Source organism: Paenibacillus sp. Soil724D2 (assembly GCF_001427935.1).
GTDB lineage: Bacteria > Bacillota > Bacilli > Paenibacillales > NBRC-103111 > Paenibacillus_E.
The window spans coordinates 57,672-115,342 of the sequence record NZ_LMRY01000045.1; the positions used below are offsets into that span (position 1 = coordinate 57,672).

38 protein-coding genes and 1 pseudogene (2 of these 39 cut by a window edge) are annotated in these 57,671 nt (G+C 44.3%); 8 read left to right on the plus strand and 31 right to left on the minus strand.

All coding sequences use genetic code 11. From position 1 onward, the window contains the following. Both ASG85_RS27230 and ASG85_RS27235 read right to left on the minus strand, forming a co-directional pair. A protein-coding gene (locus ASG85_RS27230) for a hypothetical protein (RefSeq protein WP_060648322.1) crosses the window boundary here: on the minus strand, positions 1 to 55 show its 5' portion. 914 nt of this gene lie to the left of the window's left edge; the window shows 55 of its 969 coding nt (coding positions 1–55); it begins with the start codon at positions 53 to 55; its stop codon lies beyond the left edge, outside the window. Between the two features lie 86 nt (positions 56 to 141). Next, positions 142 to 1,410 carry a hypothetical protein gene (locus ASG85_RS27235; protein ID WP_060648323.1) on the minus strand — a complete coding sequence of 423 codons (1,269 nt, stop codon included), beginning with the start codon at positions 1,408 to 1,410 and terminating at the stop codon, positions 142 to 144. Between the two features lie 118 nt (positions 1,411 to 1,528). On the opposite strand from ASG85_RS27235, the gene ASG85_RS27240 reads away from it, so the two are divergent. Next, a complete protein-coding gene (locus ASG85_RS27240) occupies positions 1,529 to 2,440 on the plus strand; it encodes a helix-turn-helix domain-containing protein (protein ID WP_060648324.1) in 912 nt (303 codons plus the stop codon). Here the strand turns inward: ASG85_RS27240 and ASG85_RS27245 are convergent. The 3 genes from ASG85_RS27245 to ASG85_RS27255 form a co-directional block, all read right to left on the minus strand. Beyond that, positions 2,430 to 3,320, minus strand: coding sequence for a carbohydrate ABC transporter permease (locus tag ASG85_RS27245; RefSeq protein WP_082562416.1), 891 nt, complete (start codon positions 3,318 to 3,320; stop codon positions 2,430 to 2,432). The two genes, ASG85_RS27240 and ASG85_RS27245, sit on opposite strands and share 11 nt — an antisense overlap. Before the next feature lie 12 nt (positions 3,321 to 3,332). Next, the gene (locus ASG85_RS27250; RefSeq protein ID WP_047687703.1) at positions 3,333 to 4,211 is read right to left on the minus strand and encodes a carbohydrate ABC transporter permease; all 879 of its coding nucleotides are present in this window, start codon (positions 4,209 to 4,211) and stop codon (positions 3,333 to 3,335) included. A gap of 90 nt (positions 4,212 to 4,301) precedes the next feature. Continuing rightward, a complete protein-coding gene (locus ASG85_RS27255; protein ID WP_057305714.1) occupies positions 4,302 to 5,660 on the minus strand; it encodes an ABC transporter substrate-binding protein in 1,359 nt (452 codons plus the stop codon). A 468-nt stretch (positions 5,661 to 6,128) separates the two neighbouring features. Here ASG85_RS27255 and ASG85_RS27260 point away from each other — a divergent pair, with 468 nt between their 5' ends. Then, positions 6,129 to 7,223: a hypothetical protein gene (locus tag ASG85_RS27260; protein ID WP_321166608.1), complete on the plus strand. Its 1,095-nt coding sequence runs from the start codon at positions 6,129 to 6,131 to the stop codon at positions 7,221 to 7,223. A 250-nt stretch (positions 7,224 to 7,473) separates the two neighbouring features. Here the strand turns inward: ASG85_RS27260 and ASG85_RS27265 are convergent, their stop codons facing one another. The 3 genes from ASG85_RS27265 to ASG85_RS39435 all read right to left on the minus strand — a co-directional run bounded on the left by ASG85_RS27265 (position 7,474) and on the right by ASG85_RS39435 (position 16,719). Beyond that, complete coding sequence (locus ASG85_RS27265; RefSeq protein WP_235550234.1) at positions 7,474 to 9,201, minus strand: sensor histidine kinase; 1,728 nt, start codon at positions 9,199 to 9,201, stop codon at positions 7,474 to 7,476. 155 nt (positions 9,202 to 9,356) lie between these two features. Next, positions 9,357 to 10,037: a response regulator transcription factor gene (locus ASG85_RS27270; RefSeq protein WP_060648326.1), complete on the minus strand. Its 681-nt coding sequence runs from the start codon at positions 10,035 to 10,037 to the stop codon at positions 9,357 to 9,359. A 727-nt stretch (positions 10,038 to 10,764) separates the two neighbouring features. Beyond that, positions 10,765 to 16,719, minus strand: coding sequence for a discoidin domain-containing protein (locus tag ASG85_RS39435; RefSeq protein ID WP_060648327.1), 5,955 nt, complete (start codon positions 16,717 to 16,719; stop codon positions 10,765 to 10,767). Between the two features lie 920 nt (positions 16,720 to 17,639). Between ASG85_RS39435 and ASG85_RS27280 the strand changes: the two genes are divergently transcribed. Next, positions 17,640 to 21,113, plus strand: coding sequence for a S8 family serine peptidase (locus tag ASG85_RS27280; RefSeq protein ID WP_060648328.1), 3,474 nt, complete (start codon positions 17,640 to 17,642; stop codon positions 21,111 to 21,113). A 67-nt stretch (positions 21,114 to 21,180) separates the two neighbouring features. Next, positions 21,181 to 24,150: a S8 family serine peptidase gene (locus tag ASG85_RS39645; protein ID WP_060648329.1), complete on the plus strand. Its 2,970-nt coding sequence runs from the start codon at positions 21,181 to 21,183 to the stop codon at positions 24,148 to 24,150. 395 nt (positions 24,151 to 24,545) lie between these two features. Here ASG85_RS39645 and ASG85_RS27290 read toward each other — a convergent pair whose 3' ends face one another. The 6 genes from ASG85_RS27290 to ASG85_RS27315 all read right to left on the minus strand — a co-directional run bounded on the left by ASG85_RS27290 (position 24,546) and on the right by ASG85_RS27315 (position 32,251). Next, a complete protein-coding gene (locus ASG85_RS27290) occupies positions 24,546 to 25,319 on the minus strand; it encodes a dihydrodipicolinate synthase family protein (RefSeq protein ID WP_082588247.1) in 774 nt (257 codons plus the stop codon). A gap of 760 nt (positions 25,320 to 26,079) precedes the next feature. Continuing rightward, a complete protein-coding gene (locus tag ASG85_RS27295; RefSeq protein WP_082588248.1) occupies positions 26,080 to 27,228 on the minus strand; it encodes a Ger(x)C family spore germination protein in 1,149 nt (382 codons plus the stop codon). After that, positions 27,153 to 28,241, minus strand: a complete 1,089-nt coding sequence (locus tag ASG85_RS27300; RefSeq protein WP_060648332.1) for a GerAB/ArcD/ProY family transporter — start codon at positions 28,239 to 28,241, stop codon at positions 27,153 to 27,155. Before ASG85_RS27300 ends, ASG85_RS27295 begins: the two co-directional genes overlap by 76 nt. Positions 28,242 to 28,264: 23 nt before the next feature. Continuing rightward, positions 28,265 to 29,716 carry a spore germination protein gene (locus ASG85_RS27305; protein WP_060648333.1) on the minus strand — a complete coding sequence of 484 codons (1,452 nt, stop codon included), beginning with the start codon at positions 29,714 to 29,716 and terminating at the stop codon, positions 28,265 to 28,267. A 246-nt stretch (positions 29,717 to 29,962) separates the two neighbouring features. After that, positions 29,963 to 31,207: an MFS transporter gene (locus ASG85_RS27310; protein WP_235550235.1), complete on the minus strand. Its 1,245-nt coding sequence runs from the start codon at positions 31,205 to 31,207 to the stop codon at positions 29,963 to 29,965. Between the two features lie 231 nt (positions 31,208 to 31,438). Then, the gene (locus tag ASG85_RS27315; protein WP_060648334.1) at positions 31,439 to 32,251 is read right to left on the minus strand and encodes an MOSC domain-containing protein; all 813 of its coding nucleotides are present in this window, start codon (positions 32,249 to 32,251) and stop codon (positions 31,439 to 31,441) included. A 389-nt stretch (positions 32,252 to 32,640) separates the two neighbouring features. On the opposite strand from ASG85_RS27315, the gene ASG85_RS27320 reads away from it, so the two are divergent. Both ASG85_RS27320 and ASG85_RS27325 read left to right on the plus strand, forming a co-directional pair. After that, positions 32,641 to 32,937: an ArsR/SmtB family transcription factor gene (locus ASG85_RS27320; protein ID WP_057305728.1), complete on the plus strand. Its 297-nt coding sequence runs from the start codon at positions 32,641 to 32,643 to the stop codon at positions 32,935 to 32,937. 255 nt (positions 32,938 to 33,192) lie between these two features. Further along, positions 33,193 to 33,888, plus strand: a complete 696-nt coding sequence (locus ASG85_RS27325) for an alpha/beta fold hydrolase (RefSeq protein WP_060648335.1) — start codon at positions 33,193 to 33,195, stop codon at positions 33,886 to 33,888. A 182-nt stretch (positions 33,889 to 34,070) separates the two neighbouring features. Here ASG85_RS27325 and ASG85_RS27330 read toward each other — a convergent pair whose 3' ends face one another. The 3 genes from ASG85_RS27330 to ASG85_RS27340 form a co-directional block, all read right to left on the minus strand. Continuing rightward, complete coding sequence (locus ASG85_RS27330) at positions 34,071 to 34,727, minus strand: FMN-dependent NADH-azoreductase (RefSeq protein WP_060648336.1); 657 nt, start codon at positions 34,725 to 34,727, stop codon at positions 34,071 to 34,073. Between the two features lie 153 nt (positions 34,728 to 34,880). Beyond that, positions 34,881 to 36,158, minus strand: coding sequence for an ISL3 family transposase (locus tag ASG85_RS27335; protein WP_060648337.1), 1,278 nt, complete (start codon positions 36,156 to 36,158; stop codon positions 34,881 to 34,883). Between the two features lie 16 nt (positions 36,159 to 36,174). Beyond that, the gene (locus ASG85_RS27340; protein WP_060648338.1) at positions 36,175 to 37,359 is read right to left on the minus strand and encodes an MFS transporter; all 1,185 of its coding nucleotides are present in this window, start codon (positions 37,357 to 37,359) and stop codon (positions 36,175 to 36,177) included. 334 nt (positions 37,360 to 37,693) lie between these two features. Between ASG85_RS27340 and ASG85_RS27345 the strand changes: the two genes are divergently transcribed. Further along, on the plus strand, positions 37,694 to 38,575 hold the full coding sequence (locus ASG85_RS27345; RefSeq protein ID WP_060648339.1) for a LysR family transcriptional regulator: 882 nt from the start codon (positions 37,694 to 37,696) through the stop codon (positions 38,573 to 38,575). Positions 38,576 to 38,824: 249 nt separating this feature from the next. Here the strand turns inward: ASG85_RS27345 and ASG85_RS27350 are convergent, their stop codons facing one another. The 8 genes and pseudogenes from ASG85_RS27350 to ASG85_RS27385 form a co-directional block, all read right to left on the minus strand. Further along, entirely contained in the window at positions 38,825 to 39,844 is a 1,020-nt protein-coding gene (locus ASG85_RS27350) for a glycosyl hydrolase 2 galactose-binding domain-containing protein (RefSeq protein ID WP_060648340.1), read from the minus strand. Positions 39,845 to 40,098: 254 nt separating this feature from the next. Then, positions 40,099 to 41,698 (minus strand): annotated as a pseudogene (locus ASG85_RS27355) (glycoside hydrolase family 43 protein). Between the two features lie 20 nt (positions 41,699 to 41,718). Next, positions 41,719 to 42,873: a glycoside hydrolase family 88 protein gene (locus ASG85_RS27360; protein ID WP_060648341.1), complete on the minus strand. Its 1,155-nt coding sequence runs from the start codon at positions 42,871 to 42,873 to the stop codon at positions 41,719 to 41,721. Between the two features lie 105 nt (positions 42,874 to 42,978). Then, a complete protein-coding gene (locus ASG85_RS27365; RefSeq protein ID WP_060648342.1) occupies positions 42,979 to 43,809 on the minus strand; it encodes a carbohydrate ABC transporter permease in 831 nt (276 codons plus the stop codon). A 1-nt stretch (position 43,810) separates the two neighbouring features. Continuing rightward, positions 43,811 to 44,713 (minus strand): carbohydrate ABC transporter permease, encoded by a 903-nt coding sequence (locus ASG85_RS27370; protein WP_060648343.1) that lies wholly within the window; start codon positions 44,711 to 44,713, stop codon positions 43,811 to 43,813. Positions 44,714 to 44,803: 90 nt separating this feature from the next. After that, positions 44,804 to 46,135: an ABC transporter substrate-binding protein gene (locus ASG85_RS27375; RefSeq protein ID WP_060648344.1), complete on the minus strand. Its 1,332-nt coding sequence runs from the start codon at positions 46,133 to 46,135 to the stop codon at positions 44,804 to 44,806. Positions 46,136 to 46,407: 272 nt separating this feature from the next. Next, positions 46,408 to 48,006 carry a response regulator gene (locus ASG85_RS27380; protein ID WP_060648345.1) on the minus strand — a complete coding sequence of 533 codons (1,599 nt, stop codon included), beginning with the start codon at positions 48,004 to 48,006 and terminating at the stop codon, positions 46,408 to 46,410. Then, positions 47,984 to 49,777 carry a sensor histidine kinase gene (locus ASG85_RS27385; RefSeq protein ID WP_060648346.1) on the minus strand — a complete coding sequence of 598 codons (1,794 nt, stop codon included), beginning with the start codon at positions 49,775 to 49,777 and terminating at the stop codon, positions 47,984 to 47,986. Before ASG85_RS27385 ends, ASG85_RS27380 begins: the two co-directional genes overlap by 23 nt. A 239-nt stretch (positions 49,778 to 50,016) precedes the next feature. On the opposite strand from ASG85_RS27385, the gene ASG85_RS27390 reads away from it, so the two are divergent. Next, positions 50,017 to 50,553: a hypothetical protein gene (locus tag ASG85_RS27390; RefSeq protein ID WP_156396854.1), complete on the plus strand. Its 537-nt coding sequence runs from the start codon at positions 50,017 to 50,019 to the stop codon at positions 50,551 to 50,553. Positions 50,554 to 50,793: 240 nt separating this feature from the next. Here ASG85_RS27390 and ASG85_RS27395 read toward each other — a convergent pair whose 3' ends face one another. The 6 genes from ASG85_RS27395 to ASG85_RS27420 form a co-directional block, all read right to left on the minus strand. Next, positions 50,794 to 51,672, minus strand: coding sequence for a phosphotransferase (locus tag ASG85_RS27395; RefSeq protein ID WP_235550247.1), 879 nt, complete (start codon positions 51,670 to 51,672; stop codon positions 50,794 to 50,796). 118 nt (positions 51,673 to 51,790) lie between these two features. Next, positions 51,791 to 52,909 (minus strand): Gfo/Idh/MocA family protein, encoded by a 1,119-nt coding sequence (locus ASG85_RS27400; protein ID WP_057305743.1) that lies wholly within the window; start codon positions 52,907 to 52,909, stop codon positions 51,791 to 51,793. A gap of 123 nt (positions 52,910 to 53,032) precedes the next feature. After that, positions 53,033 to 53,908: an ROK family protein gene (locus ASG85_RS27405; RefSeq protein ID WP_060648349.1), complete on the minus strand. Its 876-nt coding sequence runs from the start codon at positions 53,906 to 53,908 to the stop codon at positions 53,033 to 53,035. Between the two features lie 30 nt (positions 53,909 to 53,938). Continuing rightward, the gene (locus tag ASG85_RS27410) at positions 53,939 to 55,429 is read right to left on the minus strand and encodes a glycoside hydrolase family 32 protein (RefSeq protein WP_060648350.1); all 1,491 of its coding nucleotides are present in this window, start codon (positions 55,427 to 55,429) and stop codon (positions 53,939 to 53,941) included. A gap of 78 nt (positions 55,430 to 55,507) precedes the next feature. Beyond that, a complete protein-coding gene (locus ASG85_RS27415; RefSeq protein ID WP_060648351.1) occupies positions 55,508 to 57,109 on the minus strand; it encodes an ABC transporter substrate-binding protein in 1,602 nt (533 codons plus the stop codon). A gap of 48 nt (positions 57,110 to 57,157) precedes the next feature. Further along, on the minus strand, positions 57,158 to 57,671 hold the 3' portion of the coding sequence (locus ASG85_RS27420; protein WP_060648352.1) for a carbohydrate ABC transporter permease. 368 nt of this gene lie beyond the right edge of the window; the window shows 514 of its 882 coding nt (coding positions 369–882); its start codon lies beyond the right edge, outside the window; it ends in the stop codon at positions 57,158 to 57,160.

Sequence of the window (57,671 nt, forward strand, 5' to 3'; positions counted from 1 at the left end):
CTATTGCATATTCTTTTTCGATTCCAAACTCAAACTTGTCTGAAACAATTTTCAATGTTATTCCCTCCTGATGTTTATTGAGCTATAGATTTTCGTTAGAATAGTGCGCATTTAGACTGCTCCAAGTTGGTTTGAAAATCTCTATATTTCATCTTTGGCAGCAGCTATCTCTTCTGCCTTTCGAACTTCACTGAAAAAATGTTCTAACTCATGCTTAGCAACTTCACGTATAAACCCAAGTTCTTCACCAAATAGCTCCGGAGTCCATGTACGGCCGAAGGAAGCATGGACCACTTCATCTGCCCAATCGTAATCCTGGAACTGCGTCATTAATGGATGCTTCACTTGATCTCTGCAGAATTCATATTCCCCTACTTTCCCCGGTCGCTTCATCGCCCCTTCTTCGATTCCAATACTTAGCCACGCGTATTGCGCACTCGGGATTTTTTCTATATTGATATCATAATCAGACGTATATTGCGGGCGTGAACGCCAATTCAACCCTTCAGCCTCCAGTGCTGCTTGACCAAACAACGCATGGCGAACCTCATCCCACAAGTGCCTTGCTAAGTCCCGATAGAATGCCCACGGCATTCCTTTTTGTGACCATAACACAGCCGCAATCAGTTCCGCCGCCGTCATCTCTTCCTGACGTACTCTCATCATACCGACAAGTCTGTCCTCATTCGGCTTCTCGAATTTCATTCCCATGCTTGTACGGTAAAGGGTTGTTTCACCCATACCTGCTTCTCGTTGCGATTTTTTGGGCAATTGATAGACCTGGAATGATCTCATACGTTCTGGTATTTCAGAAGACCTTTTCATTTCGTTGCTCATTCCACCTGCTGCAAGGATGCATCGCTTTAATAACGCACACAGTTCTTCTGAACCAGCCTCTTCCCACTCCCCCTCGTTCTTCAGGTGAGCTATTACCGCTTCCCCCCAATTTACTTGTTCCTCCAGATCGAGAAGGATTGAGCGTAATATACGAATAGTCGGTTGATCTACAATTTGTTGTGTACGTTGTATATGGCTCCTATAGGCTTCAATAAGCGCTGGTTTAATCACTGTATACACGCCAGCTAACCATTCAGAATCTGTACGAGCATGAAGAATTTCGTCCATAAGCAGCGTTAAAGCTGGATCTGGTTCCTGCCCGACGTTAGCAAGAGGCGTACGCAGATGGCTCACGCGAGTACGAAGCTGATCCGCAGCTTCTGCATCCTCATAAATGTGTCGTCCCATCGCAGTTTTGATATCCCAGTTATGTCGTGCAGGCAGCTGAGCTGCACTTATAAACATAAGACGCTCATGAATAAACCTATATCTCTGCAGTATCTTAGCGTTAGCATCAACACCAAAAGCACCAATTGAATGTGGATTAGCAATTCCCGTAAATGAAATTTCCAACTTTATTCCCTCCTATAACGAGCGTTGAATAATTTTATTTTCTCTTAATATGAATTCGTTTACAATAGATTAAGAAAGGATTTCAATGGATTTATTTGATCAGAAGGGGTGCTTCTAATTGAATGAAAAACTGCCTACTTTACACTACTGCGGTGACTTTATTGTTCGACGTAACTGGAAGCTGGGACCACGTATTTTAGACGATAACGAACTGGTGTTTTTCCCTCAGGGAAATGGAACCATCTACCGAAATGGAGATCAAGTTTATACATTGAATCAGCCCTGTTGGGTCCTTACAAAGGCAGGGGAAACTCACAGCTACCATTTCGGGGAGACTGCAGCTACTCGTCATCTTTTTATGCATTTCAGTGGTGGTGAATGGTTTGCGCCTACGCTTTTTAGTACGATGTGTTGTGATGTAATACCAGTTAGGGAAGGTGGACTACCTTCGGCAATAATCAGCGAGATCCTCCACATCGCTCATGATGAGAAAGATACCAATCGGTGCAATATCTTAATATCAGCTCTGCTTAGCGAACTTGAATACTTGGGCAATAAAAGCAAAAACACTTCAATCCCCTCTATGAAATATTTAAATAATAAAAAAGAGGTCGTATCCGACCCCTCCTATCCGCTCGTGGTGAGCAAAGCATTAACCTATATTCGTAATAGGCTCCTTGAGCCTATCACAGTAGCCGAAATTGCAGTCCATTGCCAGATATCTCATGAACACCTGACTAGAGTCTTCGTACGTGTCATCGGAATTCCTTTGCGTCAAATGATCATTCAACTGCGGCTAGAACGCGCTTCTCATATGCTTCGTCATAGTACACTAAGCATTAAAGAAATTGCCTCGCAGTGTGGATATGCTGAGAATCATTATTTTTCACGAGCTTTTACCGCCTATTACGGTATGACAGCGACAGAATACCGCCAAGAATACGCTGACCCGCGTGTCCAACACATCGTTCCTGACGAACGATTGGAAGAAAATTATCCGATTAATGTTTATTTTCACATTAACCCTTAATACCCGTCATAGAAATACCCTCGATAATATTTCGCTGGAGAACAAGATAAACGAGCAGTACGGGCATGACGGCAATTGCAGAACCGGACATCATTAAAGTCCAGTCAGTCACATAGAGTCCCTTAAACGTACTAAGCATCAAAGGTACGGTGAAGTTGTCGGTTGAACTCAGGAAAATGACGGGCTTAAAAAAACTGTTCCAATTTCCCAAGAATGAAACTATCGCTAACGAAGCTAGAGCTGGACGAATGAGGGGAACCATGATACGCCAGTAAATCTTCCACATGTTCGCACCATCAACATAGGCTGCTTCTGATAAATCACGTGGGATACCCATAAAAAACTGCCTTAATAAAAATACACCAAAAGCACTGAACAAAGCATCCGGAACAATGAGCGATAAATGCGTATCGAGCCAACCCAGATTTTTTAAAATGATGTACAGTGGAACAATCGTAACTTGTTCGGGAACCATCAACATGGAAAGAAACAGGATAAAGAGAACATTACGAAAGGGAAAATCAATTTTAGCAAATGAAAAAGCGGCCATCGAACATGTTAACAATTGACTCAGTACCACAATCACAGAAATATAAGCACTGTTTATGTATGCCTTATCAAATGGCATAGCTGTTAGAGATCGGCTAATATTTTCCCATCTCCATGGATTCGGAAATAAGGTCGGCGGCACTTGAAAGATCTGGGCTAAGTCTTTTAACCCGCTGAATGCCATCCATAAAAACGGGCCAAACATGACTACAGAGGCTAGAATTAACAGAATATGCAGAATGATGGTTGAAACTTTACTACCAATTTGGTTGCTCTTTCGTTTATTGGGTACTGTTCCTGCTGGAACTAATTTCTGATATACCGTTTTCATGCGAAATCCTCCTTAATCCGCGTAATGAACCCATTTGCGTGAAATATAGGTCTGTGCAATGGTGAAAGTCAAAATGATAACAAAAAGCATAGTAGCCGCTGCCGCACTGCGTCCGAATTGAAAGTTTTTGAAAGCCAGCTCGTACAAATGATACACAATCGTATAACTAGCTTTAGCAGGGCCACCGCTCGTCATTACGAAAGCCGTATCAAAGATTTTAAACGAGTCAATAATGCCAATAATGGTAACAAATAAGGTAGTTGGCGACAAAAGGGGCACAGTAATTTTCCAGAATTGCTGTGACCTTGATGCACCATCGATCATGGAAGCCTCATAGTAATCTCTGGATATTCCTTGTAAACCAGCCAGAAAAATGATCATGTTAAAACCTAATTTTTGCCAAATGCTCACAATCGCCAAGGATGGCAGGACGAGGTTCAAGTTGGTCAACCATTGTGGACCCTTAATGCCGAACAAGCTATGCAGCAAAAAATTGATGATACCGAAGTCACCATTGAGCAGCCACATCCATACAATCGCGACAGCGACAGAACTTGTAACTACTGGCATGAAGAAAAACAACCGATACATAACACGATATCTCACTTTGTTCAAAGCTACAGCGACCAATATCGCAAGAAAAATACCCATTGGGACTGTTAATAAGGAATAATAAAGGGTATTCACTAGTGCCTTCTGGAAATCAGGATTATGAAAGGCGTAACTGAAATTATTAAATCCAATAAAAGTCGCAGGCTGAAATCCATCCCAATCTAATGTACTTAAAACAAAGGTTGTGATCAGAGGGATAAGTGAAAAGGAAAGCAGTCCGATTAATTGTGGGGCAATAAAGAAATACCCCCAGAATGTATTAGAACGTTTACGGTTCATGCAAGTCCTCCCATTTAAATGTTTCAAAAAAATAAAAAGGAGGGACGGAATACAAACATCCTTCCCTCCTCACATTACCGTACATGCATCCTATTTTTTCGCTTTTACTTCGTCGATCTTCTTATTAACACCTTCGCTCATTTTCTTCAATGTCGTCTGAGCATCCTGTTTGCCTAACAACAAGAGGTCGTAGTTATCTTTCACAATATCGGAAGCTCCAGGAACACCTGATTCGGAAGGCCATAGGGCATAACCAATCTCACGAGCGTCGAGGAAATATTGAGCATGTGCCGGCTGTGCATTCTTATCCAATACGAGATCATCTACACCGCTAATCGAAGGAACTGCATTTCCCCCTTTAAGACGGAAGTTTTGACCATCCTTGGAAACAAAGTAAGAGAGAAACTCATAAGTCTCTTTAGCATGAGCTGTCTTTTTGTTCATAACCATGTACGCTGTTGGAATGCCAGCTGGTTCCATTTTTTTGCCAGTGTTAGTTGGCAGTGGAACAATGTCGTATTTTAAAGAAGTGTTTGCATTAAACTGCGGAACCCACCAACGACCAGCAATTCCAAATCCGACTTGGTTCGACATGAACATAGCATCTGGGCCTTGTCCTTTCGGAAGTGAACCTGAGAATACGAAGTTTTTGTTCTTTGTGTTTTCCGCAAGATATTGGAATGCTTCTACTGTTTTCGGATCTTGATCTCCAATGAATTTGCCATCCTGAGGCTTATCGTAAACTTTACCTCCGTTTAACGTTGCCCATGAATAGACCGGGGATGACCAATCTTCAAGTACAAGACCATATTTATTTTTAGACTTTAGCTGTTCCGTTAACTCTTGTAGCTTCTTCCAATTCCACTGCCCTGATTCGTACAATTTCTGTGGATCGTCGGTGATACCCGCTTCAGTCAATACTGTCTTGTTGTAGTACATGACTAACGGATTACAGTCAACGGTAACTCCATATATTTTATCGCCTTTCTTCGAACCGCCCCATAATCCTTCAGCAAAATCCTCGGCTTTGATTGGGCCATTGCCTACTTTCATCAATGGTGTCAATTCTTCGATTGAACCGTTACTAATGAGTTTAACGACAGTTTGATCTCCAGCATAAAATGCGTCTGGCGCCGTACCACCTTGCAGTTGAGTAATGATCTTCTCTTCGTAGCCATCGTTCGGCACGGCTACCAGCTCCCATTTCACATTCGGATGATCTTTGTTATACTGATCTGTCAGTTCGTAAAAGCGCTTTAACTCTCCCGGATTCCCCCAAGTACTCCACTTTAATTTGATAACCTCTCCATTTCCAGCCTTAGGCGCTGGTCCCTTCGTTGCATCTGCTGTATTGCCGCCTGCCGGTGCAGAAGAGCTGCATGCAGAAACAATCATCGTAAGCATCAGGGCGGAGCTGGTTGTTAACCCCCATGTTTTTTTGTTTACCATTCTTCCAATCGACTCCTCTCACATAATTAGATATCTCACCACTGGAATAAATTGGACTGCTATGAGTTAAACATATTTTAAATTACGATGATAGCGTTTTCAATGAACTTTCCCGAATAGTAGATGGATTTTTTTGATCTAGTATCTATTATTTTTCACATCCTATTATCGTCGTATTTTGCCGATAAATGTGGAATTTTCACTCGTTATTATTCGACAAAATCTGCGAAAACAATGTCAAAAAAGTTAACCTTGAGAATATGAAATTGATCCATACTCAATTTACAATGGAACTTTGACCCTTACCCATCATACAAAGGAGCTCTATCACATATTCTATATTCTGGTGCTAAACTCTTATTATTAAATAGATAAGCTAATGACTTATTCATAGGAGCAGCCCAATCCTCATTTTAAAGTTAGACTTGCATGAAGACGTTCAAAAAATCAGTTGTTGGGGGAATTCACTTGGCGAAACATAATGAAATAAAGATAAGTCATAAGCTTCAACAAGCTTCCGTGAAAGTCGGGTCCGCGCGAACTGCAGCGGCTAAATGGGTCATGCACCACGCCAGCCTAGAAGCTTGTTTCCATGGGGCGTATTTCAGCGGCTCGACGGTAGGGCTGCCTGATGACGCTGAGTTGTCGGCAGCCTCCGATATCGATGTCGTGATCGTTACCACACATGCTGAGCCCCCACTCAAGCTTGGGAAGTTCGTCTACGACGGCATCCTTTTGGAGGCCACGTATTTGTCTTGGAACGAACTCGCCTCGGTCGATGAGGTTCTGACGTCCTATCACCTTGCAAGCAGTTTCCGCGTAGATTCGATCATTGCTGACCCCACCGGACATCTGCGCAGACTGCAAACACAGGTATCTCGCCACTTTGCTGAGCGGGTGTGGGTACGCCGCCGATGTGAGAACGCTCGGCAGAAGATCGAGAACGCGCTGCAAGCTATAGATACTTCTGCACCGTTTCACGACCTGGTGACGGCGTGGTTATTCCCGACCGGCGTAACAACGCACGTCCTCCTTGTGGCCGCACTTCGCAACCCTACTGTGCGGCTCCGCTACCTCGCCGCACGCGACGTGCTTACGAAATACGGCCACGCTGACCTCTACCCAGATCTGCTGAAACTGCTTGGCTGCGCTCATCTGACCCCCCAGCGCGTCGAACATCATCTCGACAAGCTCGCCCTGGCATTCGACACCGCTGCAGCTGTGGCCAAAACACCTTTCTTCTTTAGCACCGACATCACCGCCACAACTCGACAAATTGCAATCGACGGAAGCCGTGAACTCATCCGGGCCGGCTGCCACCGTGAGGCGGTCTTCTGGATCGTCGCAACCTTTGCGCGCTGCCACAAGATTTTGGTCGCAGACGCCTCACCGGACCTACAACGTTTATTCGCTCCAGACTTTGAGGCTATCATCGTCGACCTCGGCATCACCTCCACCGACTCTTTCATCCGCCGTGCAGAGGACGTCATGCAGTTCCTACCGAAGCTCTGGGAAACCACCGAGGCAATCCTATTCGCCAACTCAGGCATCGTGTCTGAGTAGCTCATTTCAAATACCTGACATCGCTCTCATACCAGGCGGGGACAACAAAAATAGGAGCTGCGGCGAGCTGCTCCTTCACTATCGTTCCTCGTTACTTTAATAAACTGAGTTCCTTTGCCAATATAATTATCCCCCATATTTCATGAACCCGACCGGGATGAGGACATCTTGGTCGTTAAATTTAATGGGAGCGAAAACCTCCAATGGCTGCGTGGAGAATGCGTGCAGTAGATGGAATAAATTGGGACAGTTATCCTAAGACCAGATTTACTTGCTTCTGCAAGTCTAAAGAGGTAAATGAAGGACTCGTTAAAGTGAAATAGAACCGAACACCATGCTTTGTATTTTCAACACCAAACTTACTTCCGTGCATCTCAAGTATATTCTTTACGATGGATAAGCCGAGTCCGGTGCCCCCTGTTTTTCGATCTCGAGATTTTTCTGCCCTGTAGAATCGATCCCAGATTAATTTTAGATCGTCATCTCCAATTTGCTTTCCGCTATTTTCCACAGAGATACAAACAGAATTTTGTATTTGTTGCACATTTATTTGAATAAATCCTTCGTAATAGGTATGTCTGATCGCATTACTCAAAATGTTTGTTATAACCTGCTCTAATCTTCTTAAATCCCCAAAGACTTTAAGATCTTCTCCTTCATTTTCAAGGTTCAATTTGAGCTTTTTCTCGTTAATTGGTTTGGTAAGCCTATCTTTCACATTATGAATAAGATCCATGATAGGAAAGCAACCCAAATCTAACTTGTAAGATTTGGATTCAAGCTCGGCCAAGTCCAGTAAATCCAGCACCAATTCATTCATATTATCAATCTCATCAAGTATTACATCAATGTAATGCTCTCTTTTATGCTCCGCTATATGATCCTTAACCCCTTCGGCAAATCCCTTGATGATTCCCAGAGGTGTTTTGAGTTCATGAGAGACACTGGCCACGAATTCTTTGCGCATGACTTCAAGCAGTTTTTCTTTTTCGATATCACGTTGGAGCTGTTCATTGGCAATCTTTAATTCATTTAGACTAGTACCGAGATTTTTAGATAAACGATTTAAGCTAACCGCCATATTTCCAAATTCATCCATCGATTTTACAGGAACCTCTTCCGAAAAATCCAAATTCGCCATTCTGGTAGCAACTTGATTCATCTTAATGAATGGCTTTGAGAGGATTTTGGAGAAAAGTAAAGCCATCACCGCAATAAATAATAAGGCAACTAGAAATGCATAAAAATAGTAATCTCTCAGCACATCAACAGCTTCTCCTACAGGCTGAAGGGAAGATATCGCAAAAACATATTCCGACGAAGTTCCATTTTCTTTGCTTACAGGTCTAACAAACACGATATTATCCATGCCATTTAAAGGGTTATTATAGTGAAACTGATTGGTTTTTCCAGGTTCTATTTTAATTTTATTCAGCAGTTGGAGTCCCTTCCAATAGTCAATCGATGACTCCAACAATCCTCTACTATAACTGCCCATTTGTGATATTTGAGTTGGGATATCCAAAGCAATTATTTTCCCGCTAATTTTCTTAAGAGAAAGCAACTCACTCATTTCTGCTGTAATCAGTTCTTTATTTATTACTGCTTGTTGTGGAATCGTTGTTTGACTTGTGCTTGTTAAAGTACCTTCAATTAGAGCACCTGTTGTGACATTATCATTTTTTATACTAGAAAGGTAAATGATTTGATTTAGCTTATCATGAAAAATATCCTCTACCTCTATTTGAGAACCCAAAGTCAGCTTTAAGTTTTGAAAACCCTCCAAATAAACAATATTGTTTAGGAGAATCTTTAGTTTCGTCTTGTCCATCGTTTCCACAACGATTCCATAGGCAGGACTAAACTTTATGTCCTCATTTTCATCCAATATAGCGATCTGAGAATTGTTTTGGACAGCAAATTTGTTAACGTTTCGAGTGCTAGCTTCGCTATCCCATTTTTCATTTTCATACATCATGCTGAATTTCTCAATACTATTTTCTAATTTGGATTTTTTTATATATAAATAGAAGCTTTTATAGAATAGAGTCTGTCCTACCATGAAGATCCCTAAGAACAAGGAAAAAGATAACAGAGTAATGATAAATAACTTAAAAGTAACGCTTCGTTTTATCACCTATTTACCTCGAACTTATAGCCAGATCCTATTACGGTGGAGATATAGCTTGATTTTTCCCCAAGCTTATTCCTAAGCTTCTTAATATGGGTATCAACAGCCCTTAAATCACCAACAAAGTCATAGCCCCAAACCCTGCTCATAATGCTTTCTCTCGTTAATACAATCCCTTTGTTCTCCAATAAATAAACTAGCAACTCGTATTCCTTTGGTGCAAGATCGATTTTTTCATTGTCCATTTTTGCGGTACGGGAGAGTCTGTTTATTTCTATGCCTTTGTACGCAATAAAACCATCCGTTTGACCGATTGAGCCCTCCGCCCTTTTTAGAAGTGTTTTGGCCTTGGCTACCAATACCCTTGGGCTAAAGGGCTTGGTTACATAGTCATCTGCACCCAGATCATATCCCATTAATTTATCCTCTTCTTCTGCTCGCGAGGTTAACATGATGATAGGTACGTCCGAAATTTTTCTTAACTTTTTACAAACCGACCAACCATCTAGCTCAGGTATCATAATATCTAGTAAGACCAAATCTATTGCCTCTATTCCAAAAAGCTCCATCGCTTCTCTACCATTCTCAGCTACAATAACTCGAAAAACTTCTTTTGAAAAATAGTCTACTACGATCTCCCTCATTCGTATATCATCCTCAACTAAAAGAATAGTTTTATTCATGCTGAACAACCTCGCTCTCGTACTCAAGAAATAACCTACGTTAATAACATACTATTCACATAGAGTACCTCTTACTGGTGTTAAATTCTATTTTATCAATTTACTTCTTTCCCATTATTAATTGATTTTATTTGACGAGTGTGTATTTCTTATGTACTACCTTAGCTAACTTCAATGTGTACAATTCTAGACGGATTAAAGTGTGTCAAGGTTGCTATGTCACATTATTTTACATGAAATATTTTATTTCCTTTTTAACAAAAAAAACGACTGCATTATTTTGTGAGGATGTTTATTACCGTGGCTCACAACAAAACGTTCTATAGAAACAGAAAGACTTGTCGGATAACAAGAACATTAGCCCATAAATGACATCCGCCCGGCCAAAGCTGAGCGACACGGTGGAGACGAAAATCGCCGTCCTCTATTGCGGCGGAGACGGTGCTGGGGTGACTCGCGGACTGGCGGACGTCTGGATCGCCCGCACCATCGCGGAGGAAAAGGCGGGCTGAGTCGGGATGTACAAGAAAACCTCCGCGTCCTTGTGGATGCGGAGGTATGATTTTTGTAAACACGTAATTGAAGCATAAGCCATCACAATGAGGGGGGAATGAAACCAACGGAATAATATCCATCCTATGACCTTAAGAAAGGACAGAGGAGCCCTTGTTACAGGTGCCCCCCGACCTTAGCTATATACCTTGCAATTTTACACACACGCTCTTCTTTATTGATATATTGCTAATTCCCATAATGAGTAGCCGTATTGGGTATTACGTTTAGTGCCGTTAATCTTTACAAACCTGGCGTTGGTGGGGCTAAAGTCTATTTGATCAATGCCACCATCACCGGTTGTCGAGGAATACACGGGCGTCCAGGACTCGCCATCTGCGGAAACTTCGATTGAATACGCTTTTGCAGAAGCGTTTTCCCAGTTAAGAAGCACTCCACTAATCAAGACGGGTGTTCCCAGATCAACGCTGATCCATTGCGGATCGCTAAATGCGGACTCCCATCTGGATGTCTTGTTTCCATCGACCGCATAATTGCCGCCCTGAAGCGGACTCTTGGACGTAAATGTCGGTTTGTTCAAAGCAAGATTAACTTTTAAGTCCATGGTGATATTCTGCTGAATGGAAACATCCTTATAGCCAGCAGCCTGGATGCTGATCGTATACATGTCGGCCGTTGTAAACAAGGAATCATACAAGGTTATCATTCCAGGTGTTACGCAATATTGCTCGGCATTTAATGTAATTCCGTTTAACTTCACCGCGTTGATCGCATCTCTCCATATCCCATCGTCTGCGAAGGTAATTTCGATCGGCTGATAAGTTGTGTTCACTACTGTATCAGCAGTTAAAACAGGTGTTAGTGGAGCAGATGGTTCTGGCGTTGGTGTTGGTGTGCCTGTTGAGCTGTCGTACACTTCAAACTCCCAAAGCGAATATCCGTATTGCGTTGTCCGTATCGTGCCGCTCATCATGACATATCTTGCGCTCTCAGGAGCAAACGTAAGATCATCGATTCCTGGTTTACCCGTCGTTGTCGAATAGACCGTCTTCCAAGTTGAGCCATCTACAGAAACCTGAATCGTGTAGCTTTTTGCAGCTGCGTTTTCCCAGTTCAAGAGCACATGATTTACCTTGTACTCTGAGCCCAAATCAACTGTAATAAACTGCAGGTCGCTGAATGCGGATTCCCAGCGTGAACCCTTATTTCCATCCACCGCTTCTTTTCCACCTCGCAGTGGGTTCTCGGACGTGGTCGTCGGTTTGTTCAAAGCAAGATTAACTTCCACGTTCGTGTTCTTGCTGACATCCTGCTGAACGGAAACTTCATTATAGCCAGTTGCCTGAATGCTGATGGTATAGCTGTTAGCCTCTGGAAATAAGGAGGGTACCAAGGTAATTTTCCCAGGTGTTACGCTATATTGCCCAGCGTTTAATATTGTTCCGTTTAACTTCACCGCGTTGATCGCCTCTCTCCATGCCGCATCGTCTGCATAGGTGATCTCAACTGGCTGACCGATCATGTTCAATATCGTATCTGCATGCATTTCAGGTGCTGCTAATGGTGTTGGTGGTGCTGGTATTGTTGGTGTACCCGTGGAGGTACCGTACACTTCAAACTCCCAAAGCGAGTAACCATATGGCGTTGTCCGTGTCGTGCCGCTCATCTTGACATATCTTGCGCTCTCAGGAGCAAACGTAAGATCATCGATTCCTGCGTCACCTGTCGTTGTCGAATAGACTGTCTTCCAATTTGCTCCGTCCAAGGAAACCTGAATCGTATAGCTCTTGGCGGCTGCATTTTCCCAGTTCAAAAGCACATGATTTACCTTGTGCTCCCAGCCCAAATCAATCGTGATAAACTGAGGATCGCTGAATGCGGATTCCCAGCGTGAACCCTTATTTCCATCCACCGCTTCTTTTCCACCTCGCAGTGGGTTCTCGGATGTGGTCGTCGGTTTGTTCAACGCAAGGTTAACAGTCGATTTGGTGATGATATCCTGCCTAACAGTCACTTCCTCAAATCCGGTCGCCTGAACGGTAATCGCGTAGCTGCTGTTTTCCTCTGTGAATAAATCAGCATTCAAGGTGATTTTACCTGGTGTTACGCTGTATTGGGCTGCGTCCACATTCATTCCATTCACCTTTATTGCATAGATCGCGTTTCTCCATGCCGCATTGTCAGCATAGGTGATGTCGATCGCTTGACCAATCGTATTCATCGTTGAATCTGCCGTTAATACCGGTGCGGGTTGCTTGCCCGAGGCACTTCCGTATACTTCAAACTCCAAGAGTGAGAATCCGTATTGCGTTGTCCGTGTTGTACCGTTCATTTTCACATACCTTGCATTCTCAGCCGGGAATGTGATGTCATCGATACCAGCATGTCCTCTTGTTGTGGAATAAACGGTCTTCCAAGTTACGCCATCCAAAGAAACCTGGATGGTATAGCTCTTGCCAGCGGCATTTTCCCAGTTCAAATGTACATGACTTAATTTGTATTCCGAGCCTAAATCGACTGTAATAAACTGCGGATCGCTGAATTCAGATTCCCAACGTGTATCTAGCAGCCCGTCTACAGCGTAGCTTCCAGCTTTAACCGGATTTTCGGAAGTAACGGTCGCTTTGTTCAGTGCAAGGTTCACAGTTGAACTCGTGATCACATTTTGCTGAATCGTAGCGTCCGGATACCCGTCCGACACGATGGTAATCGTATAGAGGTCCTCATTTGAAAATAATGCTCCATGCAAGGTGATTTTACCTGGTACTATGCTGTATTGCGAAGCATCCACTTTCGTCCCATTCACCTTTACCTCGTTGATTGTGCTTCTCCATGCTGCATGGTCCGCATAGGTCAATTCGATGGGTTGACCCGTCGTATTCTGTGAAGAATCGGGCGTTAATTGTGGAGCTATTTTTTGATTCAAGTCGCTGACTTTCGTCGGATCAACTTTTACCAACATTTTCGGACCTACGATGGCAGAGCCTGTTACTCCATTTGCGTTGCGGAAAGTGACCATAACAGGAGCGTTCGTCGGATTCCAGATCACGGAAGAGTAGATTGAACCTTTTTTATATACCGTGGCACTTGACCAACCGGTCGCCCAAATGTCATTGGATCGCTGCCCCAAAGTCGCCATGTTATGTACGAACCAATAGGTGTCGAATATTTCATTTTTCTGGGTACCTTCAAGCGTCCATTTGTTAAGTACCGCTTGCGGATCGCTTAGCGACTGAATCGGCCATACGATATGATACCACGTATCCTCAGGGCCTTTTTTGTCCGCAACCATACCGTTATACAACGTGGCGGCTTTTGCCGGATCGAAGCCATAGCTTGTCAAATATTCTCCGGTTGGCAGCCAGTGGATGCCGTACACATGAACCGGATCTCCGCTAAAGAAAGTACCGAAGTTATACGCACTTCCGTATACTTGGCCGACCGATTTGTGCTTAAACCCTGGCAGCCAGTTGTCGTTGTCATAATTGAACCAGTATTGCTCTACAGCTTTCAGTTCGGTCGTAAAGCCGAAAATGGCGATATCGCGATCGGCTGTGTTGCCGGAAAGCAGGCTCCACATGTATTCCCCGACCCAACCGAACAGTGACTCTCCGGCTGCCTCTTGGTTATTCCCGCTGTTATTGTCCCCATACCCACCAGCCCATGAATGACCTTCATATGGATCGAAGTTGCGGAGGAACGGATAGAGCGGATCGTCTTTCGACGGGTTGGCGTAATCCCGAATAAGGTGCTCAACCATGTCGCCGTAATTGTCTTTGAAATCCTGATCGTAAGTCGCCAGGACGGCGGAAGCAAACACAAAATAGCCGTAGGTGAAATGGTGATCCGTCAGGCCAGTATTGGCACCAAATTCACTCGATTTGTAATACATGGTGCCCCAGGTCGGATCGTAATACATGAAGTATTCCGGTTCGCCCTTCGTGTAAGTATACCAGTCGGTTAATATGGTTTTCATTCTGCTTAGGAAAACATTCTTATAATACGTATCACCGATTTGATCAGCGATCAAAACGCCCATAGCCAGCGGATGAAGCACTTTACCTTGCCAATATGCATCCCCAGCCATGATATTTTTTGAAGTCGACTCATCCAGGAAGTCCAATTGCTCTAATAAGGCTTCTCGTGAATAAGTCGGGTCTCCCGGTTCGGTAAATTGGGGAACGATCCCATAAAATCTGTCTACCGTGGTAAAGGAGTTTCCTTCATGCAGCTTCAACGCACCCCGAATGGACGGGTATGTCAGATTCGTAAGCGATGAAGTGGTAATTTTCCATTGATGTGGTAGCAGTGCCATCAAGGTTGTGGGTGCCAGATCTGCACGCTTTTGATCGATCGTGACATCGAATTTGGTCGTAACCTCGGAGGTTTGCTCGTTAAAGCTCGGAGTGACCGTCGTATTCGTGACGAACGCATATGCATGTTTATAGAAGTAGTTCAAGTCGCCAGCAGTGGGAATCGTAGACAATGACAAATAATTTTGTCCGCTGCCTAGTCGGATTTTGATTTTACCGCCGACTTTTGTGAAGGTGGAGCCTTCAGGCGCGAATACACCGTAGTGCCTGATCACCGCTTGTGGTTTCGGAGCACCGTCCACGTTCGTCACGGTAAACCCGATATGGTCAGCCGTTATACTAGCACCTTCGGATGTTAAGATCGCCTTGTTGCTGTCATCAAAAAATTGAGTAGCAGCAGGGAAATAAAGTTCAGGCGTAGTAGGATCGCTAAACTCTGAGTAAAGATACGGCGAGCCTTTGACAAAAGTCGTTTTCATTTTTTCTGTCTCGTTGTCGCTTAATATGACAGTGGCGGACCAGTCGCTATACCCGGAAATTTTGTTCTTAATGCGGGATGCGCTGATGTTACCGGACATCAAGTAAAAATCAGGATCTCCGCCTGCATACTGCGAATTTCCGCTTTCGTCCACCCAGCCCGCGCCGGGGTTCAAGATGCTCAGGCCTTGATTGGTATATTTGGATTTAAGCGGAAGTGTGATGAGACTGTCACTCAAATCTTTAATCAAGACGGATTGCCACCAATCGTTGGAGGCAATCGGTGCAGCGATATTGTCCGTTTTGTTAACGGGAGGTCTAGGCTGCGGCATTGTAATATCACTGGTTAAGTAGCTGCCCTGACCGACGGCAACTGTAGAAGCGGTTGGCAGTGTCGGAATGGTATAGGACGGTTTGGCATCCCCTGGCACGTAATCGTAAACGGAAAAATTGAATAGGGAGTAGCCGAAGCTTGTCGTTCTGCTGATCCCTTTCACTCTCACATAACGGCCGCTGGCATAAACGGGAGTGTCCATTAAACCTTCTTTCCCGTTCATTTCTCTGTAAATCGTGTTCCAGTTGACGGCATCGTCAGATACTTGGAGGTCGTAGATTCTGCCTGCTGCGTTTTCCCACAGCAGTCTGATGCGACCCACGGTGTGAACACTGCCCAGGTCGACATACAACCACTCATCGCTGGTGTCTTTGGAAGACCAACGAGTGTCCTTATCCCCGTCTACGGCATTTTGCGGGATCAAGAGGGGTTTATCTTTGCCGGCTATTTGGTAGGAGGAGACGACAACTGATTTATTTAGGGCGACATCCTCACCAAGAACGATCGGCTGGGGATTGCTTCCGCCTGTACCGTATACCTCGAATTCATGGAGCGAGACTCCATAATTTCCGGCACGCTCGAGAGACAACATACGGATGTAACGTCCGGATCCTGTCAGGGCAATCGTGTCCACACCACCGTCTCCAGTAGTAGTTGCATAAATATCTTTCCACTGTGCCTCATCGTCGGATACTTGAATCTTATACGATTTGGAATAGGCGTTCTCCCAACGGAGAATAACCTGGTCAATGTTTGCGGCAGCACCGAGGTCAATATAAATCCATTGCGGGTCTGCACTAAAGGCGCTGCCCCAGCGGGAGTCCATATCTCCATCCACCGCTTTGTCGGGCGTTAATCCTCCCTCCATCGATGAAGCGTAAGTTGCTCCCTCATAGGATAGTAAGTGAGAAGGGTTGGCGGCCTTTGCGGCTGATGCCTTTGGGGTAGGTACCATGTCAAATAAGCTAAGCACCATGGATACAGCAATGGATAAAGAAATGATCTGACCAAATTTCTTGCGAATACTTCTAGCAGGTATACCCATACTTAATTTTCCTCCTAAGTTGTTGCCCCCGAGGGGTTCAACTGTGACGAAACGCCTAGTCGTTTTTTGTCGTCCAGTTGCAAAACTGATTATATTCCGCGTTGGAAAAATAAAACAATAAGCACTTTTACCTATGGATCTCAAATGTGCTAGTTCACTATGTCTATATTTAGAAAAAACCCAATGTGATTCTAATTCGTTTATTCAAGCGGCATGAGCCAGATTGTATATATTTGCAAATGGGCAAAAATACCTATACATAATTATTTTATACAAAAAAGAATTATATGATATTTTTGTAAATGAAATAAACGATCCAAATTTTCAAAAATACGTTAGCGCATAACCAAACAGAACCAGCTTATCCATCTGGAACCCTTTGCGTAGAATAGAGTTTGTCCTACCATGAACATACCTAAGAACAAGGAAAAAGAGTTCTTTCATCTATTTACCTCAAACTTATAGCCTAATATGCCATTGCACGCGAGAAAGCCATCCATTTGACCGATTGAGCCCTCCGCCCTACAACCTCGCTCTCATATTCAAAATTGATTTTATTTGAAGGATGTGTATTTCCTGTGTACTGCCTCAGTTAACTTCAGTGTGTACTATTCCTAGAAGAGAGGATGCAAAGAGTACCTCTTTTGTTAATGATGGATTACGAGATGTGAATGTTACTAACAATACATGAAATGAAATGCGGATTTTTTTCTTTTATTAAAAAAATAACGATGAATACACACAAACTACATAATGTTAATTTAAATTAAATATAGAATTATATTTTGAGACACCCAAACTATATTGCGCAAAATCCACAAAATGAAAACGCAATCATTACGAGAGAGTAGGTGATAGAGTGTAAAAATAACGATATAGCAGCGTGATCAATGAATATGAGAATGGAGTTCTAATGTTTTATGGGTTCGATTGAAGTGCAAGCGTATATATTTACTATAAAGGACGTGACAGCCTTGAGACGGCAAGAAAGAAAGCTTTTCATTATGATCGTGTCTATGTTTTGCTTGCTAGGCACGGTTCAACCCGCTTTCGGTATGGGTTCAGCCACAGTCGCAACCGATCAAGCGCAATATCCAACCAGTAAGGTATCAACAACAACTTCGATGGATCCCGCAGCATTTGCACCGAACCGTGTTATTGTAAAATACAAATCTAGTACGAAATCTCACGAATCGCTATTGAGCGCGATGAAAGACAAAATTGTGAGCGTTAAGCCACTTTCGCTTATCCAAGCCGAGGTATGGAACCTCTCGGGCGGAGCGGATGTAAAAAGCGTGGTCGAAGAACTATCCGCCAATCCGGATGTTCTGTACGCCGAGCCCGATTATTACGTGCAATCCCCTAATATCAAATCCGATAATATCAAGAATAAAGTCGATTACTTGCATTCACCCGAAACCATAAAAGCCGTCGAAGTGAATCAGGCGATCACTAAATACGCGAAAGAATACAACAATGCGCCTGACCCGATCACTCCTAACGACCCACTTTACCAGGATCAATGGTCGCTGAATAACCAAGGTCAGACCCTGAATGGAAATGCTCCCGGCGGCACACCCGACATCGATATGGACGCACCCGAAGCTTGGGCCCTTACGAAAGGCAGCAACGACCTTATCGTGGCCTTGATCGGTTCGGGTGTCGATACGAATCTGCCCGATCTGAAGGATAATATTTGGATCAATGCCAAAGAAATCGCCGGTAACCGTGCGGACGATGACGGCAACGGCGTTGTCGACGATGTGTACGGTTGGGATTTCTTCCATAACGACAACACATTGTTCGATACTTCCGATAAATATACCGATTACGCAGGCACTTGGCTCGCCAGCATCATCGCGGCTAAGATGAACAACACCGGGATCACGGGCATTGCGCCGAATGTGAAAGTGATGCCGCTCAAATTCGTTACGGATGAACAAGGCGGAACGATTGAAGATGCGATCAAAGCGATTGAGTATGCGCAGAACAAGGGCGCAAAGATTGCCGTTTTCGGCGCCACGAGCAGTTATTACAGCGAATCGTTGCGCGAAGCGGTCAAAAATTCGTCCATGCTCTTCGTGACGGGCGCGGGCGATCAATTTTATCATGATAGAGCCAATACGGATATCTTTCCGACCTATCCGGGCTCTTTCAAGTTCGGAAACGTTCTGAACGTGACCGCCGTCGACAGAGGCGGAAATTTGGCAGAATTCGCCGGCTACGGCAAACAGTCTGTAGATGTGGCTGCGCCGGGAGATTATGTTGCTGCTGCATCCCCCGACCAACGGATCGGTTTTGCCGCAGAGATTAACAATGGAACATACAAAGCGATCTATAACGGCATGGGCTTCGAGCAAGTGCCGATCAAAGGCTTTAATGCGGATGATCCGAAAATCGTTTATGATCCGAAGCAGCGACAAGATATGTTCGATACGGCCATGAACTATTTGAATCAAGACCGCGACGGTAACGGGAAAACGGACATCCTTCTTGTACAAGACAATATCACCGGGAACTTTGGGATTGGTCCATTTAGTACAAGTGCTGCCAATGTCAGCGTAACCGGCCTTGTCTACGATGAAGATGGAGTCGACGAAACGACAAGAGTGAAGAACGTTTATAAGAACTTGCTTCACGATGGCGGATATGACGGCTACTCTTTGTTTGAGACGGACACTCAAGCTCAAGTGGGACCTGATTTAGCTACGCTCAATAAATACGATGTTGTCATTTGGTCTACGGGAACTCTCGAGACCGAAAATCCCAACTTTTTATTGGATTCAGATCAACGGAACTTGACGGCTTACTTGAACGGCGGCGGTCATCTGCTCCTATCCGGTCAGAATGCGATCGATCACATTAAAGATTCCGATTTCGTAACGAAGACGCTGCATCTCGTCCAACAAGGGCAGACCGGCTTCGATCATGATACCGGCACCATTCTCCCGGTAGAAAATACAATTTATGATTACAGAACGAAACCTGGTATTCAACCCTATTACCTAACAAGTATTAATGCTTTCTTCGACTTAACCGTGTCTAGCGATCCTTCGATTACGAAGATCAACCTGGAATATCCGGAAGGCTATTACCGGTATAAAACGGGTACTCCTTTCGCGGCTGCTAACGCTGCGGGCGTGGCTGCTCTCGTATGGAGCTATAACCCCTCGATGAGCGCCGGTGAAGTGAAGAGCCGGTTAATGAACAGCGGCACGCCGCTTAGCTCCTTGAGCAACATCACCGTAAGCGGCAGGATGATCAACGCTTTCCGGGCCCTTTGGGACACCGACATCCCAGGCACGCCGCTGCAAGATTCCATGACAAGCGGGACGCTTGACTCCAACGGAAAGACGTTTGGCGCGGGCAATAGAAAGAATGCTGTCTACGCCCTCGACCTGAAGGCAGGCGAGACCATCACCCTCTCCCTCTCGGGCGGAGCAACTATTGACTTCGACCTTGCTTTATTCGGTCCTGCTGCCACAACCATTTCTACCAAAAATGGATTAGTAGGGGTGTCCAAGTCTCCTGGCAGTTCGAAGGAAGAAATCGTGTACACTGTACCGGCTGCGGGGACATATTACGTCAATGTCATGGCAACGGCCGGCTCAGGCAGCTATAAGCTAAGTGTAACGACAGGCAACCAATGGGGTACGTTCCAAGATTCGAATCCCGCCCTTCGCTTTAACGGAAATTGGTCAACCCTTTCGGATTCACCGTTTTCGGGCGGAACGATCAAACAGATTCAATCCGAAGGCAGCGTGGAGTTCGGCTTCAAAGGAAACCTGATCGAATGGATCGGTACCAAAAACCCGAGTCAGGGGATTGCCGATGTGTATATCGACGATGTCAAAGTAGCTTCGCCGTCGCTCTATAGCACGACCGTATTGCATCATCAATCGCTTTTCAAGAAATGGCTGCCTGCGGGACGTCATACGATCAAAATCCAATGGACCGGCCAGCATGATTCGGCAGCCAAAGGCTCGTGGATTAACGTCGATGCCTTCGTCGTCTCGAACTTGATTGCATCGAGCGATATCAACGTAAGTTATAACGGCGCATGGGGTACGATGTTCGGTTCAAGATTTACAAAAGGCAATGAGAGATTTACGTCGTCGAAGAATAGTGCGGCAGAGTTCGTCTTTACCGGAACCCGCGTAACGCTGATGTCCAACACAGGCAGTAATCGCGGGAAAGCGCAAATCTTTATCGACGGCAATCCGGTTAAGACGGTAGATTTGTATAGCATGTCCATTCAATACCAAGTTCCGGTATTTACGTCAGATAAGCTTAACTGGGGCATTCACACAATCAAAGTCGTAAATATCGGAGATCGAAATGCCAGCTCTTCCGGCCAAATCGTCACGATCGACGCGATCAACGTGCTGAACTGATTTTCGGCACTCTCACTCTCAGCCGCTTAGACAAGATGACTATCCTGTTCGAAATGAGGTACTGAACTTGATCAAATCATTTAAAAAAACGATCGCTATTCTTACCGCTTCCGTAATCATCGGAAGCCTTGCGGGCCAAAGCGTTTTTGCTGCCGGCCCTGCTCAATCTTCCCAGTCGGATAACCTGAAAAGCTTGCAAAAGCGACTGCTGGAAGCCTCCTTACAGCGTATCGCGGACAAAAATTCCAAACCGGATGCAAGCGCCTTCATCGCACCGGGCATCGACACTTCTTCGTCGAAAAAAATCAAAGTCATCGTCCGTCTGAGCGTACAACCTGCTGCTGTCGGCATTTATGCCGCCAAGCAAGGCAACCGCATGTTGGCCCAAGAGTTCACGCAGGAGAAGGTCGCCGATGAACAAACGGCATTTTTGGTCGCCGCCAAAGCGCAAGGCATCGACCTCTCCGTTAATTACAAGTTCGATACCGTATTGAACGGAATGGAAGTGACGGTGAACGCCAATCAAATTCAGAAATTGGCTAAAATCCCGGGGGTTCAGGCGATCCATCCCAACCTCATCTATCACCCGATTTCCGAACCAGATTCCCTCGCTTCCGAAACCCTTGACAAGAATGATATGGTTCCGCTGAAACAGATCGGTGTGGACAAAGCATGGGAAATGGGCTTTACAGGAAAAGGACTAAAGGTGGGCGTCCTCGACACCGGCGTGGATTACGCTCATCCGGATTTGAAGGGCGCGTTCCAACAAGGTTCAAACGGTCCAGTTTACGGCTATGACTCTTTTAACCAAGATCTGGATCCTTATGAGGATCTCCCGCGAGGCTACTTTGGCGGCTATGCCGGTTCCGCGCACGGCACGCACGTTTCGGGAACCATCGTCGGCAGAGCGGTAAACGTAACCGGCGATTTCAATCAGAAAGGCGTTGCCTACGAGGCTGAACTGCACTCGTACAAAGTTTTGGGAGTGAAGGATGACGATTACACAGCCGAAGCGCCTACCGGGACGTCGGCCCAAATCATCAACGGCATTGAGCATGCCGTAGAAGATCATATGGACGTCATCAACTTGTCTTTGGGAAGCGCCTTGGCCAAAGACGCCAACTCTCCGGATTCGATTGCCGTAAACAATGCCGTGCTGGCAGGCGTCATCGCCGTAGTGGCCAACGGAAACGACGGCAGCTCGGGCCACTACTATTATTCCATGGGCTCTCCCGCTTCTGCGCAGCTTGCGATCTCCGTCGCTGCGGCCACCAGCCCAAGCGTGCAATATGAAGTGTCGGTCAAGGATTCGGTCTTAGCCCAGTCGAACCTCCTAAGACTTGTCGCTTGGCAATCCGGCCAAACGGTCTTCGGCTCCATCTTCGGAACGAAACCTGTGGAAGCCGTCTATGTCGGCTTGGGAAGAGAGACGGACTATACTTCAGATCCTACCATGTTTAAGGATAAAATCGTGTTCATCTCTCGGGGACTCATCTCCTTCGAGGAAAAAGTCAAAACCGCAAAAAAGATGGGCGCCAAAGCGATCATTATTTTCAACGGTATTGACAAAGTAGAAAACGGTGTTTCCGTTCCCAATCTTGACGATAACATTCCCGGACGCAATGGCCCGATCGGCTCCATTGCTGCTCTCGGCGACGGTCATGATTACATTCCGCTCATCGATATGCCAGGACAACTGGGTCGCTCGATCGCCCGCCAGCTACAAATGTGGGGCACCTTGCAGTTTACATTCGCTTCTGACATTAAAGTAATCCAGCTCAAAGGCGATACGGTTGCGGAGTTCAGCTCGCGCGGCCCGAACTCCGACGGCAATTACGGCATCAAGCCGGATGTCAGCGCGCCTGGCGTTAACATTTACTCGACTTTCCCCGCTTACGGGAAAGTGAATCCTAGTCAAAGCTATGAACACGCCTACGCCAGAGAGAGCGGAACCAGCATGGCATCGCCGCACGTTGCGGGTCTCGCCTTGTTGGTGAAAGAAAAGCACCAGGATTGGTCGCCGGCCGACGTTCGCGCGGCTCTGGCGAACACCGCAGACGAAATCAATAAAGATGGCACCATGTACGATGTCTATTCGCAAGGATCGGGACGTGTGAACATCGTCAACGCCCTGAAAACACCCGCTATTCTGCAAGCGCTCGACAAGATCACGATTTACGATAACCAATATAATCCCATTACGATGGACAGCGAAGCGCCCAACTTAAGCTTCGGCATGATTCAAGCAGGTTCCGAGGCGTCGAAACCGTTGCAGCTCAAAAATACGTCAGGCGGCTCGCTGACATACACGGCCCAAGTCGTGATGCATTTGAAAGTGACATCCGATCCGGATCCGACCCGTGCGATTCCTACGCCGAACGTGAAAGACATCAAGGTGACGCTGGACGGGCTTGATACCGGTAATTCGAACAAAATCACCGTCGGGCCGTACGACAGGCATCGACTGACGTTGACGGCGAAAACGAAAGCGAAAGCCCCGCCGGGCGTCTATGAGGGTGAAGTTCTTCTCACGAATGCCAAATCCGGCATTCCGCCTTTGCATCTGCCTTTCGTAATACACGTAGGAGAGGACGATTCCGCGAATAACAGCTTTGCGATTCAAGATATTAAACTGTCGAATAATACGGTAACTTCCGATAAGCCCGTGGATATTTCCTTTACGCTCCATTCCAACACCGTGAACTACATCCTTATTGGCCTGTACGGGTTGGATGAAAAATTCCTTGGCTATGTTTCGTATATCAACGACATTGAGGTAAAAGATGATACGGAGAAACTCAACTATCTCCCTGCCGGAAAGATTACGATTCCCGACTTTGACGGAACGTATGTTGATGAGTATTTATCACCAGAAGGAGACAACGTGATCAAGCAGCTTACGGATGGCAACTATAACCTGGGTATTATCGCCAATAGTTTCAATCCAGAGACGGGAGAATTAGAAGACCAAACCGCTATTTTCAAATCGATATTCGTCCAAGACAGTTCTACCGAGTCTGTAACTCCTTCTCCATAATCGGGTCGGGGACCTGTCGGTCCGATTAAAACGCATTGGGAGACGAACTTGTAGAATCGTTAATTCCGATTGGAGGATGCCATACAATCCTCGTCATGAAAAACCCCCTTGCGACGGCGGACTTCATTTCGCCGTTGCAAGGGGGTTTTTCACGAGAGCCAAGACAACTTCCACCCAAACCCTTACCACCATTTTCGGTCAATGTCTTACAATTGACAAGATGCGTTCGTTAGCGCAGCAAAGCGGCCGAAAGCAAGATCAGGCGCCTCGCTCGAGGCAGCATAACCGGCGGCAAAATCATCTCCGGAGTCATATGCCCCCGCGATCCGGACCACGGAGATGATTGACCCGTGAGATTTGAAGGAATTAAAAAAACTTACCGACTCATTAGATGATTATGGAAAACGAGAGCCGAGCAGAAGCATAAAGATGGTCTTGTATGTCCGCATAGCAAAACTCAGACCTTCATGCATGCCAGTAGGCATAAAGGCATGAATCCCACGGTCCAAGCCCTCAATAAACTGTGTCACGGCCCATCCTCCAGCAACATGCAGATCGCCGCCCGTCGCTTCCAGGACCTGACTGTACTTTACACCTGCTGGAACCACCTCGATTTTATAGCTGCGGAACGACTCAATCTCGCGGAACAGCTTGGCGATTAGCGGAACAGGCACACCGAAACCGGAATGATCCCAGTCTTGCAGCATCAAAAAGTCAGGATTAACACCGGCAATCTCCCGCACATCCCGCTCGTATTGCCCGTCGTCCTGATACGGAATATTCACAAGGATTCCAGCACACCCAAGTCCGATGAATTGTTCTGCATACTTCAACCTTTCAACAGGAGAAGCCGCTGTTGCTCCTCCGATGACAGGAACACGTCCGCCTGCTTCCTCCACCACAACCTGGGTCATACGCAGCCTTTCCTCTGGCGTCAGGTGATACAGTTCCGCAGCCAGACCGGGCACGAGAAAGCCCACTACTCCCGCGTCCAGCGCCAACCGGACATTCCGCCGTAGCGAAGCCTCGTCAAGCTCGTTCTGTATTGTGAACGGGGTGTTCAAAACCGTAATAATGCCGCGCATTGTTAACGGATCCACAGTTGCCTCACTCCTTGATTTCACGATGTTCTTACATCCGTTCGAATGACGGTCATGCCCCTTAGTCATATCATATTAGTACACCTCCCTGTTCAGGGATTTGCTCGACTGCGCAACCTCAGTATAAGCGCCTCGCGAAAGTGATGAACATCACCAAATTGCCATATCATGAACCATTTTAGCGCTTCCAGGGTATGTTCCATTTTTCCGCCTATGTCTCATTTTTCTTCCACACTGCGGTGTAAGTAGGAAGCATGTGCATTATGTTTCATATATCTCCTATGATTTGGTAAGAGAAAAAGAGAGCCATGATTTACATTAGCTCTCTTTTTCAATTGCCCAAATACTCCCGAAATGGGCGCTCGGACGCTCGTCCCAAAGAACTTTTTTCTTTGGAACCTTTATTTTGTATGAGAAGATAAAAGCTCCTATGCAAAAAAGCTCCTACTGCACAGAATTGGCAGTAAAAGGTTTTGATAGAAAACAACGATTTAATGTTACTGTATCCCAGCCGTCACTGCGGTTTCTCGACATTATTTTGTAACCCTAAACCAAAACGCTCAGCATCCACAATAATCCCCCCCAGCCTCTATATACCTAGGCTTCAGATTGTTGTTAACTCATTTGATGTCTTTATTGTAATACAGAGTTGTTATCGTTTACTTTAGCGGTAAAGACAAAAAGGAGCAGTGATTTTTATCCTAATCAATAATGGCAGCTATATGACAAAGCGTCGTATGTCTTAGCATACAAAAAAACACTAAGGTGCCAATGATAATACTTGGAAACTTAGTGTTTTTTAGCTTTCATCTTCTTAATCAAGGGTGCTCTATTTCTTGATCCCCGTTTCCGTGAGATTCACCTTTACATATAAACTCACGTTCATCGTTGGATAAACTTTTTTCCATTCTTCTTCATTCCAATTTCGTGTTTTACTCCTTACGAAATCCCCTAAACCGAGTGGATCGATCCCTTCTTTTTTAAACAACTTTATTAGATCCAATCCGGTTGTGTGAAGATCATTTTCTAAACTATCTTTGATTCTTTGAAGCTCTTGTTTTGGAAGACGAACCTCCCTTGCATCTCTAATTTTAGCGTTTAAGACAAGGTTGATCATCACATTTGGACTTTTCGGATCTGGATTGATTCGATAACTCACTTTTGACCCGATGTTCTCCACTGCAAGGTAAGACTCATCGTCAAGCTTTACCTCAATGGTACCGTGATTCATATTAGTAAGAAGCAGTTTCATGAGCCGCGATTGTTTTTCATTCAGGGATACTACATACTTATCATTCTTGAATAATGCTGTACCCGAAATCATTACTTGACCGTTTTGCAATTTAAGGAGCGGCAAAAACGGGTCCATTCCTTTACCTATAAGGGAATATTCGAATTCGTGAAGATTTTGGCTTGGAAGAAGCCCCTTACGTGTAGTTGTATCGAGTAAATTGTACAAAAACATCCCTTTTTCTTCTTTTGAACTGAAGTTTTCTTCCAACAGTTTCTTTGCGCTTCCATCGACAACGGCCAAGTACATTCTGCGCGAAAAAAAAGCATTGCGCAAAAACACATCCAATTCTTTTGCCAGCCCATTTGCTGCCATATCTTTTCCATACAAAACCACAGAAAGTTTCCCTGGATTCAGGGGCCGATCTAACTGCATACTCATTAATTCTCTGATACCCAAGCTTGTATGACCCACTTTTGAGAACAACTCGGTTGAAACAGAACCGGGTTTTCCGGATTGAAACTTGGGCACTGCCAACGTAATTTCGATTTGATTCTTTGTTGACTCATCGAATGCAGAGACAATAAAAAGATTTATTCTATCCAAAATTTGTTGTTTCACACATCCTGTTAACAATAAGCAGGCAGCCAGTAGTCCGAATAAAACCCGACTCATACCGTTCTTCTCACTTTCATTCTGACTATATCGAGTATGTACATAAATGGGATATACACATAAATAATGCATAATCCGATCTTTGATAACCACGTTTGAACAACTTCAATACTGTTTCGATCTGGAATCAAACATACGGCAGTGAAAATCAGAATCAAAAATATCGGCAAGACTGTCAATTGTTTTATAGTGAACATTAACTTCATCATTCGGCTTGAAGCCCAAAGACATAAGCATACGATAGGAAATAACCGTAATACCGTTGCAGATGCACCGATAAATTCAAAATGTTCAATGAAAGGAAATTGAATAAATTTATATTTCGATAATGCCGGCCAAATTTCGGTTGATAATTGCTCGGTTTTGAACAGTAACACTGAATAGATAATTTCGACAAGATAAATCGTTGTCATGGCTATAATTGCCCAATGTGCCCACCTTTGCGACTTTTTTGGTGTTTTAATGAATGTGTAACAAAAAAATAGCATCTCCACGCCCATATAAGAAAAGGTCAATTCCTTTGTTGCTTTGATGATATCGCTTGGCGAATGATCCATTATGGGCGATAAATTATTAAAATGAAGAAATGGTGCCGTAAAAAACATGGATAAAAAAAGAATATTGTTTATTAAGCTAAGCAAACAGATACCCACGATAACCCGAAATCCTCCTGCAACCATGTAATACGTAAGCAAGAGTAAAACTAAAGCCAGCGGCCAAGTTTTCATATCAGGAAATATCCATACTTGTATAACTTCAATAAAATGCCGAATTTGATAAGTAGAATTCAGCAGGAAATATCCGATAAAGATAAGGTTAAGACCACCACCCGCCCATTTTCCGAAAAACTGTTGATGGATATGTATAAGGTCCGCCTCATTATCGTTGAGAATTCGATAAATCATATATATGACGACATGTATAATGATTGCGCAAAGGAGGACGGAAACCCAGGCATCTTGGCCGGCCAATTGAATAGGCTTGATCGCCATGGACAGAAATCCTAACCCGAACTGCATCGATTGAATCACAACGAAAATCAGATAGGGTGATACGGTATACCTTTCATTAACTGTTGAATTCAACTATTTTCACTCCCAAAACTGAATCATTCGTCGATGTCTTTTTTTAAGTTTGCATTTCTCTTATCGAATCTTACTGGATTTTTCGTTCTGAAAAAACCTGGTCGATGATGAAATTTTGAAAATGGAGGACGTATTACCGTATCGTACAGGTTTGAAATCCGAAAAGGATAAAAAGGAACTAGGTAAGGCATCCCGAGAGAAGTTAATCGCAACAAATGGGTAATAACAGCAAGGGCACAAATGAAAATACCTAATAATCCCCATACTTGTGCTGCGATAATAAACGGAAACCGAAGAATACGTATTGTTGTACTCATGCGATAAACGGGAGTTGTGAAAGAAGCCATAGCCGACAACGCCACAATGATTAATAAAAAGTTGCTGGTCAGAGCGGCTTCAACAGCCGCGGTACCGAGTACGATACCCCCAACAATACCGATTGTTTGTCCGATTTTGGTAGGTAATCTAGCACCTGCTTCCCGTAATAGTTCAATGACAAGCTCCATAATGAGCACTTCCACAACAGGAGGAAAAGGTACATTTATCCTGGAGGAAATAATCGTGGGCAAAAAAATATTTGAAATACCGTGACCGTGATATGTCATAACAGCAACATATACGGATGAGGCCAAGACGGAAAACACAACAGAAATAATGCGGATCAACCGAATGATAGAGCCGATGATCCATGGCAGAAAATAATCTTCATAGGAGGTGAAAAATAATCCCAAGGTAACAGGTCCTAGAATCGCAGTCGGGGACCCGTCAACCAAAATACAAACCTGCCCCATTGTTAAACTCCAAGCAACGCGATCCGTCCTTTCGGTCCCAAGCAACTGAGGAAAGATGGAGTTTGAATTATCTTCGATCATTTGTTGAACCAAGGTTATATCTGACACCATATCGAATTGTAAGTTCTCTAAACGCTGGATACATGTATTTACATATTGTTCATTCGTAATTCCATCCATGTAACAAATGGCCACTCTCGACTCGGACACACTACCTACAATGATCTCTTTTATTCTTAACTTGGGAATGGGAATTCGCTTGCGGATCAGGTTAAGATTGGTGTCCAGCGATTCAACAAAGGCTTCTTTCGGTCCTTCCACGTTAAATTCGATTTCGGGTTTTGTTACGTCGCGACCCTTTGATAAAACGGCATTGATCAATAGGCAATTTGTATTTTGATGACCATGTTGTATGGCTACATATCCACGTAATAATTTATTTCGAATGTAATTCCAATCGGAGGACATTTCTTTTTCGGCAACCGGGATCAACTTGTACAAATCATCCAAAGAAACATCCGAATCTTTACTCAAGGTACCAAGGATATGTTCGTGCAAGACCTTTGACTCAGTAAGTGATTTAAAATAGCCAATGAAAAAAGGCTCCGTGTTGGTTTTGTGATAGAAATAAAAAAAATCGGATGATTCATTAAGCTCTTTCCATACTTGAGGTACTGATTTCATTATTAATCACAATTCTTTCCTGATTTTTAAATTCGATTTATTTTCTCTCTTGCAGCGGACAACTATACGGACTATTATGATTACTCTACATTACTTCACAAAGGATCGGCGCCGATTTAGATTCATCCATGAACACCGTTCTCAGTTCCGTGCCGCGATTCCGTAAGCTATTGACTACAAAAAAAGACCAACATCTATTGGTCTTTTCCTACGGCTTAAATTGCAGTGCAAAAACTAAACTACATTTCAGATTGAAGTCTTTCCATTTGTCTGCCTCCGATGATGGAATAAGTAATAGATTACAAGAGTTAAAATCATGATAAATCCGCCTATAAGGTACATCATGTGATAGTTTGTCTTTGCTGCAAGAATACCGAGCAAATAGGAGCCTATTCCATACCCTGAGTCAAAAAACACTAAAAACGTACTGATAGCGATTCCTCTACGATGACCGGGTGAAGCTTTAACCGCAATGGTCATAAAGCTAGGAAAGATAGCACCATATCCGAGCCCAATAATTCCTGACGTAATAAGAAATACAGGTGCCGAATAAGCTTGGCTTAACCAGATCATCCCGAAAATGAATAAGATCATTCCTGGATAAGCAAGGACATGCTCTCCTTTTCGATCGAACAATCGCCCGGTAAAGGGTCGAGTTAGAAGGATCATCAATGCGAGTATGACAAAAAAGTAGCTTGCAATGCGCTCCAGCCCAAGCGTTTTGGCGTATACGGAGATAAATGTAGATAAGGCACCATAAGAAAACGCAAGAAAAAAACCGGCTATAGAAATGGGTATCGCCGACGTCTCAATGTAACGTCGAAACCCTTTGACAACTGCGTTTGATGTTGAATGGTTCACGTACTTCGGGAAGCTTGTAAGCATCCCGAACAATAAGGACAGCAGCGAAAATACAACAACCGCAAAGAACATGACTCCATAGCTAGTGTGCGTGGTTATCCATAGGCCTACAAAAGGCCCAATGACCATCGCGAGACTCATAAACAAACTAAAATAGCCAACTCCCTCTCCTTTCCGATGTTCAGGGATAGTATCCAGAACAATGGCTGAAGTGGATGTAGTCACCATCCCAAAAGCAAAACCATGAATAAACCGCAATACGAGTAGGACAGAATAGTTGTCAATCCATATATACGATAAACTACATAATGTAGAAATAATTAAGGAAATAATTAAAAGTTTTCGTCTATTTATCTCTTCTAACCACTTTCCGGTTAAAGGTCTGGAAATGACCGCAGTAATGACAAAAAACGTGATAACAAGTCCAATGCTTTGCTTACTCCCATGTAGCTCATCGAGTACAAATTGCGGCAAGGTCACGACTAAAATATAAAAAGTCATGAAGATAAAAAAATGACTTAAACTTATCGTTACGAAATCCCGACTCCATAATCTTTCTTTCTCGACGCTGATCCCTTCTTTCTTTAAACAATTCAGCTTCCATGCTTTGCAGTTAGTTTCATAATTCAATGTTAACCACTTACACCCAACGGATCATATCCTTGAAGGCTAGAATTACGTTTCCCCGGATTATTATCATCTATACTGTCCGCTTACGAGGCTTCTGATAAGAAAACGAAGCTGCTTCATCCGGAGTAATTCCAACGCAAAAAAGCCCAATGAGCTAATTGACTTTAGCCATTGGACTTTTTTATTTAATAGCTTATCTATGGCATTATGCCGATTCCATGAATGGCTGTTCTATTCAATTACTATTTTATCTCCACGACGAATTCGACCTGTTTGGATCACCTTCGCATAAACTCCCATGGCTCCCTTATTATGCTTGACTGCTGCCCGCAAGACTGATGGGTCATTAGGCAGATCTCCTTGAGACAAGGTTGTCATAATGCATCGGATACAAGGTTGCGTAACTTGAAGCACAACTTCATCGCCTATTCGTATATCTTTGCCAATCCAACTGTTTTCAACAAATCCTTCTTCATCCGGTACATTGATTACAATATTGGTCCTGAAGCGTTTAACCTCAATCCGGCTTTCCGGGATAAGCTCCCTCAATTTGTTTAGACTTGCCGTTGTTAATAAGTGAATGATACCAATATCATAGAAAGTTCCTTCCGGAGAACTGCGTGTAAAAATGGTATTCCGATTGTTTAGCCCTTCAATGTCAGGTATATATCCCTCAAATTGAACATCTTCAGTTTCAGATGAAAGCGCGGCTATTTTGACCGGCCTGGAAAGTTCGTCCGTCAGCCTTTGATTTAAGTCTCCATCTGTTGTCACACCCCAACTGCCATCGGGAAAAGTGATTCTAACCACAGGAAGCTTCGCTGGATCTTGAGGCGGTTCAACATAGGCAGCCCGATAATCGAACATGTTCGGCCATTTTAAGGGATTCTTGGCATTCGCAAGTTTACCTGTTGATGTATCAATTAACGCAAACTTACGATCTCCAACAACTCCTTTTTCTGTGATATCGGTTGCATTTAATTCTTCGCCCATCATGGATTTAACGGGATATCTCCACAACGATACTACAGTAGGCTGACTCATTTGTAACATCTCCTTAAAACTGATAATTCTCCCCATTTCACACTAATCATTCCACTATATCTGAACCTGCATACTTTGTTTTCTTAACTTTAATTTTATTCAAGACATATATCAATACCGTTTTTTCGATCTTATTAATAGATGAAATAAATCGATCTACTGTTCTGTTCTGTTTCGCAATGGCTTACTCGGGTGATTTTGGTAGCTCACCGTCTATGTCTTTTTTCAGCACATATCCTTTTGTACCATCCTCTGATTGGCGTTTTATTTATCGGGTCTTCGGATTTTAAAGTGGAGACAAACTCAAAACATTTCACTTATAAATCGGAGAATATGGTGGTATTTCACTAAAGACTTGATTTGTATCGATTTCTTAGTACAATAGTTTTATGACTACTCAAACTCAAAAATTAATGAATGATGAGCACAGGGCCAGAATATTTAAGGCATTAGCTGATGAAACAAGATTGGAAATCATACGAACTCTGTATGCCAATAAGAAGGAGATGAATTGCGGAGAAGTGGGAGACATTCACGGTACTTCAAAATCGAATAATTCGTATCATTTGCGGACTTTAAGGGAGGCGAAATTGATCAAGGTACGAAAAGAAGCTCAAACGAGGTATATGAGTATCGATATGGAGACCTTTCAAACTTACTTACCCGGATTTCTGGATACGTTGTAGAAAGAAATTATTTTTTTATTCAATAGTTCAATAGTATTTGAACTATGAAACTAAATTATCTTTTGTATCAATTGGCATTTAGTCAAAGAATTCACGCGACTTTCTGTCCGAGTTGGTGTATTGTGACGCACCTTGCTGGTGTCCATTGTTCACCCTTGTCGTCTGCCTGCAAGCTGCGAGGTGGCTTGGTCCCTTGTTATCAGGTGTGAAATTTAACTTTATCGTATTATAACATATTATTCAGAGGTGATTTCGTTGTCTACTTATCTGCTCATTCACGGCGCGTGGCATGGAGCTTGGTGTTGGGAAAAAATCGTTCCTATGTTAGAAACAGCCGGTCATCGTGTAATTGCCATCGATTTACCCGGACACGGAGAAGACCAAACCCCAATTTCAGAGGTAACGCTCGACGTGTATGCAAATCGTGTGGTAGCTGCTATTGATGGTCTTGATCAAGAGGTTATTCTAGTTGGACACAGCATGGGCGGGATTGTTGTATCGCAAGCAGCCGAGTACCGTCCGAATCGAATTAAATCGCTCGTTTATTTAACCGCATTTCTATTACAGAATGGTCAAAACATGCTCGTGATTCCGCCTAATCCCAATATGCGGGTCTCTGAAGATGGGAGCACAATTACCGTTCCCGCAGACAAAGCAAAGGATACGTTCTACAACAATTGCCTAGATGAGGATTTAGTCGGGGCAGTATCTCGGTTACAGGTACAAGCCACGAATCCATTTGTGACACCGGTGAGCCTGACGGAAAAAAATTTTGGTCAAGTCCCTCGTTATTACATTGAAGGCCTTCGAGATAATGCCATATCAATCGACATGCAAAGGCAAATGCAAGCCGCATCTCCCTGCAAGGAAGTATTCACGTTGGATTCAGACCATTCGCCGTTCTATTCAACTCCAGAACAACTATGTAACATTCTGCTCAATATTGGTTAAAAGTGAGTAGCTTTCGTGAACACGGGAGCACGTTTTATACATTTTTATCGCCTGCAATTAAATGAAAAATCACACCACCTCCTCACACACAAACAAAGCCTCCCTTAACACTAGGGCCATAATTCGCTTGTTATGATGAAAAACGCCGGCGCGGGGGATTGAACCCTTCGCCGGCGTTATCTTTAATCGGTAACTTTATGGTTGACGGCAGTCAAACGTCGGGCCGCTTCCTCCGCTTCACGGTACGCTTTGTCCAGAATTTCCTCCCATTTTAAGATGGCTGTCCCTTGCGCCCTAATGATTTGATAATCCTCGATCCCTAGGAAATTAAACATAGATTTAAGGTACTTGTGCGAATATTCAACCTCCGTATACCAATCGTCGTTCGTATAGACGGAGCCGCTCCCTTGAATAACGAGCATGCTGCGGCCGTCGTATAACAATCCGACGGAGCCGTTCTCGGTAAATTTATACGTCTCGCGCGGAATAATAATCGTATCCATATAATCCTTCAGTTTAGAAGGAATGTTAAAATTGTGCAGTGGCATCGCAATGACATATTTAGTCGAATCTTTGAACTGTTTAAGAATCTCGTTCCTTCGATCCGTGACTTGCTGTTCGGCATCAGTAAGGGGCTCTCCCTTCCGAAGTTTATCACTGGCGCTTAATACCGTATGGTCCACAACTGGAATCTGTTCGTCGTACAGGTTGACTTGCTCTACAGTTTCCGTTGGATTTAGCTGCTTATATATGCTCAGGAAGTGGTTCAGTACGAGCAAACTAATGGATTGTTGCGACTCCACTTGGGGGTGGGCATTGATAACTAGCATTTTGGACATTATATAATCATTCCTTTAGGTTTATTAACGATAACTTAAATCGTCGATTGAACTATGTGTTGAATTCCCGCCCGAGACCTGTCCCATATTCGGCAGATTGAGAAGTCGGGAATCGTCAGCTCCGTGTTCGGAGAATTTTTGGTGGAGAAGGGCTTATAATTTGCCCTTCTCCAATTTCTCAATTAAGGTGAAAATATCAATACCAAGCAGAGTTGTTTCTTCCGGTACATAGGTATCGGTCCGCCACTGATACATTGGCTTACGTTGCTTTGCAAGCTCCTCTGTAAAGAGAATTTTGGCTCGTAGGGCTTCGAACGAATAGCCCCTACCTAAACGGTTAGTGATACGGATAAGGCTATTCAGTGACTCGGTATAAACGTTGGTGACACGATGGTCGAAGTAGGCGAATATCTCTTCTTCCCAGTTCTCCATAGACTTTGTAAGAGGCTCAAAAGCCGCATGGAGTTCATTTGGTAACTTAGCTTTCCAATCGTGATATTTGAGGTATGCCTTGTGTCTGCTGTCGCTATCCCATATGTCAAAGAAAGATTCCTTCAAGTTATACGCAATGCCGAGAGACGGGTAATGATTCGTCCATTGGTCAAGCAGTATCCTATCGATCTCTGTAAGCTCTCTATGGCGTTTAAGGAGGATATAACGGTCATTCATAAGCCCACGCCGTGCCTTCGGCGATAAGCCCTTTTTAAGCTGTTTGCGGATGGTTTCTAGCGCTTGGTTTGCCATACAGAGAACGGGAAACTTATCGACGATGATAATAGCTTTTGGCAATACAGCCCTCACAGCGTCCTTATACGGTTTCCACATATCCATTGTTACGTATTGTATTCGTTCTCTATTTGTAAGGCGTGAAAGACAGTCTACAACGGTTTCCTTGTTACGATTGGGCAGAACGTCTAACAAAGTATGTTCCTCCATGTTGGTTAAAACGCATCTTGGCTTGATAAGGTGTATTTCGTCAATCCCAAGCCAATTAGGAGTTTCAAACCGAAGCGTTTCTTTAACACGATTGATGTAATCACGAAAGATGTTACGAACCGTTTTTTCATTCAGTCCAACATCGTCAGATATGCTGACAAACGTGCGTTTAAGGCTTTGCTTCACTACATAAAACAATAATCGTTTGGTGCACCTTCGCTTCTCGTCTATGGTGTGGTCTAAGCGTTCCCAAAAGGTTCGATTGCAGTCTCTACAGCGATACCTCTGACGCTTTATTAGAAGCCCTACACGCTTGCCGTTAATAGGCAAGTCCATACAAATCTGTTCCCTGTTATCGTGCTTGTAGAGGTTCGTTAGGCATCCGCAATGAGCACATGTTAAAGGTGGAGAGTTCGTCACCACCTGTATTAGAAAATCAAATTCATTCTCACGAATACTTAGGATGTGGAATTTTGGAAGATTAAGAATATCCATTTGAGTTTCTATGCATTTATGATTCTACAAGCTCCTTCTTTGTTTTCTCCTGAGCAGGCAAAATACCACTTGAAAAAAAAGCTAACAACGAACCGACAATGCATAAAGCCGCAAATAGGCCAACGGCGGTAAAACCGTTAAAAGTCGCATAAAGCAAGCCTGCGATCCAAGAACCGAGTGTTGTCGCAGCGTACATGGCTGAATTGGCCATGCTTGTGATCGTGCCACGGATCGTCGGATTTAATGAAGTCAGAAGTCCCATGATTAGCGGAAATGATATTCCCATGTTAGCGAAAATGAAAAAGTATGCACCTTCGAAAGCCGAAACCGACGACAAATGAGGTAAAACTAGAAAACATGCAATGGAGACAACAAAGCCAATAACCAGTGTGTTGAAACGACCCAATATTTTGATCACATAAACACCGCCGATACTCCCCACCATATTCCCAAGACCCAGAAAAAACATCACGAACCCCACGTGATCGACAGAAAGCTCAAAGCGGTCTGTCATCCATTTTCCAATGAAAGCAAAAGCAGCCATGAATCCGCATTGAAACAAGAAATGAGCCAGGAAAGATCTTCTCGCCATTTGGCTGTTCAATAGCAGGACATATCTTTTAAAGATTGGCATCTTGGTTCTTTGGTCTTGATTCGGTTTCATTGCGGGCAAAGTGTAAAAGATAAATACCGTCGCTAGCAGCGAACATGCGCCGATTGTATAGAAAGGATAAGACCAATGAGTTGCAGCAAGCAAACCTCCAATAGGTATGCCGAACGCTTGGGCAGAAGCCAAGCCCGCCATTACAATTCCGAATACTTTGGCGACCTTCTGCGCAGGAAACAAAGTCGGGATGGAGGCCCAGATTTGAGGCGTTGTAAACGCTGCGCCGAATCCGGCCAAAGCGCGGAATAAAAACATCGACCAAAAATTAAAGGCAAAGCCGCATAAGATGGTTGAAATCGAGAAGCAAAACATCCCAAAAAGCATTACTTTTTTGCGATCCCACCCATCGGAAAGCGGACCGGCAATGAGTGCAAATATGGCATAACCTAAAGCGTAGGCTCCCACCATCCAACCGGCATATTCGGTCCGGATGTGAAACAATTCCTGAAGAGTGGGGATAAGCGGAGAAATGATAAATGTATCCGTACCGATAAGAAACATGATGACGAAAAATAAAGCTGTTAATTTATTCATGTTATTCACCCTTTGTAGTTATTTTAATAGTTCAATTAATATTGAACTAATGAACAAAGAAAGAATTTCTTTCTATACCTCCTGATCTCATATGTTCTATTCTCCTTTCTTGATTACATGTAAGTATTGTAGTGAAAAAAGGATCAATAGATCAATATATTAATTTGAATAGAAACCATCGAAAATTTAAATGATACTTATTGTGCGACCCGTTTTAATTCCGCAGGTTAATAGAATTCTTCTATCGTTTCAATAAAAATCACTCTATTGATAAATTAATTTTCTTAACCTACAATAAATAAAGATGTAGTACGCGTAAAAGGAGGGGGTTCCCATGGAGTTCAGACAACTGGAGTGTTTTAAAGCGATATGCGAGGAGCTTCATTTTACCCGTGCAGCTGAGAGGTTAGGAATTACGCAGCCCACGTTAAGCTATCAGATCAAGCTTCTCGAGGACGAAATGGGCACTCCCCTATTTAGTCGAATCGGTAAAAAAATCGCGATCACGGAGGCTGGGAGTATTTTGCACAATCATTGCAGCACTATTTTCGGTGCCTTGACTGGAGCACGTGAAGAGATTTTTGAGCTGCAGCACATTGAGCGTGGTACGCTGTCTATTGGAGCGCTAATTGGAGAGATCAATGAATTAGTATCCAGTTTGCTGGTCGACTTCCATAAAAAGTATCCAAAAATTCAAATCAAGCTAAATGGCTTAGTAGATGTTGTAGAACCTCTCATCCTAAACGAACTCGACTTCGCTGTTACCATTTTGCCTGTGGAGGATGAACGATTAAGAATAGTACCTCTTTATGTAGAAGATTTTTATTTTGTGGTGAAGTCGGATCATCCCTTTGCTGACCACAAAACCATTTCTTTTGAAGAGATTAAGAAAGAACCCGTTATTATGTTCCCAAGCACTCATCGTTGTCGTAAGATGATTGATTCGGCATGCTCAAGCCTCGGCTTTGATTTAAAACCAAAAATTGAGACCACAACCATTAGATCCTTGTTGATGCTGGTCCGATCAGGTGCAGGAGTATCCATTTTGTCTAAAACACTTTTAGAGATGTACCCTCATCAAGATTTGAGTATGATTCGCATTACGAATCCTTCTCTACGCAGGGAAATAGGTGTGATTTATCTTAAAGACCGCTATATGGAGAAAGCAGCGAGGGAGTTTATAGATCTTTTAATGGAACGTCCGTGCCTTCTTTGACACAACGGCCAACGACGACTTCCTTCCCGCGATCATCCAATATGTAAGCGATGTAAACGAATGTGGTTTTAATCATAAGAATAACTAGAGGAGCTATTTCAAACTTCTCTTTTTCGTTAGTTCCTATAAACAAAAGAGCTAAGCCGCATACGCAAACTTAGCTCTTTTGTTGTAGTTCGGGTGCCGCGTGAATCCAATCTCCCGAGATACTGACCTATTGCTGAATAGCTTTCATTATCATTTCAAATATTAGCAGATCCTCCAAGTAATCCTCCGGTGTTGTCTTTGGCGGCTTGCCCTGTGTGACGACCTCGTAGAAATATTCCAGCTCATACACATAAGCGTCCTTGTAGGTCGGGCGAACCGTCGATTTGTCCAAGCTGTCTCCAATCGTCTCGCTGATGTGCAGTGTAGTTGGCAGTTGTCGGATAAAAAAATGGTTACGTAGTTAATCCCTGACCGTAGACAACAGTCTTGCTCATTACTTTGAACTTGCCTGCCGTTGAACAACAGCTCTAGCTTCAGCTGCGTTTCCAACGTTTGAAAAGGATACAGATTCTCGAGCTCCAATTGAAACTGTACGTGCGCTTCTCGATTGGCAGCATCCACCTGTGTCGTCATGACATGGATATCTCGTATTTGCATCTTACGGTTAAACGCTATACTAACCTCACCCATGATTCCGCACGTCGCTACCCGGGGGCCCCAATCCCACCCAAACACATATTGCGGTTTTCTCAGCATGCCACGGCGATGATCGCCTCGTTGACCGATCTGCTCGTTCTTATATACAACCTTGGCTTCACCAATTAGAGCAAGATCATGTTCAGAATAGTGTTCCAAACCTGCGGTAACTCTCACAAAAAGTTGATTGACCCCCTGCTGTGCTTTCCCTTTAAGATCACAAGAAAATGGATAAAAAGCACTGCGATGATGACCCAGATGACAATCGTTCAACCAGATATCCGCCTCTACATCCAAAGATGCCATGTGGAGAATCATTTGATCCGAGACTAGGTGCTCCGCCGTTAGCTCAAATGACTTCTTAAACCACCACGAGCGTTCCTCTACCCATTCGCTGGCAAAACAGTGATTCGCCACCAGCGGCTCTGCGATAATACCTCGCTCGATCAGTGGCATATGCACATCGCAGGGCAGATCCGCTGGCAGCCAATCCCGCTGTTTGTTCCTGACCTGAATATAGTCGCCTGCCTGACGGTAGAGCGGCTCCCACGTCAACTGCCAATCCTCATTTAACTTGAGCCTCATCCTGTGCACCTCTTACAACTAAATTTTAATCGAGCCACGAAGGGAGACTAAGCGTATTCCATTCATTCGAAACCGTTCCCTCATATTAACAGTAGCTACCTCAGGCTTGCATGTATACTGTGAATTACGTCGAATGTTATAAAAACGGTAATAACGATTCTGATACGCCCCATCAATCTACATTTCTTTGCAGGATTAGCATGCCGAATATAACAAAGAAACCTGAGACATCCTCAGGCTTGTTTGCGTTCAATTTAGTTATAAATTTCGGCTTCCGTAAATTCCAATTCCTCATAATCGAAGAAGTCAAAGTCCGCATGCAGGCGAGTTCCTCGAAAATCCTGCGCGCATAGCCCAACGAAAGCGCCAGTAAAGGATAATTTGCGCCGATAGCTGTCGGCAAGATTGCCGGAGTACAGCGTCGGACCAATAGGTAGCCACGACTGACCGTCTAAACAATAAGAAAATTGAATCTTATCGAAATTCATTGCTGCTTTGAGATATATGCGCTCCCCTTCAGGAATCGTCACATAAGTGTCCAATTCATCATACTGCCCCTGATCGCTTATGATAATTGCCAAATGCTTGCCAAGCTGCTCATCGTGGGAAATGCGTAAATAGTAATGATCGGACTCATCATAGTAAAGTACAAGACCCGCCATTTGGGTAAAAGCTTCCGGCTCGAACGCCACACATGTCACCATCTCGCACTGGAAGCTTTGAATGCGTCTTGCCACAAGGCTTTGGTGGTGCAAGGAGGTAAGTGACTCTCTTCCCAGTAGTCGCAAATAACCTGGGCGCTCCGTTAAGCTTAACCATGACTCGTCAGCCGGAGCGCGAAGTGTGTGCCAATGTACGCTGAGCTTCGCTTCGTTAAAATCATCGCGGACCGGGTCCGGTGCAAACGGGTGGGGAGTAAGCTCCGTCTCCGGAATATGCAGCTGTGGCTGCTTCCCACCTTCGGCCAGCCGCAGCCAGCCGTCCGGCGTCCACGCTACTTTTTGCAAGGAAGTTTCTCGCCCCAATGGACTGAGCTTATTGCCATCTGGCAAGGGACGAGAACAAATGAACACCATGTACCAGTCCCCCAGCTGCGTTTCCACCAAGGAACCGTGACCTGCATTTTGCAGTGGATGTTCTGGGGTGTTTCTTGTGGTAATAATCGGGAAGTCAGGGTCAACTTCATAGGGACCATCTACGGAAGTCGAACGCTATAAGGGTTGCGGCGTGCATCGGACCCGTTCCCCCCTCGGCAACCAGCAAATAGTAGTACCCATCTTTCTTATACACCATCGGCCCTTCCGTAACACCCAATTCTGTACCTTGGGTAATCAGCTTAATCTCGCCGATTAGCTTGCCTTCAGCTGAACAGAATTCCTGCATAATAATGCCAGCGAACCGATTTTTGTTTTTCCGAAAATCCCACTGCATATTAAACAAATACTTGCGGCCATCCGTGTCGTGGAACAAAAAGTGATCGAAACCACTGGCATTCAGATAGATCGGTTCAGACCAAGGTCCTTCAATCGAAGGTGCCGTCACGATATAGTTGTGAAGATCTTTATACACGCCTTTTCGACCAACCACATTCGTAAAGCACAAATAAAAAGTACCGTCGCAGTAGCTTAAGGAAGGCGCCCAAATTCCGCCAGAGCTTGGCACACCGCGCAGATCAAGCTGACTCACCCGATCCAGCGGGCGCGTCAAGGGACGCCAGTTCATCAAATCTTTGGAATGATGAATGAGCACCCCAGGGAACCATTCAAAGGTAGAGGTTGCAATGTAATAATCATCTTCGACCCGAATGATCGACGCATCCGGGTTAAAGCCTCGTAGAATTGGATTTTGAATCATGTCGTTGTGCTTCCTTTCTTTTACCACAGATATAAATCGTTCCCTTTAAGCTTGAAAATCGCTTCCATGAAATAGTAATCGCCATAAATAATCGCTTGATGATGGTTCTCCGAATGATAGGCAGCTGAACCAAATTGAATCAGGCTATCGCTACCCGTTGACCAATCGATTCGGGAGTTATCTAGTGTTTTTAGCAACTCCAGCGCCGCACCGAGATAAAGCTCCTTTTCATGCTCGCCTACGACTTTCGCAATTTCAATCAGACCGCACGCCGCAATCGCTGCAGCCGTATCATCCTCGCGCTTCGGTTCCTTCGGCTGTCGGAAGTCTACCGGAATCACGCCATCCTCAGGAATGTTCGCGATAAAATAGTTAGCAATCCGTTTCGCGGTTTGCAAATAATCCTCCTTTTGCGTATGAATATAGCTCATCATGTACCCATACAACGCCCAGGTCTGCCCTCTCGTCCAGGAAGAGCCTTCTTCATAGCCCTGTCCACCATACGATCTAATTACGCCGCCTTCAAACGGATCAAATTCTACGATGTGGTTGACAGACCCATCTGGTCGAACAAACGCCGACATTGCGGTATCGGCATGCTTCATCGCGATTTGCTTGAACCTCGGATCACCGGTTTCTTCTGAAGCCCAGTACAGCAACGGAATATTGAACATGCAGTCAATTATCGCCCAGCCTCTTGTATCAGAACCCTCTAAATCGTTCCAAGCGCGAATAAAGCCACCTGCCAAATTAAAGCGACCCGCGAGCAGTACAGCGGCATGCAGCGCTCTTTTGCGAGATTTTGGATTCTGCGTCACTTTATAATTCGCTACACTTGTCGGCAGCCACATAAATCCAACATCATGATGTAAGCCGTAAAATTCATCAAAACAGCGATCTAATTCTTTTTCGGAGATTTGAGCGATTTCTTTATATTTCTCGTTACCGGTTTCGTGATGCATAAGCCACATCATGCCGCCCCAGAAGCCATTCGTCCACCAATTAATCCCATCCGTTTCGGTAACTGTAGGATTATCCACGTTGCGATTATCGTGTGTTCCGTTAATTGTCGTGTACGGAATTTTATGCTTGGACTTCTCACTGACCCAATCCATTTTCGTTGATAATCTGTCAATCAATTCATTCAACCATGCTTGATCCTGCCCATTTAACATGCGTTTCTGCCCGCTTTCTACATTTTATTTTTCCTTATTAAAAATCCTCCCTATCCGCCTTGAAGGTTGATAGAGAGGTTTAGATTTGTCACAAACCCCCTAATGTTAGCCTTTGGTTGCACCTGCTGCGATCCCTTTGACAAAGTATTTCTGCAGCGCGATGAATGCGATCAAGACAGGAATGATTGAAATCGCGGTGCCTGCGAAAACCATATCCCACTGGGACGCATATTCGCCGACGAAGCCGAAGATTTCGACGATCATTGTCTTGGGCTTATCCGAAGGCAGCACCAAGCTTGGCATCAGGAAGTCGTTCCAAATGCCGAGACCGTTCAGCACGACCAAGCTCGCCGTACACGGCCCAAGCAGCGGGAATACAATCCTCCAGAAAATGCCGCACTTGGAACAACCGTCGATTTCAGCTGCTTCCTCAATTTCACGCGGAACGCCTTTCAGAAAACTTGTATAAAGAAGTACGCCGAACCCTACTGAGCCGGAGATGTAAATGAGAATCGGAGCACTTAAGGTGCCGTAGAAACCCATCATTTTCATCTCTTTGAACAGTGGAATCATATAGACTTGAAATGGAATCATCATGCCGGATAGAAAGTAGACATATACCATATTCGTCCATCTTTTATTCGTCCGCTCAATCGCGTAAGCTGCCATGGGAATGACCGCAATCATCGCGATAATCGAGCATAGGGTTAAAATGACCGAGTTGACCATGGCTCTAGGGAAATCGGTTTTGGTCCAGAGATAGACGAAGCTATCCACGTACCAGCTGGTCGGAAATGAGATCGCATCCCTCAGAATAGCTCCGTTGCTTTTAAAGGCGGAAATCAAGCTGAAGTAGATCGGAAAGAAGAAGATAATCGCAAGGACTAGCGTCAGGACAAAGAGGAGAATCTCCAGCACATTTTTCTGCTTTCTCATCCTATAACTGCACCTCCCTGCTGCGAAGCAGCTTAATTTGGACGAGTGAAACGATCAGGATCAGGATAAATAAGACAAGCGATAGTGCTGTTCCGAAGCCTTGCCGCAGCTCGCCAAAGCCGACTTTATAAATAATGTACGTTAGTGTTTCTGTCGCAAAACCAGGTCCACCATCCGTCATAACGGCAATCTGATCGAATATTTTTAAGGACGCAATCATCGACAGCATCATACATACCGTAAAAGCACCTGCCAGCAGAGGGAACGTGATATGGCGGAATTGCTCCCAGCGGTTCGCACCATCAATGCTTGCCGCTTCCGACAGCTCTGGCGGAATACCTTGCAGACCGGCCAAATAAATAATCATATAATAGCCAGCGCCTTTCCATACAGTTGCAAAAATGATAGCGATCAATGCGTAATCCGGATTTCCAAGCCAATCGATTTTCAAGAAGGAAAGATGAAGCTTATCGAGCAATTGTGTAACAACTCCAAAGTTATAATTCAGAATAATCGTCCAGACAAATCCCATTACAATCCCGCTGAGTAATGTCGGGAAGTAAAAAATACTGCGAAATAAATTGCGGAACCATTTCACCTGATCTACCAGCATCGCCAGCAGCAGGGCAACGGCATTTTCTATAATAACTAAGACAACGGACAGGATTAACGTGTTTTTCAGTGCATTATGCACGCGCTCGCTGTGCCACATCTCCACGAAGTTATCAAGTCCAATGAAGCGAATATCAGGACTAACACCATCCCAGGAAGTAAAACTGAGATAGATACTGCTCGCTGTTGGTGCCATGACGAACAAGGTATAGAGGATCAGCGCAGGAATAAGAAACACGACGGAAAAGGAGAGCCATTTTCTTTTTCTCTTCACAGGCTGTATGGTTGTCATTCTCTTATGCCTCCTATTGGACTTTGAAGGTAGTAGCAGGAAAACCTCCGCAAGTGACGCAGAGGTTCTCCGTTTGCAGCCTTTTCGTTCTTATTTTTTCATTGCTTTCACTTCGGTATCCCACTCCGCATCCGCTTTTTTCAACTGATCTGCGCTGAAATCACCTTTCACTAACCAGTCTTGAACGGATTTATAGAACCAGTTGCGGAATTGCGGAGGTATTTGGTTAGATCCCCAGAAATTATTGATTTGAAGCGATTTTTTAACGTTAGGATCTGCCATCATCGCCAACACTTCTTGCAATTGCGGGGAAGCTTCATAGTTCATTTTTTCTTTTGTAGATGGGATTGCGCTTGCAACTTTCAAGTATTTCGGATATTGCTCTTTGCTGAAGAAGAATTTAATGAAATCCGAGATCGCCGCTGTTTTGTCTGGATCTTTCGCTGCAGCAGCAGATAAGGACCAACCAGCTGGTTGTGCAAGACCTACAACGTTGATTTCACCTTTTTGATCCGGTACAGGGTACCAACCGAAATCAAATTTCGGATCTGCTTGAGCGATCGTTGGGAACATCCAAGGACCGGAGAACAAGCTTGCCGCTTTACCTGTCACGAGCATGGAAGCCGTTTGGTTGTCCGCCGTACTCATGTAACCTTTATCTACGTAGCCTTTTGTAAATAGATCTGTCATAAGCTGCATCGCTTTCGCTGGACCTTCGTCCGTGAAGCTTACTTTGCCTTCGGAACGCTTGGAATTCCAATCCGCATCTTTGATGAACACTTCATCTATTAGGAATTTATTGACCCAGAAGCCCCAGTGGAAAATGTCTTTACCGCCGACAACGATCGGTGAAATACCTTTTGCTTTCAGCTTTTCTTGAGCTGCGAGAAAGTCCGCATATGTTTTAGGTTCTTCTGTAATACCTGCATCAGCGTAAGCTTTCTTGCTGTAAATAATCCCTTGTGGAGCAGGAAGCGAAATTGGCGCGTTGTACACTTTGCCGTTTACTTGCGGTACGCTTTCAAACAAATCTTGTAAATCTTTTGGAAGTTCAGCCAGCTTGCCTGCATCCGCGAATAGTTGCGTGTCACGCATTTCGACAAGGTCTGGGAATTCACCAACGGCATCTTTTGTTTTCAAGAAGTCCAGATAAGCTGCTGTCGTTGTTTCGCTTAAATCTTTGATTTTGACGTTCGGGTTCGCTTTCGTGTAAGCAGCAATCGAATCGGCTACCGCTTGTTTGGTCGCTGGATCGCCTGTCGCATAAATAACGCTGAAAGTAACATCTTTCTTCGAAGCCGCTGTTGCTGCAGCTTTGCCACTTGACGTTGGAGTTGTGGAATCACTGTTGTTTCCGCATCCTGCCAAAATGAGTGCTAATGCTGTCGAGCCTACGAGTACTTTGGAAAAAGTTTTAACCATAGTTGAAAGTAATCTCCCTTTAGTATCTAGTTTCTTTTGAACAACCTAAGCGGTGTGCTTTCGACTCATCTTGTGCTGTTTTGTTCCTTGATTTAAGACTAACATACGCCCAAATCGTTTAGAATGAAGTTTTTTAAGCTCGATATGCATGAATTTAAGAAAGTGAAAACGAATGCAAAGATCTTCATCTATATGGAAAAACAGCTTCTGCCCATGCTTCGAATCGAAGCTAAAGCAGAAGCTGTCTCTAAGAAAAACAGAATTCCGACGATTTACCCTTTGATTTGACTCTTATATTCGTGCGGAAGCTTGCCATAACTTTTCTTGAACATATCACTGAATTGCCGTGGATTATGATAGCCAACCTGCTCCGCAATTTCGTAAACGAGCAGATCCGTTTGCAAGAGCAGCCGGACTGCGTTTTTCATCCGGATGTTTGTGACGTACTGCTTAAAATTCTCATGCGTGTGCTTCTTAAAGAAGCTGCTAAAATAATACGGATTCATAAACACTTGGGAAGCCATGCTTTCCAGCGTTATATTTTCGCTATAGTGCTCCTCAATGTATTCCTTAATGACCTTCATCTGCTGCGCTTCGCGGCTGCCTCCTGCCGTGCTTACTTGTTCCAGTATGTCCAAAATGAGACCCGTTATGAAATCTGTTAGATCACTAAAACGGTAAAATTGATGCAACCGCTGTTGCCAATCTTTCCGCTGCTCCGACGACACCTGAAGGTCGATCCCGACAGCCAACATCTCCTCCATTAAGTCCGTCAGCATGGCATGTACGATTAATACCGCGGATTCTTTACGACCAATAGCGTTGGTTGCAGCATGTTCAAAAAAGCTTACCAACAGCTCCTGCACCTGCTGCTTTTCCTTGGCAATGACCGCTTTAATCACAGCGTGTTTGGCATCTGCTAAGAGTTGATCTTCACCGCCACGCCGCTCATTTTGTGACCATGACAGAACCATCCCTTCCTTTTCAAAATAGCTATAGTTCATCGTCTCAACGGCCGACTTATAGGATTGCCGAATATCCTGCAGGCTGAGGGCCGGCATACCGATACAAATCGTCACATGAATTTTAAGATAAAATAAAATCTTATTTCGCATTTCGCTCGCGAGACGCTGCAAATCATCCTCTACACGCATATGGTTCACAATGACGCATAAATTTTCGCCTTTTCGAATGACAAGGCCGCTGCCATATAGATGGATCAGTTCTTCCGCTAGATTGGATACCGCAAACACTAACAGACGCTTCTCGTGCTCCCCCCACCTGCCGTCCTGTAGCTGCACATGCGCAAGCTCCACATACAGCACGCTGAAACATGGATCCGTGAACGGAGAGTTCAAGGCTTGAAACTTACTCTGCGCTTCCTCCCACCGAATATCCCCTTGAGTGAGCCTGTCGAACAGCTCCTCGAGCTGTGTCTTCTTATCCTTTTGTTCATAGACGGCCAGCTTTCCTTTGGAGGATTGATCTTCATTCGCCTCTTGCAGCTGCGTCATCGCTTTGCCCACCGCCTCGAGCAGCAGACTCTTCTCGATCGGCTTCACCAAATAATCGACTGCACCAAAGGCTAACGCGTCCTTGGCATAGGAAAACTCCTGGTACGCACTGATAAAAATAATTTTGGTCCGAAGCTGCCGCCTTTGTACTTCTTTAATGACATCGATGCCTGAGCCGTCCGGCATACTTATATCCGTGATGACGAGATCAGGCTGCTTGCGTTCAATCTGCTCCATCAAACCTCTGCCAGTCATGGCCTCACCCACGATTACAATGCCGAGCTCTTCCCACGGAATGAGCTTTTTTAACCCTTTGATAATCATCGGTTCATCATCAGCTAGAATGGCGTTCAACACGGACGCTCACCTCTTTCGTTAAAGGAATGACAAAACGGACGGTAGTCCCAATATGTTGACTGCTATTGACCTCTACACCAAAACCTTGCCCATATAGCGCCACAATGCGCTCATGGACATTGATGAGCCCTATACTGCTTCCCGTATCCAGCGAGCTGCCCTCAGCCAGCTTCTGACGAACAAGTTCAAGCGTATCCTCGCTCATCCCTACACCGTCGTCGTCCACCGTGACACCAAGCAGGTTGTCCGAAAGCTTTTCAATCGAAATGCGAATTGTGCCTTTCCCCGTCTTCGGCATAATGCCATGATAAATGGCGTTTTCGACGATCGGCTGCAGTGAGAGCTTCGGAATGGCGCAGTCCATCAAGTCCGCATCGAACCGGAAGTCAAGGCCTAGCCTATGCTCTCCGTACCTGATAACCATTAATTGAAAGTATTGCTCCAAGTTCGCTTTCTCTGCCCGGATTGTAACGGTTTCTTCGCCATAATCGAGTACATATTTGAGCTGGTGCGATAACGACAAAATCATATCGCCCACCTCATTCGCATCTTCCGCAACAGCGCTCATCCGAATGACTTCCAATGTATTATACAAATAATGCGGTCTGATCTGACTTTTCAGTGCGTTTAGCTCCGCTTGCTTCTGCTTAATCTGCGCAACATACACAACGTCAATGTATTCCTTCAGCCGCCCCACCATTTTATTAAAACCATGGGACAGAAGCCCCAGCTCATCCGCTGTCTTGACGGTCACCTTCGTATCGAAATTGCCGGACTCCACTTTCGCCATTTCTCGCGTAATACTGCGAATCGGGTTGGAGAAGCGATTAGAGAACCAGACCGCTACCACAATCAACGAAATCATACACAGGCCAATGACGATCGTAATCGTCCGAATGAGCTGCTCGACTTTGAGGAACAGTTCTTTTTTATAAAACTCGCCGACAATTTTGATGCTATTCACTGCTGTATCCTGCTGTAAATGCAAGAAATCATCCGACGTATTCGCATGGAAAACAGTACCGATTAGCTCTATTTGATTGCTGTAAAGGATAATCCCCTGATTATCCACGACATAGACCGTATCCCGGTTATTCAGAACCATTTGCTTAAAAATCTCATTAAATACGCCAAGTCCTACATCCATATAAAAGCTACCGACCATATCGCCTTCGACCTTGGATGCCCCCAACACATCGGTTAGGTTGCGCCCAAACGTCATGACTTGATCCGTTGCCCCAAGAAAATAATCCTGCTTATGCGTCGGAAAAAAGTTGAGATCGTTACGATTAAGCTTCAACTGATCCTTCCATTCAACTCTTGGGAATTGATATTGGTAATCCAGGGCTACGTTGTTCTTAGATAAGCTTTGAAAGGTTCCATTCGGCAGAACAAAAAAGACACTTTGCAGGTTACGTTCTGTATACAACACCGTTTGCAAGAAATCGTTGATCGTCATCGACAAGCGGATGTCTTTATCCTTGCTTTGCGCTGCAATCGCTTGTCCCAATTGGCCATAGAGTCCGCCTACCCCGTAGGAGTACATTAGTTTGGAAATGTTATTGTACTTAACGAACATATCATCCACATTTCGGCTTGCAAACAGCAGCATTTGCTCATAATTGTTCGTCGCATAACGCTCCATAAAGCCACTGAACGTCTGAAGTGAAATATAACTGAGAATGAGTAGAGGGATAAGGCCTATCGAAATAAAAGAGAGTGTAAATTTAGCAAAAATGCTTTTGTGTAGCCGAAAAGGGTTCGACACCATCAGTGAGCCGCCTCTTTCTTTCGTTTTAGAATACGTCTATTTTAACAGAATTCGCACACGATGCTACCGTTGAAATTTAATGTGGAAGTGCGCTTTTTTAAGAAATACGTCTTCGTGAGCTTAATTTCCTCTGTACAGATAAGGAGTTTCAACGCCGTGAGAAGATCCACGAATTTCACTACTTTCGCACAGACCTATGCAATTATCCAGGAGGATATGTTGATGGCTGGGTGGTCAACTTGAATTACCTGAGACAGGTAGCTGAGTACGGTAATGAGCCGAGTCGAGCGGCTTTTACAGATGCAATTCTTGCTTTCTCGCATTCCACTGAGATTCCGACACTATTGACCCACATCGCTGTATATCCTGTTGCAGAACAAATGCATCGTATCCAAACATTTTACGCTCACTTTGAGGCTCTTCGATGGTACATTTCTGAGGCCGGGAAGCGAGACGATCCGTATTTACTTGATTGGGCCGTAAGCGATTTAGTTCTTTATGGGGGAAGAATGATACTCGCCTATAACAAAATCCTATATCCGTATCACAAGTGGTTTATGAAGACGCTTCAGAACGCGCCAGATAAGCCTGAAAACTTTACGGAACTTACCGTCCAATTACTACAAAACCACAGTGTTACCAACGCTGAAGCATTCTGCAAATGCATCCTTGATTTCAGGGAATGGGAGTCTCCACCTCATGGATGGCCGAGTGCCTTTCGAGTAGAAAGCGAGTGGCATTGGATGCGAGGTTGTGCACCAGTGAGAGATTGGTAGAGTAGTAAATGAAATTTAATCCAGTAACTGCCTATTAGCGTAACGAGGCCGCCAATTGATAACTCGGCGGCCTCGCTATGTTTGTGCACATTATTTATTCATGACAATTCCACGCTGGCGTTGTCCCCCTAATATTTCAGTGAGCTGTCTGTATCTGCAAATGTAAAGGCCATCCTTTGCAGGATGGCCCTTTCTTTGTAGAACATGTATTATTAACTAACATACCCGTTCTACACCCCATTATAATTGATAAATCCCATGCTCTATTCGCTGGATGCAAGATTCGGCAAACTTGTAATAATCAAAGTCATGGTGACTTTCCGCCTTAGTAAGTCCACTGTAAAACATTCCCCACGCAACCTCTCGAACCATCGACACGAATTTCATATCCTGAAAAATGTGGAATGTTTCCTCCTCAAAATATCCGAAGTATAACTTTAACCACTCACGCTCATCTGTTTCACTGAACTGGTTTGTAAACGGAATGAGCGTCAATTCGAAAAACACATCTCCGACTCCCGACAACTCCCAATCAATAATTTGCAATTGTTGGCCTGTATAGATCATATTGCATAAAAAGGAATCATTGTGACAGAATTTGTTGTTATATTCTTTGTCATTACTCCTCATATGCGCGATTTTCTCTACTCGATGCAAAATTCGGTTCAATCCATCAGGATGCTTGACTTGAAACTGATCTGCACCTTTCAAATATCCATGAATTAAATCGTAAGGAGTACATGTTCTGCCTTGACCTTCCATACGATGTATTCGTTTGAGGCGATCCATAATCATTTCTTTGATATGATTGTCTTTCAGATCATCTTTCTCAAGCATTCGACCTTCAATAAATTCCGTGACTACAAATTGTTCCGGATGATTATTGGAAATCACCCTGGGAGCAAATCCTTCGCGGTTTGCCTTCTTCATCACTTCTATTTCAGAGCGGCGTGTCAGGTTCAAATACTCATTTTGTCTGCTATTGATGCGAAGAACGTATGTACTCAGTTTGGTTAGTACCTTATAGGTTTGGTTGCATAGCCCTCCACTAAGATTATCAAAACTTAAGAATTCATGGCTTAGCTCTGGTACTTCGCGAATAATTTCTTCAACTTTCATGTTCAACAGAATCCCCTCCCAACGGAAATACGATTGATTTTATGCTTTTTGAAAACCTTTCCAACAAATTCTGTGAAATATACGGGCCAGCGCATCATAAATGTGTTTCTTGTAAAAGCTACTTCTCGAAAGATTTCATTTCCTCTATCACCGAATCTTCATATGCGTGCATTTTTCCGAGTATGATATCTTGGACATTAACTGGTTGGCCAATTGTCGCTGACTCCAGTGCCGCAAATACGACGCCTAAGGCTTCAAGCCCCCGTCCAGCGCTCGAAATCGGCTCCTTTTGATCCGCTATTGCTTCCCATAATTCCACATAAGAATGCGCAAACGGATTTTGTACAATATCGGGCGCATAACGTTCGATAATTTCAGACATCGGGATATGTGTCCCGTCTTCCAGCTTTGCATGCTGTCCCGGACGGAAGCAGCCCTTGCTGCCGTAAATCCACACCCCGCCGGTTCCTTCCCCATGCGCGGCAGTACTGCACATCCAGTGTCCCAGCCCGCCGTTTGCAAAACGGAACACCGTTACCGACGTATCTTCGCCACTAGGACGTATAATGGTTTCCCCGTCGCTCAACTCTTTCTCGAATATTTCCTTATATGAGAATACTTCTTTAATAGGACCATTCACTTCAGTAAAAAAATGGGTGCGATGGACACCATGATCATTAATCCATCCGGCTCCCGCTCTTCCTTTCATATGACGCCATGCCGTACCGGCAAAATATTTACGCCCAAGTGTAACTGTCGCATAGTCCATAATCATGTAGACGGAGCCGATGATACCCTCTCTCACCGCTCTTGCCATTGCAACATTGTCAGCTCCCAATACGCTTGGTTCAGATAGAGTCATAACCTTGCCATATTTTTTCGCATCTGCAAGCATCTTCCGTCCGAAGGAAGGCGAAATAGCCAACGGCTTTTGCATTTGCACATGTACTCCCGCAGCAAAACAATCTTCCGCAACGGTATGATGCAAATCATGATCCAGCAGGATGGATACCGCATCCAATCGGCCTTCCTCCAGCATCCGGCGATAATCTGTATATACTTCGGGCCGCTTTCCGAGCCGTCTTTCCACTTCCGCTGCAAACTCCTCAGCTCGATCCTGTCTAAGATCGCAAACAGCTGTTAAATCAAACGTTTTCTTGCCTTCATTTTTTAATTGTTGCAAACCTTCCAAGTGTGCAGTTGAAATAACTCCGCAACCGATGAATCCAAGTTTCATTTAAGTAACCTCCCGAATAGTAATTGTTTCTATGTTTTGTGTACATCTAAAGGAAAAATACCTCCAACATAATGAATAGATGGAGGTATCTTTAATTTCCGGTAATTTCTTGGTGTGCTATTTCTAAATATCCAAAGCTTGTTTAGCCAAGGCCAGAGCACCGCAAAGACCAGCGTTGCCGCCTAGAGCGGGTTGTACAATGTAATTATCATTGTCATCTGAAAAAGCCGGATGCTGTACGTAACCGTTCAACAGTTTACGAACTTGTTCGCGTATAAGCGGGAATAAGTGAGATTGGTTCATAACGCCGCCGCCGATAATGATTTTCTCCGGAGAAAGAATGAGAATGTAATTGACTAGTGCCTGAGCGATATAATAGCTTTCTATTTCCCAAGCAGAATGAGTATCTCCAAGTTCAAACGCCTTCGATCCCCAACGATCCTCCAACGCCGGTCCGGCCGCCAATCCTTCCAAACAATCTTTGTGAAAGGGGCAGTGTCCTTCATAGCTGTCATCCGGATGCCGCCGTATAAGAATGTGCCCCATTTCTGGATGGGTCAAACCATGAACGAGCCTGCCTTCAACGATGGCACCCGCACCGATCCCGGTTCCGACCGTCATGTACAGGCAGCTGTTCAATCCTGCTGCTGCCCCCCATGTTGCTTCCCCCAGGGCAGCTGTATTCACATCAGTATCAAAACCAATAGGGATGTCAAAGTACCGCTTCAAATGCTCTACGATCCGGTAACCGCTCCAGTGCGGCTTTGGGGTTTTTGTTACGGAACCATAAGCATGGCTCTGCGGATTCACATCAATCGGGCCGAAGGTTCCGATTCCAATTGCTTGTATCTCTTTTGCTGCAAAGAAATCCATCGCATTGCCAAGCGTAGCTTCTGGTGTCGTTGTTGGGATAGAGATGCGGTCAAGAATTTCGCCATCTGCCGTCCCAATCCCGCATACGAACTTTGTCCCGCCGCCTTCGATAGCACCTAATAACAATTCGTTTCCCTCACAATCATCGTCACTTTGTTATACCGTCACAAGCGAATAGATCGATTTCAATGGATGAAGTGCTAGAGAAATGACCTTGGCCTTTCCATCAAGCACATATAATTCCAAACCTGTACTGGACGGATCCGGAAAAATTTGATCGGTAATCACAACCTCCCCGTCATTTGCAAATACTTCAATGGAAGAGTTATCGACAAATAGGTGCAGCTTTAGTCGTCCATTTTGAAGCTCCAATTGCACATCATGCTTACAAGCAAATGCATCATGAAATCCGCTTTCACCGGAGTTGCAACGGTCAACAAACAATCTCTGCATGGCGGTGTTATAGCCGACTACGGTTTCTTCCCGCTCCGAATTCCGAAGCTTAAAACCAACTTCCGATGCGTCGCCCAAATCGATTTCACATTCGAGCTCATAGGTATCGCTGTGCACGTCCGAAAGTATGTTTTGACCGGGGCTAACCATAACCTCTTCCCAAATCTGTGCTTCTAACCGAAGCTTCTGCAAATCCGTCACAGGCTTTTGAACCAAGCGCATTCCAGATGCCCCCTTCTTCAGGGAAAGCACCCGTGGCAGCGTCATCGCGCTTCTCCAACTGCTTGTCGGAGTGAGATTTGCGTACTTCCAATTGCTCATCCAGCCGATAAACAGCTTTCCTTTATCCGATCTATCAACATCCGACCATGTTACACCGGCATAGTTATCTCTTCCGTGATCCAACCATAAGACGTTTTCAGGAGAAGCATCGTTCGTAAATGTACTTCCGTCAAAGCTCCCAACAAAATATTGTGTCCTTGAGCCTTCTGCCATCTGTGGATGATCTCCGATGCTGACGATCAGTATCCATTTCGTTTCTTCAGCATGACCTTCTATCGGTAGCTCTATTAAGTCCGGACATTCCCATACTCCGTCATGTGAGCCCTCTGCGGCACCGAATTCACTTGCAAAAGACCATTCCTTTAGATTGGAAGACGTATAGAAATGAACACGGTCTTCCACTGCAAGTACCATGATCCACTGCTGCTTTGAAGCATGCAAGAATACTTTAGGATCCCGGAAATCCGTTATTTGCTCGTTGCACAACACAGGATTCCCCTCATACATCACCCACGTTCTGCCTTTATCCAAACTATAAGCAAGGCTTTGCCTCTGTCTCGGTCGTTCGGAATCCGGATAATGGTCCGCGTGGGTGAAAATAGCAACCAGACCAGGCTTACCAGAGAAAAATCCGCTGGTATCCTCCCAATCCACCACTGCGCTACCGGAGAATATGAAACCATTTTGATCAGGTTTTAACGCAATCGGGCGATGCTCCCAATGGGTCAAATCCGTACTGATCGCATGTCCCCAATGCATCGGTCCCCAGGTTGTACCTTCTGGATAATGCTGATAAAACAAGTGATATTCCCCATCGAAATATACCATTCCATTTGGATCGTTCATCCATTTAGCCGGCGGCGTAAAATGGAACTGTGGTCGGTACTTTTCTCTATACATAACAGTTGACATCTCTTCCACTCCCTCTATTTAAAAAAATCCAGAGCGTCACCTTCATACTCGATCCGCTCCGGCGATTTAATACAAAATTTATTTTTTTACGTTTCTGTCGTAACCTGCTTGTTTAATCTTCAACCAATCTTGTAGACCCAGACGGTCCAATTCTTTTAAATAACCAGCCCATTCAGCATCAATTTTCCCATTCTGAATCCACTCAGTCCGTTTTCTCAGTACATAGGCAAACATATCTGTTTCAATCGCAGAAAGTCGATCCAATTCTTCTAAAGAGAAGAACACTTTTGGATAAATATTTTTTGCCTTCATGTCCGGGACCATCACTTTTTTCATTAGGTCCAATCTCCATGCCGCATCGTCTGGCTTCGTCGTAACATTGCCATAGTAAGAATCCAAAATCGCCAATGGTCCGCCAACAAAGGTTTTTTGTCTCAATTCCCAAGGAGACGTTCCGTTCAACGGTAAATGTTTCAGCATTTTTTTAGATTCGTCGAATTCAAAGATATTTTGCTGTGCTTTATCTCCATAAGTGCCCCAGTTGTTTTGTACGGATTGTGTCGGATCGTATAGAGAATCAATCCATTTTGCAGTCGTTTCGATATTTTTATTTGCTTTGGTGATAACCATTCTTCCTCTATCGAGTCCCATTCCGTTCGTTCGCGTTACGTTTTTCCAACCATTCGGCCCTTCAAGCGCAGGCATAAGATCATATTTATCGTTCATGCCTGTGATATTTCCCTTATCCCATGTAAAATATAGACCATAACGATTTTCTTTTCCTTTAGCTAGATAGGTATTCCAATCCTGCGTAGGCGCTTCAACATCCATTAAACCTTCTTTATATAAATCATTTAGAAACTTGACGCCTTCCTTAAAGCTATTATCAGCAGATGTGAAAATAACCTTTCCATCATCACTGACAACTGTATGGTCCCAGTTTTCGCCCAGACCGAATGAGCCGAATAAGAAAGCCAAGTCCTCTCCGCCGGTTTTATTGATAAAGGACATAGGTATTTCATCCGCTTTTCCATTACCGTTCGGGTCTTTTGTTTTAAAAGCAATCAAAACTTGTTTTAATTCTTCCGTCGTTTTTGGCATCTTCAAGCCTAATTTATTTAGCCATTCCACGTTAATCCAAGGGAAGTCATCTACTGAGTGGATACTTTCTTTACCGGCACCCAGCTCTTCAATCCATGGGAACGAATAAATATGACCGTCCGGGGCCGTAATCATCGATTTATATTGCGGCGCTTTCTCCAAAACCTTCTTGAAATTTGGCATTTGTTTTTCAATAATGTCATCGAGCGGAATAATGGTTCCGTCCTTTGCCAATTTAAGCAAATCGTAGTCACCCAAAGCTGCATCGAAAATCGCATCAGGAAGATCCCCGCTGGCAATCGCTAAATTCCTCTTCTCCGCAAACGAATCCCAAGGATAATTCTCCCAATCAATGTGTATCCCCGTCTTTTCTTCTAGACGTTGGAATATCACCTTTTTATTAGGATCTTCGGGAGCTAGCGGCGAGCTTTGTGTCATAAACTTCAAAGCAGGTTTCGCTGTTGTACCTGGGGCAGCACTTGATGCTGCCGGCTGGCCTGATTCTTTGCTGCTGCTGCACCCCGTTACTGCCAATAATGCCGCCATAGAAATGAATAATGCCTTTTGGGAATGTTTCATAAGAATAACCCTCCTCTTTTTTGGAAAACCTATATGTTTGCCGATCCATTATTTTAATGAACCGACCAAAACACCCTTTTCAAAATACTTTTGGAAAAAAGGATACATAATAAGTAACGGTAGACTGGAAATGACAATGGACGAATACTTAATGATCTCAGATAGTCGTTTCAGTTCTGCCATAGCCAATTGGTCCGCAATCATGCCAGGATTTACTTGATTCTGAATTAAGATAGATCTTAAAACCAACTGTAGAGGCAGCAAATTAGCACTTTTCAAATAAATTAACGCGTCGAAATAAGAATTCCATTGACCTACGAATGCATATAGGGCTAATACGAAAATAATTGGTTTAGATAGAGGAAGAACAATCTTGAAGAAAATACGCACCTCAGATGCGCCATCAACCTTGGCTGCCTCGTTCAATTCGTTCGGAATTCCACTAAAGAAGGTCCTTGCCAAAACAATATTCCAAACATTTACAGCCGTTGGTAGGATGATCGCCCATACCGTATCTAACATTCCCAAGTTTTTTATCACCAGATAGGTTGGAATTAATCCC

Coding starts and splice junctions, on each gene's coding strand:
- ASG85_RS27245 (WP_082562416.1), bottom strand. CDS start 3,320: ATGAAAACGGTATATCAGAAATTAGTTCCAGCAGGAACAGTACCCAAT.
- ASG85_RS27250 (WP_047687703.1), bottom strand. CDS start 4,211: ATGAACCGTAAACGTTCTAATACATTCTGGGGGTATTTCTTTATTGCC.
- ASG85_RS27255 (WP_057305714.1), bottom strand. CDS start 5,660: ATGGTAAACAAAAAAACATGGGGGTTAACAACCAGCTCCGCCCTGATG.
- ASG85_RS27265 (WP_235550234.1), bottom strand. CDS start 9,201: ATGATGTATGAAAATGAAAAATGGGATAGCGAAGCTAGCACTCGAAAC.
- ASG85_RS27270 (WP_060648326.1), bottom strand. CDS start 10,037: ATGAATAAAACTATTCTTTTAGTTGAGGATGATATACGAATGAGGGAG.
- ASG85_RS39435 (WP_060648327.1), bottom strand. CDS start 16,719: ATGGGTATACCTGCTAGAAGTATTCGCAAGAAATTTGGTCAGATCATT.
- ASG85_RS27280 (WP_060648328.1), top strand. CDS start 17,640: ATGGGTTCGATTGAAGTGCAAGCGTATATATTTACTATAAAGGACGTG.
- ASG85_RS27290 (WP_082588247.1), bottom strand. CDS start 25,319: ATGACTAAGGGGCATGACCGTCATTCGAACGGATGTAAGAACATCGTG.
- ASG85_RS27295 (WP_082588248.1), bottom strand. CDS start 27,228: ATGCATTATTTATGTGTATATCCCATTTATGTACATACTCGATATAGT.
- ASG85_RS27305 (WP_060648333.1), bottom strand. CDS start 29,716: ATGAAATCAGTACCTCAAGTATGGAAAGAGCTTAATGAATCATCCGAT.
- ASG85_RS27315 (WP_060648334.1), bottom strand. CDS start 32,251: ATGAGTCAGCCTACTGTAGTATCGTTGTGGAGATATCCCGTTAAATCC.
- ASG85_RS27320 (WP_057305728.1), top strand. CDS start 32,641: ATGACTACTCAAACTCAAAAATTAATGAATGATGAGCACAGGGCCAGA.
- ASG85_RS27330 (WP_060648336.1), bottom strand. CDS start 34,727: ATGTCCAAAATGCTAGTTATCAATGCCCACCCCCAAGTGGAGTCGCAA.
- ASG85_RS27335 (WP_060648337.1), bottom strand. CDS start 36,158: ATGGATATTCTTAATCTTCCAAAATTCCACATCCTAAGTATTCGTGAG.
- ASG85_RS27340 (WP_060648338.1), bottom strand. CDS start 37,359: ATGAATAAATTAACAGCTTTATTTTTCGTCATCATGTTTCTTATCGGT.
- ASG85_RS27345 (WP_060648339.1), top strand. CDS start 37,694: ATGGAGTTCAGACAACTGGAGTGTTTTAAAGCGATATGCGAGGAGCTT.
- ASG85_RS27350 (WP_060648340.1), bottom strand. CDS start 39,844: ATGAGGCTCAAGTTAAATGAGGATTGGCAGTTGACGTGGGAGCCGCTC.
- ASG85_RS27360 (WP_060648341.1), bottom strand. CDS start 42,873: ATGTTAAATGGGCAGGATCAAGCATGGTTGAATGAATTGATTGACAGA.
- ASG85_RS27365 (WP_060648342.1), bottom strand. CDS start 43,809: ATGAGAAAGCAGAAAAATGTGCTGGAGATTCTCCTCTTTGTCCTGACG.
- ASG85_RS27370 (WP_060648343.1), bottom strand. CDS start 44,713: ATGACAACCATACAGCCTGTGAAGAGAAAAAGAAAATGGCTCTCCTTT.
- ASG85_RS27375 (WP_060648344.1), bottom strand. CDS start 46,135: ATGGTTAAAACTTTTTCCAAAGTACTCGTAGGCTCGACAGCATTAGCA.
- ASG85_RS27385 (WP_060648346.1), bottom strand. CDS start 49,777: ATGGTGTCGAACCCTTTTCGGCTACACAAAAGCATTTTTGCTAAATTT.
- ASG85_RS27395 (WP_235550247.1), bottom strand. CDS start 51,672: ATGAAAGTTGAAGAAATTATTCGCGAAGTACCAGAGCTAAGCCATGAA.
- ASG85_RS27400 (WP_057305743.1), bottom strand. CDS start 52,909: ATGAAACTTGGATTCATCGGTTGCGGAGTTATTTCAACTGCACACTTG.
- ASG85_RS27410 (WP_060648350.1), bottom strand. CDS start 55,429: ATGTCAACTGTTATGTATAGAGAAAAGTACCGACCACAGTTCCATTTT.
- ASG85_RS27415 (WP_060648351.1), bottom strand. CDS start 57,109: ATGAAACATTCCCAAAAGGCATTATTCATTTCTATGGCGGCATTATTG.